Annotated in this window: 51 protein-coding genes and 1 other RNA gene (2 of these 52 running past the window's edge); 36 read left to right on the forward strand and 16 right to left on the reverse strand. The window is 47.3% G+C overall.

What is annotated here, in order from left to right; translation table 11 throughout:
• A protein-coding gene (locus IEW88_RS06625; RefSeq protein ID WP_147903560.1) for a DUF3612 domain-containing protein crosses the window boundary here: on the forward strand, positions 1-961 show its 3' portion. Its footprint begins 548 nt before the window's first position; the window shows 961 of its 1,509 coding nt (coding positions 549-1,509); its start codon lies beyond the left edge, outside the window; the stop codon is at positions 959-961.
• A 39-nt stretch (positions 962-1,000) separates the two neighbouring features.
• Here the strand turns inward: IEW88_RS06625 and pyrC are convergent, their stop codons facing one another.
• Complete coding sequence (pyrC, locus tag IEW88_RS06630; protein ID WP_147903561.1) at positions 1,001-2,041, reverse strand: dihydroorotase; 1,041 nt, start codon at positions 2,039-2,041, stop codon at positions 1,001-1,003.
• A gap of 171 nt (positions 2,042-2,212) precedes the next feature.
• On the opposite strand from pyrC, the gene IEW88_RS06635 reads away from it, so the two are divergent.
• Together IEW88_RS06635 and IEW88_RS06640 are read left to right on the forward strand one after the other, a co-directional pair.
• Positions 2,213-4,150 carry an ATP-binding protein gene (locus IEW88_RS06635; RefSeq protein ID WP_185148555.1) on the forward strand — a complete coding sequence of 646 codons (1,938 nt, stop codon included), beginning with the start codon at positions 2,213-2,215 and terminating at the stop codon, positions 4,148-4,150.
• A gap of 8 nt (positions 4,151-4,158) precedes the next feature.
• Positions 4,159-4,836 (forward strand): DUF599 domain-containing protein, encoded by a 678-nt coding sequence (locus IEW88_RS06640; protein WP_053424128.1) that lies wholly within the window; start codon positions 4,159-4,161, stop codon positions 4,834-4,836.
• A gap of 54 nt (positions 4,837-4,890) precedes the next feature.
• On the opposite strand, the gene dolP is transcribed toward IEW88_RS06640, so the two are convergent.
• Genes dolP through IEW88_RS06660 form a run of 4 tightly spaced genes read right to left on the reverse strand, consistent with a single transcriptional unit; the run spans position 4,891 to position 8,272 of the window.
• On the reverse strand, positions 4,891-5,460 hold the full coding sequence (gene dolP, locus IEW88_RS06645) for a division/outer membrane stress-associated lipid-binding lipoprotein (RefSeq protein ID WP_185148556.1): 570 nt from the start codon (positions 5,458-5,460) through the stop codon (positions 4,891-4,893).
• Positions 5,460-6,047 carry a D-sedoheptulose-7-phosphate isomerase gene (locus IEW88_RS06650; protein ID WP_147903563.1) on the reverse strand — a complete coding sequence of 196 codons (588 nt, stop codon included), beginning with the start codon at positions 6,045-6,047 and terminating at the stop codon, positions 5,460-5,462. The genes dolP and IEW88_RS06650 overlap by 1 nt, the downstream gene beginning before the upstream one ends.
• Complete coding sequence (locus IEW88_RS06655) at positions 6,047-6,397, reverse strand: YraN family protein (RefSeq protein ID WP_053424130.1); 351 nt, start codon at positions 6,395-6,397, stop codon at positions 6,047-6,049. Before IEW88_RS06655 ends, IEW88_RS06650 begins: the two co-directional genes overlap by 1 nt.
• Positions 6,398-8,272, reverse strand: coding sequence for a penicillin-binding protein activator (locus IEW88_RS06660; RefSeq protein WP_147903564.1), 1,875 nt, complete (start codon positions 8,270-8,272; stop codon positions 6,398-6,400).
• 80 nt (positions 8,273-8,352) lie between these two features.
• On the opposite strand from IEW88_RS06660, the gene rsmI reads away from it, so the two are divergent.
• From rsmI to lpxC, 20 genes are all read left to right on the forward strand, one after another.
• Positions 8,353-9,201, forward strand: coding sequence for a 16S rRNA (cytidine(1402)-2'-O)-methyltransferase (gene rsmI / locus IEW88_RS06665; RefSeq protein WP_147903565.1), 849 nt, complete (start codon positions 8,353-8,355; stop codon positions 9,199-9,201).
• Positions 9,202-9,274: 73 nt separating this feature from the next.
• Positions 9,275-9,630, forward strand: an RNA gene (gene rnpB, locus IEW88_RS06670) — RNase P RNA component class A.
• Positions 9,631-9,708: 78 nt separating this feature from the next.
• Complete coding sequence (chrA, locus tag IEW88_RS06675) at positions 9,709-11,052, forward strand: chromate efflux transporter (protein ID WP_147903566.1); 1,344 nt, start codon at positions 9,709-9,711, stop codon at positions 11,050-11,052.
• Positions 11,052-11,678: a flavin reductase family protein gene (locus IEW88_RS06680; protein ID WP_147903567.1), complete on the forward strand. Its 627-nt coding sequence runs from the start codon at positions 11,052-11,054 to the stop codon at positions 11,676-11,678. The genes chrA and IEW88_RS06680 overlap by 1 nt, the downstream gene beginning before the upstream one ends.
• 572 nt (positions 11,679-12,250) lie before the next feature.
• Complete coding sequence (gene mraZ, locus IEW88_RS06685) at positions 12,251-12,715, forward strand: division/cell wall cluster transcriptional repressor MraZ (protein WP_053424135.1); 465 nt, start codon at positions 12,251-12,253, stop codon at positions 12,713-12,715.
• Positions 12,715-13,653 carry a 16S rRNA (cytosine(1402)-N(4))-methyltransferase RsmH gene (gene rsmH, locus IEW88_RS06690; RefSeq protein WP_147903568.1) on the forward strand — a complete coding sequence of 313 codons (939 nt, stop codon included), beginning with the start codon at positions 12,715-12,717 and terminating at the stop codon, positions 13,651-13,653. The genes mraZ and rsmH overlap by 1 nt, the downstream gene beginning before the upstream one ends.
• Positions 13,650-13,958, forward strand: coding sequence for a cell division protein FtsL (gene ftsL / locus IEW88_RS06695; RefSeq protein ID WP_147903569.1), 309 nt, complete (start codon positions 13,650-13,652; stop codon positions 13,956-13,958). Before rsmH ends, ftsL begins: the two co-directional genes overlap by 4 nt.
• A complete protein-coding gene (locus tag IEW88_RS06700; RefSeq protein ID WP_185148557.1) occupies positions 13,955-15,709 on the forward strand; it encodes a penicillin-binding transpeptidase domain-containing protein in 1,755 nt (584 codons plus the stop codon). Before ftsL ends, IEW88_RS06700 begins: the two co-directional genes overlap by 4 nt.
• On the forward strand, positions 15,699-17,180 hold the full coding sequence (locus tag IEW88_RS06705) for a UDP-N-acetylmuramoyl-L-alanyl-D-glutamate--2,6-diaminopimelate ligase (protein WP_147903570.1): 1,482 nt from the start codon (positions 15,699-15,701) through the stop codon (positions 17,178-17,180). Before IEW88_RS06700 ends, IEW88_RS06705 begins: the two co-directional genes overlap by 11 nt.
• Positions 17,177-18,553 carry a UDP-N-acetylmuramoyl-tripeptide--D-alanyl-D-alanine ligase gene (locus IEW88_RS06710; protein ID WP_147903571.1) on the forward strand — a complete coding sequence of 459 codons (1,377 nt, stop codon included), beginning with the start codon at positions 17,177-17,179 and terminating at the stop codon, positions 18,551-18,553. The genes IEW88_RS06705 and IEW88_RS06710 overlap by 4 nt, the downstream gene beginning before the upstream one ends.
• Positions 18,547-19,629 carry a phospho-N-acetylmuramoyl-pentapeptide-transferase gene (gene mraY, locus IEW88_RS06715; protein ID WP_053424140.1) on the forward strand — a complete coding sequence of 361 codons (1,083 nt, stop codon included), beginning with the start codon at positions 18,547-18,549 and terminating at the stop codon, positions 19,627-19,629. The genes IEW88_RS06710 and mraY overlap by 7 nt, the downstream gene beginning before the upstream one ends.
• Before the next feature lie 3 nt (positions 19,630-19,632).
• On the forward strand, positions 19,633-20,958 hold the full coding sequence (murD, locus tag IEW88_RS06720) for a UDP-N-acetylmuramoyl-L-alanine--D-glutamate ligase (RefSeq protein ID WP_147903572.1): 1,326 nt from the start codon (positions 19,633-19,635) through the stop codon (positions 20,956-20,958).
• On the forward strand, positions 20,955-22,154 hold the full coding sequence (gene ftsW / locus IEW88_RS06725; RefSeq protein WP_147903573.1) for a putative lipid II flippase FtsW: 1,200 nt from the start codon (positions 20,955-20,957) through the stop codon (positions 22,152-22,154). Before murD ends, ftsW begins: the two co-directional genes overlap by 4 nt.
• Positions 22,147-23,262: an undecaprenyldiphospho-muramoylpentapeptide beta-N-acetylglucosaminyltransferase gene (gene murG / locus IEW88_RS06730; RefSeq protein ID WP_147903574.1), complete on the forward strand. Its 1,116-nt coding sequence runs from the start codon at positions 22,147-22,149 to the stop codon at positions 23,260-23,262. The genes ftsW and murG overlap by 8 nt, the downstream gene beginning before the upstream one ends.
• The gene (gene murC / locus IEW88_RS06735; RefSeq protein WP_147903575.1) at positions 23,259-24,701 is read left to right on the forward strand and encodes a UDP-N-acetylmuramate--L-alanine ligase; all 1,443 of its coding nucleotides are present in this window, start codon (positions 23,259-23,261) and stop codon (positions 24,699-24,701) included. The genes murG and murC overlap by 4 nt, the downstream gene beginning before the upstream one ends.
• A gap of 3 nt (positions 24,702-24,704) precedes the next feature.
• Positions 24,705-25,619 carry a D-alanine--D-alanine ligase gene (locus tag IEW88_RS06740; RefSeq protein WP_147903576.1) on the forward strand — a complete coding sequence of 305 codons (915 nt, stop codon included), beginning with the start codon at positions 24,705-24,707 and terminating at the stop codon, positions 25,617-25,619.
• A gap of 17 nt (positions 25,620-25,636) precedes the next feature.
• Entirely contained in the window at positions 25,637-26,392 is a 756-nt protein-coding gene (locus IEW88_RS06745; RefSeq protein WP_229670334.1) for a cell division protein FtsQ/DivIB, read from the forward strand.
• Positions 26,370-27,605, forward strand: coding sequence for a cell division protein FtsA (gene ftsA / locus IEW88_RS06750; RefSeq protein WP_053424145.1), 1,236 nt, complete (start codon positions 26,370-26,372; stop codon positions 27,603-27,605). The genes IEW88_RS06745 and ftsA overlap by 23 nt, the downstream gene beginning before the upstream one ends.
• Before the next feature lie 37 nt (positions 27,606-27,642).
• Entirely contained in the window at positions 27,643-28,830 is a 1,188-nt protein-coding gene (ftsZ, locus tag IEW88_RS06755; RefSeq protein ID WP_053424146.1) for a cell division protein FtsZ, read from the forward strand.
• 103 nt (positions 28,831-28,933) lie between these two features.
• On the forward strand, positions 28,934-29,845 hold the full coding sequence (gene lpxC, locus IEW88_RS06760; protein ID WP_053424147.1) for a UDP-3-O-acyl-N-acetylglucosamine deacetylase: 912 nt from the start codon (positions 28,934-28,936) through the stop codon (positions 29,843-29,845).
• Here lpxC and IEW88_RS06765 read toward each other — a convergent pair.
• Positions 29,842-30,315, reverse strand: a complete 474-nt coding sequence (locus IEW88_RS06765) for a DUF721 domain-containing protein (RefSeq protein WP_147903578.1) — start codon at positions 30,313-30,315, stop codon at positions 29,842-29,844. The genes lpxC and IEW88_RS06765 overlap by 4 nt on opposite strands.
• Positions 30,316-30,344: 29 nt before the next feature.
• Here IEW88_RS06765 and IEW88_RS06770 point away from each other — a divergent pair, with 29 nt between their 5' ends.
• The 3 genes from IEW88_RS06770 (at position 30,345) to mutT (ending at position 34,488) form a co-directional block, all read left to right on the forward strand.
• Complete coding sequence (locus IEW88_RS06770) at positions 30,345-31,259, forward strand: M23 family metallopeptidase (protein ID WP_147903579.1); 915 nt, start codon at positions 30,345-30,347, stop codon at positions 31,257-31,259.
• A gap of 100 nt (positions 31,260-31,359) precedes the next feature.
• Complete coding sequence (gene secA / locus IEW88_RS06775; RefSeq protein ID WP_147903580.1) at positions 31,360-34,071, forward strand: preprotein translocase subunit SecA; 2,712 nt, start codon at positions 31,360-31,362, stop codon at positions 34,069-34,071.
• A 3-nt stretch (positions 34,072-34,074) separates the two neighbouring features.
• Positions 34,075-34,488 (forward strand): 8-oxo-dGTP diphosphatase MutT, encoded by a 414-nt coding sequence (mutT, locus tag IEW88_RS06780; RefSeq protein ID WP_147903581.1) that lies wholly within the window; start codon positions 34,075-34,077, stop codon positions 34,486-34,488.
• 122 nt (positions 34,489-34,610) lie between these two features.
• On the opposite strand, the gene yacG is transcribed toward mutT, so the two are convergent.
• The 10 genes from yacG to IEW88_RS06830 form a co-directional block, all read right to left on the reverse strand.
• Positions 34,611-34,841 carry a DNA gyrase inhibitor YacG gene (gene yacG, locus IEW88_RS06785; protein WP_147903582.1) on the reverse strand — a complete coding sequence of 77 codons (231 nt, stop codon included), beginning with the start codon at positions 34,839-34,841 and terminating at the stop codon, positions 34,611-34,613.
• Between the two features lie 129 nt (positions 34,842-34,970).
• Positions 34,971-35,717, reverse strand: a complete 747-nt coding sequence (gene zapD / locus IEW88_RS06790; RefSeq protein ID WP_147903583.1) for a cell division protein ZapD — start codon at positions 35,715-35,717, stop codon at positions 34,971-34,973.
• Between the two features lie 38 nt (positions 35,718-35,755).
• Positions 35,756-36,379, reverse strand: a complete 624-nt coding sequence (gene coaE / locus IEW88_RS06795) for a dephospho-CoA kinase (RefSeq protein WP_147903584.1) — start codon at positions 36,377-36,379, stop codon at positions 35,756-35,758.
• 19 nt (positions 36,380-36,398) lie between these two features.
• A complete protein-coding gene (locus IEW88_RS06800) occupies positions 36,399-37,280 on the reverse strand; it encodes a prepilin peptidase (RefSeq protein ID WP_147903585.1) in 882 nt (293 codons plus the stop codon).
• Positions 37,280-38,500: a type II secretion system F family protein gene (locus IEW88_RS06805; RefSeq protein WP_147903586.1), complete on the reverse strand. Its 1,221-nt coding sequence runs from the start codon at positions 38,498-38,500 to the stop codon at positions 37,280-37,282. The genes IEW88_RS06800 and IEW88_RS06805 overlap by 1 nt, the downstream gene beginning before the upstream one ends.
• Positions 38,501-38,531: 31 nt before the next feature.
• Positions 38,532-40,229 carry a type IV-A pilus assembly ATPase PilB gene (gene pilB, locus IEW88_RS06810; protein WP_147903587.1) on the reverse strand — a complete coding sequence of 566 codons (1,698 nt, stop codon included), beginning with the start codon at positions 40,227-40,229 and terminating at the stop codon, positions 38,532-38,534.
• Positions 40,230-40,327: 98 nt separating this feature from the next.
• The gene (locus IEW88_RS06815; RefSeq protein ID WP_053424155.1) at positions 40,328-40,705 is read right to left on the reverse strand and encodes a pilin; all 378 of its coding nucleotides are present in this window, start codon (positions 40,703-40,705) and stop codon (positions 40,328-40,330) included.
• A 158-nt stretch (positions 40,706-40,863) separates the two neighbouring features.
• Positions 40,864-41,514 (reverse strand): DUF1294 domain-containing protein, encoded by a 651-nt coding sequence (locus IEW88_RS06820; RefSeq protein ID WP_147903588.1) that lies wholly within the window; start codon positions 41,512-41,514, stop codon positions 40,864-40,866.
• 116 nt (positions 41,515-41,630) lie between these two features.
• A complete protein-coding gene (gene nadC, locus IEW88_RS06825; protein ID WP_147903589.1) occupies positions 41,631-42,500 on the reverse strand; it encodes a carboxylating nicotinate-nucleotide diphosphorylase in 870 nt (289 codons plus the stop codon).
• A 46-nt stretch (positions 42,501-42,546) separates the two neighbouring features.
• On the reverse strand, positions 42,547-43,065 hold the full coding sequence (locus tag IEW88_RS06830) for a retropepsin-like aspartic protease family protein (RefSeq protein ID WP_053424158.1): 519 nt from the start codon (positions 43,063-43,065) through the stop codon (positions 42,547-42,549).
• Positions 43,066-43,142: 77 nt separating this feature from the next.
• On the opposite strand from IEW88_RS06830, the gene ampD reads away from it, so the two are divergent.
• The 10 genes from ampD to glnK all read left to right on the forward strand — a co-directional run.
• The gene (gene ampD / locus IEW88_RS06835; RefSeq protein ID WP_229670336.1) at positions 43,143-43,691 is read left to right on the forward strand and encodes a 1,6-anhydro-N-acetylmuramyl-L-alanine amidase AmpD; all 549 of its coding nucleotides are present in this window, start codon (positions 43,143-43,145) and stop codon (positions 43,689-43,691) included.
• Positions 43,692-44,579, forward strand: a complete 888-nt coding sequence (ampE, locus tag IEW88_RS06840) for a beta-lactamase regulator AmpE (protein WP_147903591.1) — start codon at positions 43,692-43,694, stop codon at positions 44,577-44,579.
• A 458-nt stretch (positions 44,580-45,037) separates the two neighbouring features.
• Entirely contained in the window at positions 45,038-45,799 is a 762-nt protein-coding gene (gene pdhR / locus IEW88_RS06845; RefSeq protein WP_053424161.1) for a pyruvate dehydrogenase complex transcriptional repressor PdhR, read from the forward strand.
• Between the two features lie 68 nt (positions 45,800-45,867).
• On the forward strand, positions 45,868-48,534 hold the full coding sequence (gene aceE / locus IEW88_RS06850; RefSeq protein WP_147903592.1) for a pyruvate dehydrogenase (acetyl-transferring), homodimeric type: 2,667 nt from the start codon (positions 45,868-45,870) through the stop codon (positions 48,532-48,534).
• Between the two features lie 11 nt (positions 48,535-48,545).
• A complete protein-coding gene (gene aceF / locus IEW88_RS06855) occupies positions 48,546-50,180 on the forward strand; it encodes a pyruvate dehydrogenase complex dihydrolipoyllysine-residue acetyltransferase (RefSeq protein ID WP_147903593.1) in 1,635 nt (544 codons plus the stop codon).
• A gap of 143 nt (positions 50,181-50,323) precedes the next feature.
• Complete coding sequence (gene lpdA / locus IEW88_RS06860; RefSeq protein WP_147903594.1) at positions 50,324-51,736, forward strand: dihydrolipoyl dehydrogenase; 1,413 nt, start codon at positions 50,324-50,326, stop codon at positions 51,734-51,736.
• A gap of 151 nt (positions 51,737-51,887) precedes the next feature.
• Positions 51,888-53,978 carry a M13 family metallopeptidase gene (locus IEW88_RS06865; protein ID WP_147903595.1) on the forward strand — a complete coding sequence of 697 codons (2,091 nt, stop codon included), beginning with the start codon at positions 51,888-51,890 and terminating at the stop codon, positions 53,976-53,978.
• Positions 53,979-54,315: 337 nt separating this feature from the next.
• Positions 54,316-56,913 carry a bifunctional aconitate hydratase 2/2-methylisocitrate dehydratase gene (gene acnB / locus IEW88_RS06870; RefSeq protein WP_147903596.1) on the forward strand — a complete coding sequence of 866 codons (2,598 nt, stop codon included), beginning with the start codon at positions 54,316-54,318 and terminating at the stop codon, positions 56,911-56,913.
• Positions 56,914-56,971: 58 nt separating this feature from the next.
• Complete coding sequence (locus IEW88_RS06875) at positions 56,972-57,346, forward strand: YacL family protein (protein ID WP_147903597.1); 375 nt, start codon at positions 56,972-56,974, stop codon at positions 57,344-57,346.
• Between the two features lie 181 nt (positions 57,347-57,527).
• Positions 57,528-57,671, forward strand: the start of a protein-coding gene (gene glnK / locus IEW88_RS06880) for a P-II family nitrogen regulator (protein ID WP_008899672.1). Its footprint extends 195 nt past the window's final position; 144 of the gene's 339 nt are visible here — the first part of the coding sequence; it begins with the start codon at positions 57,528-57,530; the stop codon falls past the right edge of the window.

The following is a 57,671-nucleotide window of genomic DNA, read 5'->3' on the forward strand; positions in this document are numbered from 1 at the left end:
CTGGTTTGAGCAAACGCCAAAAGAAGTGTTGGATGAGCTGGGCGTATTGTCAAAAAACGTACCGACCTCTTATTTTTTACCTCCTGCTACTTTGCATTTAAATAAGCTGTTACAGCAGTGGCCGACCCGGCTGAAATACGAACTGGCTGTGCATATTGGCCATGCCGTGCTGCACAATAAAGATGGCGTGAAAAGCGGCATGATGGTGGGGGGGGCTTTTGAATCCGTGCCAACGGACGACAGTGCTGTGGCGCCGCAGGATATTCTGCATGCCTGGCGTGACTTTGAATCGAGCTTTTTTGCCGGTGCTTTGTTGTGTCCTAAAATGCCATTTCGCCAGTTGCTGGATAAACAAGGCTATGAAATCAGTTCACATCACTTAGCTGGTGTATCGGCCTCTGTCGCTATGCGCCGGATGACGGCAGTATCGCCTTACAGCCACTGGCATTATTTTGATGCCTATACACCGGGTAAATTAAAGGCTGTGTATAGGGGCAATGGTATTCCTTTGCCTTGGGGCAATATGCGCCAGGTGGAAGACCCGTGCCAGCACTGGGCGGTATTTCGCATGTTTGAAGCGGCCGAATCGGCCCATTCAGCGCAGTTGTCTATTTTAGACGTGCAGGGCCAGCCACGGATTTATTGTTGTGAGTCGACCAAAGTGTCAGATTTAGCCGGTAATGCTCATGTGCTTTGTGCCGGGATAGATTTAAACCCGGCTATTGAGGCGCAGGGCATGGATGTGGAGACTATGGCGCAGGAGTTAAAACAATTGTGTCGCGCTCAGGGCGGCTCTGCTGTGGTACCTAAAGCTATTCGTTCTACCTTGACCACAGTGTCGAATATTCTGAATATTAACTGGGTGGCCCGAAGTTTAGATAAACCAGCCCAGCTGATTTGCTCGCGTGGTAATCATTGTCCACGAGAGCCAGGCTGTTACCAGCACTGCTCCGCGAAATAAAAGCATAAAAAAAGGGTCCCATTGGGACCCTTGATAAGCTTATAAACCTTGCTTTAACTGCCAGCTTAATTGCTGCTCAGCGAAAAATGGCACTATAGGGCTGCCATCAGGCAAAGTGATCTCTGCTGGTACAGTCCAGTCTTGTTTCACTAAGGTGATGGTGCCGCTGTTGCGTGGCAGGTTGTAGAAGTCCGGGCCATAGTGGCTGGCGAAACCTTCTAACTTGTCTAAGCAACCTAAGTCTTCAAATACCTGAGCGTACAGCTCAATAGCGCTCCAGGCACTGTAACAACCGGCGCAACCACAAGCTGCTTCTTTACGGTGTTTAGCGTGTGGCGCTGAATCTGTGCCTAAGAAAAACTTGGTATTGCCGCTGGCCACTACAGCACGCAGCGCTTCCTGATGCGTGCGGCGTTTGAGCACCGGCAGGCAGTAGTTATGTGGCCGTACACCACCGACTAACATATCGTTGCGGTTCAATAATAAATGCTGTGGTGTGATGGTGGCTGCAACACGCTCTGGTGCGGCTTTGACAAACTCAACCGCGTCAGCCGTAGTGATATGTTCAAACACCACTTTAAGGCCAGCAATAGTGTTTATCAGCTGAGTTAAATGCTGGTCGATAAAGACTTTTTCTCGGTCAAAAATATCGATATGGCTGTCGGTCACTTCACCATGTACCAACAGCAGCATCTGCTGCTCTGCCATCACTTCCAGCACAGGGTAGAGTTTACTTAAGCTGCTGACTCCGGAGTGAGAATTGGTAGTTGCGCCTGCCGGATATAATTTAGCGGCCACCACTCCAGCCGCTTTGGCGGCTTTAATCTCTTCGGCTGTAGTTTTGTCTGTTAAATACAACACCATCAGAGGTTCAAAACTGCTGCCTGCAGGGCGTGCGGCCAGAATACGTTCTTTATAAGCTAAAGCTTCTGCGGCATTGGTGACAGGAGGAACAAGATTGGGCATAACTATAGCGCGCTTAAAACAACGGGCAGTGGCTGCCACTGTTTCTTTCAGCATATCGCCATCGCGAAAATGTAAGTGCCAGTCGTCCGGGGTTTGCAGAATTAATTCAGTCACAGCGCTTCTCCTCTACTGATGCAGTGTCATGCCGTCAGGGCGTCGCAGTTTAACACGGCTTGAGGTGATACTCAGCACAAGTTTTATTCTGTTGCTCTGGCATGGAGTCATACCACTGGTATAGGTTATAGTCAGTGGTGATAAATCAATATGTTCAGCAGGTTGCATACCATGGAACAGAGCAAGGCTTTAAATCAACAATCTCAATGGTTGCTGCCCTGGCAATGGATAGTTCCGCTGTTTTGTTTGCTTTGTGCCTTACTTATGACTGAATACCAGTCGAGGCAATTGGTCGAACAACGTCAAAATCAGGCATTACAGCAGTTAGTTGGGATCTCAGGCCAGTTGCGCTCTTTTGTCGAAGCTGAACTAAATACTTCTTTGTATATGAGTCTGGGCCTGGCGTCGCATATACGAGCCAGCGACGGCAAGCTGTCTGAGAAAGAAATGCTGTTTTTACTGCAGAACTTGCTGGAGCAAGGCAAACATATCCGCAATATAGGGTTGGCTCCTGACAATATACTGACGCTGATTTATCCGGTTCAGGGCAATGAGCGTGCTTTGGGGCTGAACTACAAAAACTTACCGCAACAATGGCCTGAGATTAGACAGTTAATTGAGAACAAAGAAGCCAAATTAGTGGGGCCAGTTGCCCTTATTCAGGGAGGGGATGGTTATGTTTACCGCGTGCCCTTGTTTTTAAATGATGGCAGTTATTGGGGTATTGTCAGTACAGTACTGGATTTAACGGCTTTTAATCAGATGCTGCTGCAACAGGCAAACAGCTACCAGGTGCAAGTGGGGATCCGCGAAAAAGATGAAAATTCCCCAGCTTTATTTGGCTACTCCCATTTATTTAATGAAGAAGCATTGGTACTGGATTTAAATATCAAAGGGGCACAGTGGCAGATTGCTGTTCGGTTTTTGGATGAGGCGGCTGGTTGGAGTTTGTGGCAATGGCGTTTGTTGGGCGCCTCTTTGTCTGTGGTGTTTTGCCTGATGTTGGCCTGGTTGCTGTACTCCTACCGTCGCAGTGCATTGTTTGCTGATGCCTTGCAAGACAATGAAATATACTCGCGTCGTATTATGGATAGTGTGCTGGATGTGATTGTCACCACAGACCTGGACGGCACCATTGATCGCATCAACAGTGCCATCGGTACAGTGTTTGGTTACCTTCCGATGCAGTTAGCTGGTCAGCCTTTTACCCTGTTGTTAGCGCCAGGTCAGGCAGAGGTTCTGGCTACTTTAGCTCCAGACGAGGGCGCGGCGGTTGAACTGAAAGGTAGACGCCAAAATGGTGAAATTTTTGCGATAGATTTATCGCGTAACAGCACTGAACATCAGGGAAAGGCTCGTTATGTCTGGTTGATCCGCGACATTTCGGAGCGGAAAAAAGTAGAGCAGTTGAAAAATGATTTCGTTTCCACTGTCAGTCATGAACTGCGTACACCTTTAACTGCGATCAGCGGTGCTTTAGGTCTGGCTGTTGGTGGCGCTTTAGGGCCATTGAATGATAAACAACAGCATATGCTGACGCTGGCGGAGCAAAACAGTCAGCGTTTAGGTAAACTGATCAATGACTTGCTCGATATCGAAAAACTCGCCGTCAATAAGATGCAGTTTAAACTCAGGTTATGGCCTTTGGTCGCTTTATTGCGTCAGGCGATAGAGCTGAACCAGCCTGTCGCTTTGCAACGACAGGTCAAACTAGAGTTGCACTGTGCTGAGCAAGATGACTTGTGGGTTGAAGTGGATGAAGTGCGATTGCAGCAGGTGATGGCAAACTTGCTGGCGAATGCCATCAGGTATTCACCCATCGGATCTGCGGTTGTGGTCAGTGTGGAGTTATCCGCCAACACAGTTCGTGTCAGCGTGACGGATCAGGGGGATGGTGTGGCAGCTGATTTTGAATCCCGCTTGTTTCAGAAGTTCTCTCAGGCAGATTCATCAGATCGCAGACAAGTAGCGGGTACAGGCTTAGGCTTAGCTATTTGCAAAGATTTGCTCAAAGCTATGGGTGGCACCATCGGCTATCATAGCGCTACAACGGGTGGTGCTTGTTTTTATTTTACTTTGCCTCTGGCAACTGAATTGTCTCTTGAATAAGGCGTGTTATGTTGACGTTACTTGATTTAATCGCAGTAGTTTGGTTTTTGTCGTTATGGACAGGCTACACCATAGTGGCTAAACGTAAGGCCCGCACTGTCAGTTGTTTATCCTTTGAATTGCGTCGTAAGCGTACTCACTGGATGCAACAGATGTTAGGCAGAGAGAACAAAATATCAGATGTCACCTTGCTGGCTACTCTGGAGCGCAATGTGTCGTTTTTTGCATCCAGTACCTTGTTAATATTAGCCGGCTTGTTAACAGCTTTAGCGTCGAGCAACAGTATCAGCGATGTCTTAAGTTACCTCACACCTTGGGTGACTCAGACCAAAGAAACCATTCAGGTGAAAATTTTATTTTTAGCTGTAATTTATGTCTTTGCGTTTTTCCAGTTTACCTGGTCGCTACGTCAATATGGATTTGGCGGAGTCTTGATTGGCGCTGCCCCTGATGGCCGCGAAATGACCACAGAAGAACAAGCCTTGTATGCTAATAGAACAGCAAAAGTGATTGACCAGGCAGGACATTCTTTCAACTATGGTTTGCGGTCTATGTATTTTTCTTTAGCTACTTTGTCCTGGTTTATTGATCCCAGTTTATTTATGGCAACCGCAGTGATTGTATTGCTGGTAATGAAACACCGGGAATTTCATTCCAAAGCTCTGAAGGCTTTGCAGGAGTGTTGAGTTGCCGGCTCTGAGTAAAATGAGATCTCATTTTACTCAGAGCCAATAAGTCCGTTACTCAGCCTTGTATTCAAAGGCTTTAATCACGCGGGCAACACCATCTACATTACGAGCCAGATTTACTGCTCTGTCCGCTTCTTGTTGATTGACCAGACCCATTAAAAACACTTCGCCGTTCTCTGTCACTACTTTGATATTTAAACCACTGACGTTTTCATCGGCCAGAAACTTGCCTTTGATACGGGTAGTGATCCAACTGTCTTTGCTGCCGGTTGCAAAGCTGATTTCGCTGGCAATACGAAGCTGATTGTGTACGTCTTTGACGCCTTCGACTCTGGATACCTGACCCGCGACTTCGCGCACACGCTCGTTAGGTACCTGACCTGTTAACAGCACTATGCCGTTGTAACTGGTCATATTGATATTGCCCTTATTTTTGGTTTCAGGATTTTCGTCTAAAGCCCGAATCACTTTCACCTGGATACTTTTATCGTCAATCTGACTTCCCAGAGTACGTGGATCGCCTGCTGATTTCACAGCTGTGGCGCCGCCAGCTAATACAGCTGCGGCACAACCTTGTAATAACCAGCTGGTCAGTACTACCAGCATTAATTTATTCAACATCAAAGATCTCCTTGTTGCGGAAACAGTGTTATGTCGATCAGCTCGCATAACGCATGCAATAAAAAGGTATAACACTCAAAAACCCGCGCTGGTCTGTGCGCCGGCACCTTTAATTCTGTGTCCTGATTACCTAATAAACCCGATAATTCACCACTATTGTCTACCGTCAAAGCCACCACAGTCATATCTTTGGTTAACGCAGCTTCAACGGCTTTAATCAGATTATGCTCCTCGCCAGTCATGGAGATAGCGACCAGAACATCACCAGCCTGACCCAAAGCCCGTACCTGGCGTGCCAGATGGTCAGGGTTTTCCTGATTACCTGGTTGTAAGCTGGAGTTGTTACTTAACAAGGCAAAAGCCGGTAAACAGGGCCTTTCTGCCTCAAACTGATCCAATAACAGCTGAGCAAAATGAGTGGCTAAAGCTGCAGATGCGCCTTCACCGCAACAAATCACTTTGCCGCCATTGATCAGGCAGTTCACCAGACTGACAGCCGCATTTTCGATAGGGGCAGACAAAGCTTCGCCTGTCGCTATCATGGTTTGAATATTTTCAGTAAAAAGTTGCCTGATATGGTCTTGCATTAGTTCACTGTTCCTGCAAAAGCGTTTTTAATCCAGCGGATATCTGCTGGCTGTTCGGTAATAGCCACTACATCAAAACGGCAATGCTGTTGGCCAACACTTTGTAAATAACACAAAGCTGTACGACTTAGTTTCTGCTGTTTGCTCAGGGTCACCGCAGCAGCCGCACCGCCAAAGTTGCTGCTGCGCCTGAACTTTACTTCTACAAAAACCAGTGTTTGTTGCTCACGCATTACTAAATCAATTTCACCAAAGCGACAACTGTAGTTTTGCTGTACCAGTTGTAAGCCTTGCTGTTGTAAAAACACTAAGGCCTGTTGTTCATAAAACTGCCCAGTGCTTTTACTCATTTACGGCGTCCGTGGTGTCAGCAAACCATCCTTACTGTATTTGCCCCAGGTTAACTGTCGCTGAACCTGTCCACCTGTGGACAGCGCCAGATTGCCAGTTAAACCCTGATAACGCAGTGCAGGAAATTGTTGCTGCTGCTTTAAACGGAAAATTAAGTGATAGGCGTCGTACCCCATAGCAAATAAGCGCTGTAGGGTTTCATCCTGCTGTGGAAACAGCTGCTCAAATTGCTGGCGGAATTCCTGCTGCTGGCCAGTACTGAGCATCCAGGGCATTTCAGTAAAAGTGAGGCCCTGCAAATCACGGCGGTCAGTAAATTCTGCCGACTTTTGATGACTACGTGAACTGGCGTATACAGGCACTGTGGTTTTGGTCGGCGCTACTGACACATCAATATAAGGTTTTAGCAAACGGGTTTGCGACGGATCAGCCAATAAATAAATCGCGTCTATATCCTGACGGCTATGAGGCTCAGCTTTGACACTTTCACCCGCTAATTTGCTGATGTCGCGAATACGTTGCTCACTGGCTGCGGTTTCCAGCAGTTGTTTGATGGTGCTTTCCATCCCCGCCTGATCGGCAAACCAGTAGATTTCAGGTTCTTTGCCCGCCACTTGTTTCCAGTCACGACCGAATTGTTCTGCCATACGCTGACTCAATGGGTTACGGGACGCCATCAGCACAGGTTGTTTATAATTTTTTTGTTTAAAAAGCATGGCCATTTGATGGGCTTCATCTTCCACACTCAGAGAAAAATAAAATTTATCAGCAGATTGTTGCACCAGATCAGTTTTACCATTTAAAAACAGCGTAGGAATAGTCCAGTCCGTTTGTTGTGAAATGGCATCCACTTGTTCTCTAAGCAAAGGCCCAATAACAAAATCTACTTGTTCGGCCGCCAGTTGTTGCTTCAAAGCTGCAGCTTCAGTTTGGCTGTCGATAAAAATTAAACGCGCTTGCTGGTTGGCTGAAGCGGCCAGAATACCTTGTTGAATGGCTTCGGCGTGCTGGCGGAAGTTGCTGCTAAAAGGCAGTAATACTGCAATAGTTTGAGGCGAAAACGCATCCACAGCACTTAACTGTTGAATTTCAGCCGGTAATTGCTGTAAAGACGGCACATTTGAGTATTGTTGCTGCCAGTCGCTAATCGCCTGAGTTAAAGCTGGCGTATTACCTAAATACTGTTGATGCAGTTGTAATAATTTGGCCCAGCCCTGAGTGGTGGTGTCTGTGCTTTGGCTCAGACTACTTAATTGGTCTGGTGTCAGCATACCTAATTGCTGCCATAAAGCGCTTTGATAAATGTTTTGCTCTGGCTGCAAGGCCAGCAATTGCAGATAAGTTTTTACCGCTTTTTCCGGCTCTCTTCTGCTACTTTGATACTCTGCCAGGCTTTGCAGATACGCAGCTTTGTCTTCATCTCTGAACGAACTTAGCGAATACTGGCTGCTGAATTTCTCGATATCGTCATGATCTCCAGCTGCGATCAGACCCTGAAAAAAGGGCAATAAGTTGGCTTGTTGCACATCAGGAGTCGCCTGGCTAGCCAGCACACGGCTTATGGCCTGAGCCTGTTCATTTTCACCTTGTTGCAGATGAGCTTTGGCCGCTTCAAGCAGTTGCCATTGCTGCTCTGAACCTTGCTGCTGACCGGCTTGTTCAATAAAGTCGGCACCAGACAAAGGCTTTTCTATTTTAACAATTTCTACTTCTTGCTCTGCCAAAGGTGCAGGTTTGACGATCGGAGCCCGTTTTACCGGAGCGGCCTGCTCTGGAGTAGAAGAGCAACTGGCTAACGCTATGGCGCTGCCTAACAGAATAAGTGGCTTCAGTTTGCTGGATTTCACAATGCACAGGTACAATGAAGGAAACATGCAGGTATCTTACTCAGTGCCGTGCCTAAGCTCAATGAATTCTAGCCAAAGTAATTCAAGTACAACGGAATAAGCGCCATATGACTGCACCAAGCGGAAATTTATACATAGTAGCCACGCCTATTGGCAATTTAGACGATATCAGTCAGCGCGCTATCAAAACGTTAAGCACTGTGGCCTGGGTGGCAGCAGAAGATACCAGACACAGTGGTAAGTTACTCAGCCACCTGGGTATTTCAGCCAAAATGTTGGCGCTGCATGACCACAATGAAAAACAACGTGCTGCTACTTTATTACAGAAATTACAGGCAGGCGAAGACGTGGCGTTGATTTCAGATGCGGGCACGCCGCTTATTAGTGACCCGGGATACAGTCTGGTGCGTTTATGCCGTGACGCAGGTGTCCGTGTTGTGCCCATTCCTGGTCCTTGTGCTTTGATCAGTGCTTTATGTTGTGCAGGTTTGCCTACAGACAAGTTCCACTTTATTGGTTTTCTACCGGCCAAAAGCCAGCAGCGTCAGAACGTACTCAGCGCCATTCCACAAGGCGTGGGCACCTTGATTTGCTATGAAACAGCGCGCCGTGTTAAAGATTGTTTAGAAGATGTAGTGAAAGTTTTTGGTGTAGAACGTGAGCTGGTGCTGGCCAAAGAGCTGACCAAAACCTTTGAAAACTTTGTTTATGGCACAGCTGCACAAATTACAGCATGGCTAGACGAAGACCCGGCCCGTTGTCAGGGCGAAATGGTGTTAATGATAGCGCCGACTTTAGCCGCCGAAGAAGAGATTAACCCGGCCGCTCAGCAAACCTTAAAACTCTTGATGAGCGAATTACCACTGAAAAAAGCCGCTGCTTTAACCGCAGAAATTCACGGTGAAAAGAAAAATGCCTTGTATAAGCTGGGGTTGAGTTGGGGCGCTGAAGACTAATTTGCCTGATGCCGTAGGTTAGCGCGAATTATAGCTGGGCCTTGCGCTTTTCTTCCCCTATAATGCGCGCCGTGAGTTGGCCCAGACAATCGCTGCCTGCGTAAGCAGGGGGAGGAAAGTCCGGGCTCCATAGGGCAGGGTGCCAGGTAACGCCTGGGGGGCGCGAGCCTACGACTAGTGCAACAGAGAGCAAACCGCCGATGGCCCACGCAAGTGGGATCAGGTAAGGGTGAAAGGGTGCGGTAAGAGCGCACCGCGCGACTGGTAACAGTTCGTGGCACGGTAAACTCCACCCGGAGCAAGACCAAATAGGCCCCCATTGGCGCGGCCCGCGTTGGGGGCGGGTAGGTTGCTTGAGGCGTGCGGTGACGTACGTCCTAGAGGAATGATTGTCCACGACAGAACCCGGCTTAACGGGCCGACTCACACCTTTCTTTTTTAACAAGGTAGCTAGCCTTGTGTCAATTTTGCTAGTCTTGCTGCCTCTGTTCTTTCGTTCTGATTGTTATGCAAACAAAAAAATCTTCGATACCTGAATCCATCCCCTTCTGGCAAGCCTTCTGGTTCTGGTTAAAGCTGGGCTGTATCAGCTTTGGTGGGCCTGCGGGGCAGATTGCTATTATGCATACTGAGCTGGTGGAAAAACGCCGCTGGATCAGTGAAGGGCGGTTTTTGCATGCGCTGAATTATTGCATGTTGCTGCCTGGGCCTGAAGCACAGCAACTGGCGACCTACTTAGGCTGGCTGATGCACCGTACTTTAGGTGGGGTGGTAGCGGGTCTGTTATTTATACTACCTTCATTAGTGTTACTGGTGCTGCTGTCCTGGGGGTATCTGGTCTACGGTGAACATCCTTGGGTTGCTGCTATTTTTTATGGCATCAAACCTGCTGTAGCTGCGATCGTCTTACACGCAGCCTGGCGGATAGGGGGGCGGGTTATGAAACATCCGTTGCTTTGGGCTATAGCTACTGCGGCTTTTGTTGCTATTTTTGCCTTAAAGCTACCCTTTCCGCTGATTGTTATAGCAGCGGCCATTATTGGTTTTATCGGCAGTAAATTCGTGCCCGCCGCTTTTTCCGGCAGTGCACACACAAGTGCGCAGAAAAGTTATGGCCCGGCTTTAATTGACGACAGCACGCCAACACCGCCTCATGCCTTGTTCCGCTGGAGCCGTTTTAGTCTGGTGTTATGCTGTGGTGTTTTGCTTTGGGCTTTGCCTATGGCGGCCTTGACTCTGAGCCTCGGCTGGCAGCATCAACTGACGCAAATGAGTTGGTTTTTTACTAAAGCGGCTTTGCTGACTTTTGGTGGTGCTTATGCGGTATTGCCTTATGTCTATCAGGGCGCTGTCGATAAATTTGGTTGGTTAACGCCTGGGCAAATGATGGATGGATTGGCATTGGGTGAAACTACGCCAGGTCCACTGATTATGGTGGTGGTCTTTGTTGCATTTGTCGGGGCTTATGTCGCGGCCAGCTTTGGACCTGATTTGATGTTGTTTGCTGGAGTCACTGCGGCGCTACTGGTGACCTGGTTTACCTTTTTGTCTTCCTTTATTTTTATTCTGGCTGGTGGTCCTTTGGTGGAATCCACTCAAGGCAAGCTGCAACTGACCGCACCATTAACTGCCATTAGTGCCGCAGTGGTGGGTGTTATTGTCAATTTAGCGCTGTTTTTTGCTTATCATGTGCTTTGGCCTGCAGGTTTTTCCGCCACTTTTGATTGGCAAGCCGGCCTTATTACCGTACTGGCTGCATTGGCATTGTTTGTGGCCAAACAGGATGTGATGCGGGTGATAGTTGGTGCTGCCATAGCGGGACTGTTGTTGTCTTTTTGGAGTTTTAATTAATGTGGATTGATTTGAATCAGCTGGATGCATCAAAAGCTTATAAGCTGCTCACCAGTACTATAACGCCGCGCCCCATTGCCTGGGTTTCTAGTTTGTCTGTAGACGGAGTACTGAATCTGGCGCCCTTTAGCTTTTTTCAAATGGTGACGGATCAGCCTCCTACTTTGATGATTTCCACTCAGCATAAAGCCGATGGCAGTCGTAAAGATACCAGCTTAAATATCGAAGCTACCCGCGATTTTGTCGTTAATCTGGTGCCATTTGCGCTGGCGAATGAGATGAATATCAGCGCTGCGGCTGTACCTGGGGATCAAAGCGAATTTGACTTAGCGCGACTGGAGCAAGCTCCATCCAGCCAGATTCAAGTACCTCGTGTGGCTTTAGCTCCGGTGGCGCTTGAATGCCGCCTAGCGAAGCTACAACCTTATCCGCCGGAAAACCCAAGCTGTGAAGTGATTTTTGCAGAGGTACTGGCGTTATACATTAATCCTGCGATATTGGACGCCAATGGCTTACCTGATCCATACAAAATGGATTTGATCAGTCGTATTGGCGGTTCAGGTTACAGCAGGGTTGCTGCTGATATATTTCAATTAGCCCGACCTGCTTCGGCAGTCCGTCGCTGAACTTCCTGTTTTTAGCCCTGACTCTGTCACCAGCGTCAGGGCTTTTTTATTGTTAGTTGTGAGCGCTTGCTAACTTCATGAGTCTTTTTTTTATTGGTTTTTTCTTTGGCTTTTATCCATTTTACTCAGGTTTCCAGCTTTGATCTTCGTTGTTGTCAGTTATTGTGTTTTTTAGCCTTTACCTTGTTCTCTTTAAGTATTCATGGATAAGTATCTTTTTTTTATCAAATAGAATCATAGAGTTATTTGATTTTTTTGATTTCAGAAATGGATGCCTCCAGGTGAGGAGATGCAGCTTGGTCGCATACCTATGGTCGTTAGTCTAAGAAGGTTGGTTATGCGTAACTTAATAAAAAATTTCAAAGTATTTTAAAGTTTTTTTCTTCCACTTTTTCCCACAGAAATCAGGATCTTCGCGCTAAGCCTTGTTTTTACTGGATCTATCAAGATCAAACAAAGGGGTTTTCACCTTGACAAGCTTTCTTCTGCAGCCCTAAACTGTACATCAGTGGGAAATTGTGGGTATTTGTGGATCAAATATCAGGATCAAACAACAAGAAAGTGGGATTAACATGTTCCGTGGGTCGTTTTCTTTAACATTGGATGATAAGGGTCGGTTAGCGCTACCAACGCGTTACCGCGATACCTTATTTGCTGATGCTGAAGGGGCCATGGTTTGTACTATTCACACCAAAGATCCTTGCTTGCTGCTCTATCCATTACCTGAATGGGAAGACGTTGCAGAACAACTGCAGCGTTTATCCAACCAAAACCCACAAGAGTTGCGCTTCAAACGTTTATTGATAGGCCACGCGTCGGATTGTGACATGGATAAAAGCGGCCGCATTCTATTACCTGCGCCACTAAGAAGCCATGCCAGTCTGACAAAAAACATCCGCTTAGTCGGACAACTTAACAAATTCGAGATTTGGGACGAAGAGACATGGAACAAACGTGTTGCCGAAGATATGGCAATCGAACGTGATATGTCTGCTGATGCTGAGATCTCCGAGCGGCTGCAGGATTTTGTACTCTGATGGAGCAAAGCGCCCATATCTCCGTGCTATTGGCCGAGACCATAGACGGATTAGCCATTAAACCCGACGGGATTTATCTCGACGGTACTTTTGGCCGTGGTGGTCATAGCAGAGTGATTTTATCCAAATTAGGCGAACAAGGCCGTTTGTATGCTATCGATCGCGATCCTGCTGCTATTGCCGCCGCAGAGCCTTTATTAGCCGATCCGCGTTTTTCTATTACCCACAGTCCTTTTGCTGCTTTGGCCCAAATCGCTGAAGACCACGGCATTAGCGGCAAAGTGGACGGCATACTGCTGGATTTAGGTGTGTCTTCACCTCAGCTCGATGATGCTGAACGTGGTTTCAGCTTTATGCGTGATGGCCCGCTGGATATGCGGATGGACCCTACATCAGGTATCTCTGCTGCTGACTGGCTGGCTAAAGCCGATGTGGAAGACATTACTTTTGTATTACGCGAATATGGCGAAGAAAAATCAGCCTGGCGTATTGCCAATGCCATAGTGGATAGCCGCAGTGAGCAACCACTGACCCGCACAGCTCAACTGGCCAGCTTAATCAGCACAGTGGTGCCAAAAAGCCATAAAGAGAAAAAGCATCCTGCGACACGCAGTTTTCAGGGCATTCGCATTTATATCAACAGCGAACTGGATCAGATCAAAACTGCACTGGATGCTGCTGTGCAGGTGTTAAAACCTGGCGGCCGTTTAACAGTGATTAGCTTCCATTCGCTGGAAGATCGGATGGTGAAACAGTTTATGCGCTTAAAAAGCAAAGGCGCTGCCATTCCTAAAGGTTTGCCATTAACGCAAGATCAACTGAATCTGTATACCCCGTTAAAGCTAATTGGCAAAGCCATTATGCCGTCTGATGCCGAGCTGGAACACAACGTCAGAGCTCGCAGTGCTGTATTGCGTATAGCGGAGAAAACCGCATGAGCGCCATCAAACTGAACCGTCTGATTGTAAGCGACATCTGGCAGCATAAATTTCTGCTGGTGTTGATCCTATGCTGTTTAGGCTCAGCTTTAGCCGTGGTGGAGTTCACTCATATGAACCGCCAGCTAACCATGTATGAAGATAGAATTTTGCAACAACGCGACACCTTAGAAATGGAGTGGCGTAATTTATTGCTGGAGCAAAGGGCCTTGTCTGAACACAGCAGGGTGGAAGAGCTGGCAGCGACCAAACTGAATATGGTCAGGCCCAGCGGCCCGCAAGATGTGGTGGTGCAGGAACCATGATAAAGAAACCCGCAGCACCTAAAAAGCAGGCAAAAAAGAATCAACAGCCGACTGTCATCAGTTGGCGTTTTGCTTTTGTGATTGTGTCCTTATTTGCAGTATTCGGTGGCCTGATTATCCGTGCGGCTTACTTGCAGGTGTTAGAACCTGAAATGCTGCTGGAACAGGGCGATATGCGGACCTTAAGGGTAAAATCTGACGCTGCGATGCGTGGCATGATTTTAGACCGTAACGGCGAAGAACTGGCTGTTAGTGTGCCAGTTCAGTCGATTTGGGCAGACCCGCAACTGGTGATCCGCAACAGACACAAAATTGATGAACGTCGTTGGCATGCGCTGGCCGATATGCTGCAGATCAGTCCGCAGCAACTGTCGGATAAAATTGGTGCCGATGACTCCAAACGTTTTGTTTATCTGCAACGTCAGGCCAGTCCCGCTACTGTCGATTACATCAAACAGTTGAAAATTCCGGGCATTGCCTTTCAGCAGGAATCACGCCGTTATTATCCTGCCGGTGAAGTGACTGCACATTTGTTAGGTTTTACCAATGTCGACGATCAGGGCATGGAAGGTATTGAGCGGCAGTTTAACGACGTGTTAACCGGTAAACCTGCACTAAAAACCATACGTAAAGATGCCAAAGGCCGTGAAATTGAAGTGCTGTCACAAACCGATGGCCAGGCGTCGAATAATATTCAATTGAGTATCGACCAGCGTATTCAGGCCGTAGCCTACCGTGAACTGAAAAAAGCTGTGATGCAGTTTGGCGCGACTTCTGGTTCTGTGGTGGTCGTGGATGTGCATAACGGTGAAGTGCTGGCGCTGGCTAATGCACCTTCGTACAACCCAAATAACAGAAAAAATACCGACAGCAACAGATATCGGAATCGTGCTATTACCGATACGTTCGAGCCAGGTTCTACCATCAAACCCTTGCCTGTATTAGCGGCTTTGGAGAATGGTACAGCGACTATGGATACCGTTATTTCAACAGGTTATGGCCCGGTGCGTATTGGCGGTCGTTTAGTGCGGGATATCAATGGCTACGGCGATTTAGATTTAACCGGCATTATGCGCAAATCCAGTAACATAGGGGTGACGCGTTTAGCTTTGGGTCTGCCAACTGACAAGTTTCTTGATATGTATTACAAGATGGGTGTGGGTTCAGAAACAGGTTTAGGCCTGACTGGCGAGACTCCTGGGGTCCTGCGTGAACAGCGCCGTTGGGGCGAGCACGCGTTAGCCACTATCTCTTTTGGTTATAGCTTTACGGTCAATGCGGTGCAGCTGGCTCGTATTTACGCCACTATCGCCAATGGCGGTGTGTCTTATCCGTTATCTATTTTCAAAAGTCATAAAAAGCCTTTAGGGGAACGAGTGGTCAGCGAAGAGCATGCTGACAACATGGTTGCCATGCTGGAAGCTGTGGTTGGGCCTGGCGGTAGTGCGAAAAAAGCTGCGGTGCCGGGTTACCGTGTAGGTGGTAAAACAGGGACTGCGAAAAAAGCTGGTATTCGTGGTTACAGCGATGATTACATTGGATCTTTCGCTGGTATTGCTCCTATTTCAAACCCTCGTATTGCTGTGGTGGTGATTATTAATGAACCCAGCGGTGATTATTACTACGGTGGTGAAGTGGCCGCTCCTGTATTCTCAGCAGTCTCTGGCGCTGCGTTGCAGTTACTCAATATAGCGCCAGATGCCAACGACAGTCGTATTACCAAAGTCAGTGGGGTGCCTAATGCCGGCTAACTTACTGCAGCAGTGGCTGACTCCTTTTAAAATCCAGCTGCCAGTGTCAATCGCAGCTTTGCCATTACAGCATTTACGTATCAATAGCGCTGAAGTGCAAAAGGGCGATGCGTTTCTGGCCCTGCCTGGCACTAAGACTCATGGTAATCAGTTTATTGAAAAAGCTTTAGCAGCAGGTGCAGTGTTAGTGCTGACTGATACTCAGCCTGCGCTGAATGATCAGCGTATTGTAGTTGTACCTCAGCTAGTTGAACTGCTGAGCGCTTTAGCAGCAGCTTTTTATCCGCATGATGCTCAAAAACTGGTGGGTATTACCGGCACCAACGGTAAATCCAGTACTGCTATTTTTGTCAATCAGCTGGCCGTGTTGTTACAGCAACCAGGCGCCGTGATTGGCACTTTGGGTTATGGTGATTATCGTCATCTGACGCCACTGAATAACACCACACCACATCTGGTGGATATTCACCGTATTCTGCATAGCATCCAGAGCACAAAAGCTGTTCAAGGCGATACGCTGGTGGCGATGGAAGTATCTTCGCATGCCTTAGTGCAACAGCGTGTCGCTGGTCTGCAGTTTGAAGTGGCTGTGTTTACCAATTTAACCCGCGATCACCTGGATTATCACGGCACTATGCAAGCCTACGGCGAAGCCAAGGCTTTGTTGTTTCAAGCGGATTTAGCCAAAACAGCTGTGATTAATGTTTCCGATGAGTTTGGTCGCCAATTAGCTGCGGACTGCACTCTGCCTGTACTGGCTTATGGTCAGTTAAAAGATTGTGTTGGCTATAACGAATATTTAGCTTATGACCAATTGGAAATTACCCCGCAAGGTTATCAGTTCCGTTTAACCAGCCATTTAGGTCAACAGCAGCTGCAACTGAAAGTGCTGGGTGAATTTAATATTCAAAACGTATTAGCGGCCATGGGCGCCATGCTGCAGTTAGGTTATAGCTTTGAGGCTTTAGTCCGGGCTGTGCAGCAATTGAGCAGTGTACCGGGCCGTATCGAGCAGTTTTATCAAGCACGTCGCAAGGTGATGGCTGTGGTGGATTATGCCCATACGCCGGATGCGCTGGAACAAAGCTTAATCGCAGTTCGTCACCATTGTCAGGGCCAGCTTTGGGTGGTGTTTGGTTGTGGTGGCGACCGCGACAAAGGCAAACGTCCTTTAATGGGGGCAATCGCAGAGCGATTAGCGGATCAGCTGATTATCACGGCAGATAACCCACGCACTGAAGATGTGATGGCGATTTGTCTGGATATAGCAGCAGGCTGCACAGAGCAGCAGTATCAGCTGATTACTGATCGTAAAACAGCGATACGTACTGCTTTAGAACAAGCCAAAACCGGTGATCTGGTGCTGATCGCTGGCAAAGGGCATGAAGATTATCAAATCATTGGCCATGAAGTTTTACCCTACGACGAACGTGCCTTTGTCAGACAACTGGTGACGGAGACTGCTTTATGATCCCTTTACAAACAAAAGAAATAGCACAGTTAGTGCAGGGACAACTGGTTGGCGCTGATATTCAGATCCAAAGCGTCAGTACAGACAGCCGCAATATCAATCAGGGCGATTTATTTATTGCCTTAAAAGGCCCGAACTTTGACGGTCATCAGTTTGCCGCCGACGTGATTGCCAAGGGCGCTGTGGCTTTGATTGTAGAGCAGCAGTTGGACCTTGCTGTGCCGCAAATTATTGTTGCCGATACCCGATTGGCGTTGGGAGCTTTAGGCGCTGCGGTAAAACACAAGGTCAATCCTAAGTCTGTGGCTGTCACAGGCAGTGTAGGTAAAACCACAGTCAAAGAAATGATGGCTGCTATTTTGGACCGCATCGGTAATGTACTGGCGACCGCCGGTAACTTTAATAACGATATCGGTGCGCCTTTAACCTTATTACGTTTAACAGAGCAGCACCAGTATGCTGTGATGGAGCTTGGCGCTAATCATTTAGGTGAAATTGCTTATACCTCGTCTTTAGTAAAACCTGAAGTGTCCATTATCACCAATGTGGCAGCCGCTCATTTGGAAGGCTTTGGCGATTTGTTTGGTGTCGCCCGGGCCAAAGGCGAAATTTATGGCTCTTTGGGCTCAGATGGTGTGGCTATAGTGCCGCTGGACAGCGAGTTTTCCGGGTATTGGTTAAAACGTTTACAGGACAAAAAGGTACTGACTTTCAGCAGTACTCAAGCCGCTGATTTCAGCGCTGAACATATAGTGCTGAATGAACAGGGTTGTGCCAGTTTTGATTTAGTTTGCCCACAAGGCCGGATTTTTATTCAGCTGGTATTGCCTGGTAAACACAATGTCGCCAATGCGTTAGCTGCTGCTGCCGCCACTTTGACCTTAGGTGCCAGCCTTACTGATGTGCAGTTAGGTTTAGCGGCAATGAAGCCAGTCAAAGGCCGTATTAATGTCACGCAAGCCAGCGATAAGTTGCGGCTGATTGACGATACCTACAATGCGAATTCTGAATCGACCAAAGCCGCCATCGACTTATTAGCCACTTATCCTGGCTTTAGAGTTTTAGTTTTTGGTGATATGGGCGAACTGGGCGCTGATGCCCGTTTGTATCATGAAGAAGTAGGTTTATACGCCAAACAAAAGGGGATTAATCTGTTATTCACCCTGGGTGTGTTATCACAGAGCGCCAGTGATTTATTTAACGGCCAAGGTGCCCATTTTAGTTCCCGTCAGCAACTGATCCAAAAGTTAAGCCCGATCCTTGATGAGCAGTCCGATGCGACTGTGCTGGTCAAAGGTTCGCGCAGCGCCAAAATGGAATTGGTCGTGCAGGACTTGCTAGAGAGATGTCAGCAGGAGATCAGCCCATGTTAGTGTGGTTAGCCGAGTATTTAACTCAATATATCAATGCCTTTAACGTATTCAGTTACCTGACCTTCAGGTCTATTCTGGGTATTTTAACGGCTTTAATGTTAAGCCTGTACCTGGGGCCTAAGCTGATCGCCAAACTGCAGCTGCTGCAAATAGGTCAAACGGTACGGGATGATGGCCCGCAAAGTCACTTCTCGAAAAAAGGCACCCCAACTATGGGCGGTTTGCTGATTTTAGGTTCGGTACTAACCAGTATTCTGTTATGGGCCGACCTGGCGAATAAATATGTCTGGGTGGTGATTTTTACGCTGGTCAGCTTTGGCTGGATTGGTTTTATTGACGATTACCGCAAAGTAGTGCGTAAAGATCCAAAAGGCCTTATTGCCAAGTGGAAATACTTCTGGCAATCCCTGTTTGCTGTGGCTATTGCATTTTTCCTGTATGCCACGGCAGAACGTCCGGCTGAAACCAGTTTAGTGGTGCCGTTTATTAAAGATGTGCTGCCACAGTTGGGCTTTATCTTTATTGCTTTGTGTTACTTCGTCATTGTGGGTACCAGCAACGCGGTGAATTTAACTGATGGTTTAGACGGTTTAGCCATAGTGCCAACCATTATGGTGGCTTTTGCTTTTGCCATCATTGCCTATGCCAGCGGTAACGTGAATTTTGCCAATTACCTGAATATTCCTTATCTGCCCCATGCCAGTGAGCTGGTAGTGGTTTGTGCTGCATTAGTAGGCGCTGGCCTGGGTTTCCTCTGGTTTAACACTTATCCGGCTCAGGTTTTTATGGGCGATGTAGGCTCTTTGGCCCTGGGGGCAGTGCTGGGTGTGATTGCCATTTTAGTCCGTCAGGAAATTGTGCTCTTTATTATGGGCGGTGTGTTTGTGATGGAAACTGTGTCTGTGATTTTGCAGGTCGGTTCTTACAAATTACGCGGCCAGCGAATTTTCCGTATGGCACCTATTCACCACCATTACGAATTAAAAGGCTGGCCTGAGCCCCGCGTTATAGTGCGGTTCTGGATCTTGTCCGTCATTTTTGTGCTGATTGGTTTAGCTACTTTAAAACTGAGATAAAACATGAACGCTAAGTTGTTTCAGGGAAAACGTGTTGCTGTGATAGGACTAGGCCTTTCAGGTCTGGCCACAGTACGCTTTTTGCTGAAACAAGGCGTCAAACCTGTTCTGATGGATACCCGCTTAAAAGTGGCAGGGCTGGAACAGATCCCAACTGACAAAGTGGACGGGATTTATTTAGGTGAGCTGGATGCCAATCGTCTGGCTCATATGGACGTGTTAGTCGTGAGTCCTGGCTTAGATCCTAAGCACCCGGCTATACGTTTTGCCCTGGCGCAAGGCGCCCATCTGATTGGTGATGTCGAGCTGTTTGCACTGCAAAATCAAAAACCAGTGCTGGCTATCACCGGTTCTAATGGTAAGTCGACAGTCACCAGTTTAACCGCGCATATGCTGCAGTGCTCTGGCCTACGGGCGGTCGCAGCTGGCAATATTGGTTTGCCTATTCTGGATGCGCTGCAAAGTGATGCTGAAGTGTTTGTGTTGGAACTCTCGAGCTTCCAACTGGATACCACGCATTCATTACACAGCAAAGCGGCCTGTATTCTCAATGTGACTGAAGATCATATGGACAGATACGGCACTATGGCCGCTTATGCTGCATCGAAACAACGGGTCTATCAGGGCACTGAACTGGCGATTTACAATAAGGCCGATGCTTTGACCACACCACAAACTTCAGTGGCAGCTCTGGCTTTAGATTTAGCAGGTTCTGAATACGGCGTGATTCAACATCAGGGCGAGAGCTGGTTAGTAGTAGCTGGCTCTCCTTTAATGCCGGTGCGCGACATGACCATAGTGGGTCTGCATAACCAGTTTAATGCCTTGGCCAGCTGCGCTTTAGCTTTAGCCGCTGGTGCAAGCCGTGCTGGTTTAATTGATGCATTAAAAACCTTTGTTTCCTTGCCACACCGTTGCCAGTTAGTGCTGGATAATAAAGGCGTGCGTTGGGTTAATGACTCCAAAGCTACTAATGTCGGCGCAACTTTGGCTGCTATTGCTGGTTTGCGCGCAGAAGTGAAGGGCAAACTGATTTTAATAGCAGGTGGTGATGGCAAGGGTGCTGATTTCAGCGAATTAGCCACAGTGCTGAATACGGATGTCGATCACTTAATTACCTTAGGGCAGGATGGTCCAGCTATTGCTGCATTAAAAGCTGGCAGTTTTGAAGTGAAAGATTTAATGGCAGCGGTCAAAACTGCGGCGCAACTGGCTACTGCTGATGATCTGGTGTTGTTATCACCAGCCTGCGCCAGTTTAGATATGTTTAAAAATTACGAAGACCGTGGCCAGCAATTTGCCGCAGCGGTGCAGAAGGTGTGGTTATGAAGCAAATGCTGCTCAACCTGATCCCTTCACCCACTGCAGCTATAGCTCAGTGGTGGCAACGTGACGAAGCCAATAGCTACGACAAACTGTTTATGGTGCTGCTGGTTCTGGTGCTTGGTGTCGGCATTATTATGGTCACCAGCGCTTCAGTGCCTGTGGCTGAGCGCTTACATGGCAATCCGTTGCATTTTACCATCCGACATTTAGTGTATTTGTTGATAGGTTTTGCTGCAGCTTATATGGTGCTCAATGTGCCGGTGTCCTGGTGGCATAACACCAATATACTGCTATTGATGCTGGCCTTGGTACTGCTGATTGCGGTGTTATTGTTTGGTCGTAATGTCAATGGTTCCACTCGCTGGCTGGCATTGGGTCCTATCAATATTCAGGCGGCTGAACCTGCTAAGTTATTCTTTTTTGTCTACCTGTCCAGCTATCTGGTACGTAAGCATGAGGAAGTCAGAGAGAACATTAAAGGCTTTATCAAGCCACTGATCATTATGTTTATTCTGGCGGTTTTGCTGTTAATGCAACCTGACCTGGGAACAGTGATAGTGATGTTTGCCACTTCTGTGGTGCTGCTATTTTTAGCTGGCGCTAAATTATGGCAATTCTTTTGCCTGATTTTCACCGGTTTAGCTGCAATAGGCGTGTTGATTGTCTACAGCGAATACCGCTGGCGCCGGGTGACTTCGTTTTTAGACCCATGGGCCGATCCTTTTGGTAGTGGCTATCAGTTAACCCAATCCCTGATGGCGTTTGGCCGTGGCAGTTGGTTTGGTCAGGGCCTGGGTAACAGCGTGCAAAAACTCGAGTATTTACCCGAAGCCCATACCGACTTTATTTTTGCGGTGATTGCCGAAGAAACCGGCCTGATTGGGGTTTTTGTCGTGCTTTGCCTGCTGTTTTTATTGGTCAGTCGCGCCTTGTGGATCGGTAACAAAGCCTTGTTTAAAGGCATGAGTTTTCACGGCTTTTTAGCTTATGCCCTGGCGATTTGGATTGGTTTTCAAACCTGCGTCAATGTGGGTGTGGCGAGCGGTGTCTTACCCACTAAAGGTTTAACTTTGCCTTTTATCAGTTCAGGCGGTAGTAGTCTGATCATTATGTTAGTCGCGGCGGCTTTGTTAATTCGTATCGATTTTGAAGTGCGACTGAAAGGTCGGCATGCCATCAGCGGAGGTCCTCATGCCTGAGCTGATGCAGACTGCTGGTAAACAGCAAAAAACAGCGCTGATTATGGCAGGCGGTACCGGGGGGCATATTTTCCCTGCGAAAGCTGTAGCTGAACTATTAAAGCAACAAGGCTGGACTATTCATTGGCTGGGTACAGCGGACCGGATGGAAGCGACTTTGGTACCGCAGTTTGGTATCCCTTTTCACAGCATTGCTGTGGCTGGGTTACGCGGTAAAGGTGTAAAGAGCCTGCTCAAAGCGCCGCTGATGTTATGGCGCTCTGTCAGTCAGGCCCGGGCTTTGGTGAAGCAACTCAATCCAGAACTAGTGTTAGGTTTTGGCGGATATGCCAGTGGACCTGGTGGTTTAGCCGCCTGGTTAGCGGGTAAACCTTTGATAGTGCATGAGCAAAATGCAGTCGCAGGTACCACCAACAGACTGTTGGCGCGCATTGCGAAAAAAGTATTAGTGGCTTTTCCACAAGCCTTTGCTGATCGCAAAGACAGAGTAGTAGTGGGTAATCCTGTGCGTGCTGAAGTGCTGGCTGTGTCTGCCCAAAAACAACTGCAGACGCCAACAGCAAGCTTAAAAGTGTTAGTGGTAGGCGGCAGTTTAGGTGCGCAAGTGTTTAATCAGCAGTTACCGGCCTTGTTTGCGCAGGCTGCACAGTTTGGTGAACTGGAAATACGGCATCAGACCGGCAAGGCGATGGAGCAGCAAGTAAAGCAGGCCTATGCCGTTTTACCTGAGTTAAACGCTAGTGCCAGCGCTTTTATTGACGATATGGCGGCAGCTTACACCTGGGCTGATTTAGTGATTTGCCGCGCCGGAGCTTTAACCGTCTCTGAAGTGGCTTGTGCCGGGGTAGCGGCAGTCTTTGTACCTTTACCGTCCGCTATTGACGATCACCAAACCGCCAATGCCAGCTGGTTAGTGCAAAAACAAGGGGCGGTGTTACTGCCACAAAACGAATTCAGTAAAGGTGCGTTGTTGCCTTTACTTCAGTCCTGGTTGCAGGACAAAAGTGCACTGCGTCATTTGGCAAATAATGCCCGCAGAACAGCAATAGATGATGCCGCAGAACACGTTGTAAGAGTCTGTGGTGAAGTAATGGATAAGACTAAATGAGCAACCAACAAAATAAAAATGCAATGCGCAGAGTAGAGCGGATCCACTTCGTGGGGATCGGCGGCGCTGGTATGGGTGGTATTGCTGAAGTATTAGTCAATGAAGGTTATAAAGTTTCAGGTTCAGATATAGCTCCAAACCCTGTGGTCGACCGCTTGGCCTCGTTAGGTGCCTGTATTGTGATTGGCCATAAAGCTGAAAACATCCAAGGTGCTAGCGTTGTTGTGGTCTCCAGTGCTATTAAAACCGATAACCCTGAAGTGGCAGCTGCTCTTGAACACCGTATTCCGGTAGTACGCCGTGCTGAAATGCTGGCTGAACTCATGCGTTTTCGCCATGGTATTGCTATCGCCGGTACCCATGGTAAAACCACCACCACCAGCTTAATAGCTTCTATTTTTGCTGAAGCGGGCACAGATCCTACTTTTGTCATTGGTGGTTTACTGAATTCTGCCGGCACCAATGCACGTTTAGGTGCTGGCCGTTATTTAATTGCCGAAGCGGACGAGAGCGACGCCTCTTTCCTGCATTTACAGCCTATGGCGTCGGTGATCACCAATATCGAACCTGATCATATGGAAACTTATCAGGGTGACTTTGAAAAAATGAAAGCCACCTATCTGGAGTTTTGCCATAACCTGCCATTTTATGGTGTCGCTGTGATGTGTATCGACGATGCCGTGGTGCGTGAGCTGATCCCACAGATTGGCCGTTTTGTCATTACTTATGGTTTTAGCGAAGATGCGGATTATGTGATCAGCGACTTCGGTCAAACCGGCACTCAAAGCCATTTTGTTATTACCGATAAAAACGGTGTAGCCAGCCAAATCGAGTTGAACTTAGCCGGTCGCCACAATGCATTAAATGCAACCGCCGCTTTTGCAGTGGCCAAAGATGAAGGTATAGAACCCCCTGCTATTTTGGCTGCGCTGAAAAAATTCGAAGGTATAGGCCGTCGCTTTGAGCAGTACGGCGAGTTTGACACAGGCCGTGGCAAGGTGCTGCTGGTCGATGACTATGGCCACCATCCAAGCGAAGTGGCGGCTACGTTAGCTGCAGCACGCAACGCCTGGCCAGAGCGCCGTATTGTGATGGCGTATCAGCCACACAGGTACACCAGAACCCGTGATTTATACGAAGATTTCGCTAAAGTGCTGTCGTCAGTCGACTTATTGTTGTTGCTTGAAGTTTATGCCGCAGGCGAAGCCGCTATCCCAGGTGCTGACAGCCGCAGTTTATGCCGCTCTATTCGTGCCCGTGGTCAGTTGGACCCTATTTATGTAGCAACACCAGCTGATTTACCCGCTGCTTTAGCTGATGTGCTGCAGGACGGTGATGTGTTGCTGACCCAGGGCGCTGGCAATATAGGGGCACTGGCTAAACAACTAGCAGCATCTAAATTAGCAATTTCTGCATTAAAACCAAACGAGGGAGCTTGAAGTATGAGCAGCAAATTTGGCAAAGTAGCTGTGATGTTTGGTGGAACCTCGGCAGAACGTGAAGTGTCGTTACGTTCAGGTGCCGCTGTGCTGGCCGCTTTGCAAAAGCAAGGTGTCGACGCCCATGCTTTTGATCCAAAAGATCAGCCGTTAAGTGCTTTAACTTCTGCTGGTTTTGATCGGGTATTTATCGTACTGCATGGCCGTGGCGGTGAAGACGGTACTATGCAAGGTGCATTGCAGCTGATGGGCTTACCTTACACCGGTAGTCGCGTTTTAGGTTCAGCCCTGGCGATGGACAAAATCCGCTGCAAATGGCTATTTCAGGCACAAGGCTTACCTACAGCAAAATTTTTAGTGGCTGAAGCTGGAAAACAACTGAATTATCAGGATATTTTGCAGCAATTAGCTGGTAAAGTGATGGTGAAACCAGCGAATGAAGGCTCCAGTATCGGCATGAGTGCAGCAAGCACAGCCGAAGAACTGGAACAGGCATTGGCGGTTGCGACTAAATACGACTCAGATGTACTGGTTGAACAGTGGATCCAGGGCCGTGAATTTACGGTATCTATCCTCAATGGCAAAGCATTGCCAGTGGTGGAAATGCGTACTCCCCGCTCTTTTTATGATTATGAAGCCAAGTATCAGTCCAACAGCACTGAATACCTTTGTCCTGCGCCTTTGACAGCCGATCAGACTGCCTTTTTGCAACAAACTGCAGCTGCTGCCTTTACTGCAGTTGGTGCGTCAGGCTGGGGTCGTGTTGATGCAATGCTGGACGAGCAGGGTAATTTCTATCTGCTGGAAGTCAATACTGTGCCAGGCATGACAGAGAAGTCATTGGTGCCTATGGCGGCTAAAGCGGCGGGTTTAAGTTTTGAGCAGTTAGTTCTGCAGATTTTAGAACAGACCTTATGAGCAAAAACGGCAAGACAGTGAGCGCACCTATCAATAAAGCCTTCTGGGCTGGTGTCGCCTTTTTCTGTTTTGCCGTCTGGTTTGTTTGCTGGATGGGCTATCAGATCTGGCTCTGGAGTCAGGATCAACAAAGTGCACCTATCCAGCAAGTGAAGGTTTATGGCGATTTTTCTCAGATTGAAGCTGCAGCGTTAAATCAAAAGCTGCAACAACAGTATCTGGGTAACTTTTTTAATTTGAACGTGGATCAGGTGCAGCTGTTTCTGCAGCAACAACCCTGGGTAGCTCAGGCAGCCGTGCGCAAACAATGGCCTGATACGCTCGTGGTGGTGGTGACTGAACATAAGCCAGTCGCGGTATGGAATGACCAGTATTTACTCAATCAACAAGGTCAGATCTTTGTCGCTCCTGTTGCTGAACTAAAGCAGCCATTGCCAAAGTTACAAGGTCCGGACGGGGCCGAGCAGGATGCACTGACCATGTTCAATCAATTAAATCAAATGCTGAGTGTCCATCAGCATGCGGCAACAGGACTCACAGTGTCAGAGCGTCAAGCCTGGCAACTGAATTTAGCAGAGGGCATTCAATTGACTCTGGGCCGGGAAGATACGGCAAAGCGGGTGCAGCGGTTTATCGATTTGTACCCTGTGATTAGTAAACATAAAACTCAGGCAGTCGCCGAAGTTGATTTGCGTTATGACACAGGCGTCGCTGTACGTTGGGTCGAAGCGCCAGAACAAAGAGAACAAGATGACAAAGTCGACAGAACGTGATCTTATCGTTGGCTTAGATATAGGCACAGCACAGGTAAAAGCCTTAGTGGGCGAGATTACCGCTGACAATCAATTAAGCATTGTTGGTGTGGGGACTCATGTGGCCCGTGGTATGGACAAAGGTGGTGTCAACGATCTGAACCTGGTGGTGCAGTCTGTGCGCCGCGCCGTGGAAGAAGCCGAACTGATGGCCGATTGCCGCGTGTCTTCTGTGTATTTAGGTATTACCGGCAAACATATTCGTTGCCAGAACGAAAGTGGCATGGTGCCAATCAATGATGCCGAAGTGACAGCTGAAGATGTGATTAACGTCATTCATGCCGCCAAGTCAGTGCCTATTTCGGCTGAACGTCGCATGTTGCATGTGCTGCCACAGGAATTTTCAGTCGACATGCAGGAAGGCATTAAGAGCCCAATCGGCATGTCAGGGGTGCGGATGGAAGCCAAGGCTCACATCATCACGTGTGCCAATGATATGGCAAAAAATATCGAAAAATGTGCTGAGCGCTGCGAGCTGCATGTCGACCAGCTGATTTTCTCTTCATTGGCGTCAAGCTATGCGGTGCTGACGGATGATGAAAAAGAGCTGGGTGTCTGCGTTGTCGATATGGGTGGCGGCACTATAGATATCTCGGTCTTTACCAATGGTGCTTTGCGCCATACCGCAGTGATCCCGGTGGCCGGTAATCAGGTCACCAGCGATATTGCCAAAATCTTCCGCACGCCTTTAGGCCACGCCGAAGATATTAAAGTGCAATACGCCTGTGCACTGCGCAGCATGGTAGGTAAAGAAGAAAACATTGAAGTGCCAAGCGTGGGTGGTCGTCCGGCCCGCAGCATGTCACGCCATACCCTGGCAGAAGTGGTAGAACCGCGCTATCAGGAATTATTTGAACTGGTGCTGGAAGAAATCCGCAGCTCTGGTCTGGAAGAACAAATTGCCGCAGGCATAGTGCTGACCGGTGGAACCGCCAAAATGGAAGGTGCTATTGAGTTTGCTGAAGATGTGTTCCAGATGCCGGTGCGGTTGGGTTACCCGATTGGCATTACAGGTTTAAGAGAATATGTACAGGACCCGGCCTACGCCAGCGTAGTGGGTTTATTGATTTACGGAAAAGACATGCGGACCCAGCAGAAAAAAGCTGTTGCTGCCCGCGAGTCGGTCGGCGGCATGGTGAAACGTCTCACCAGCTGGTTTAAAGGCGAATTTTAACTTTTTTGAGTAAGCGTACTAAAACGGAGAGAGAGCTATGTTTGAGTTAATGGAAAACCACAGCGAAGAAGCTGTCATTAAAGTAATAGGTGTTGGTGGTGGTGGCGGTAACGCTGTTGAGTATATGGTTGCAAGCAACATCGAAGGTGTTGAGTTTATTGCTGCCAATACTGATGCGCAGGCGCTGCGTAATTCTTCTGCCCATATGACCCTGCAACTGGGTGCTGGCGTGACTAAAGGTTTAGGCGCTGGTGCTAACCCTGATGTAGGCCGTCGTTCTGCAGAAGAAGACCGTGAAACGATCAAGAAAACGCTGCAAGGCGCGGACATGATCTTTATCGCTGCCGGTATGGGTGGTGGTACTGGTACCGGTGCTGCTCCAATAGTGGCAGAAGTAGCCCGTGAAATGGGTATTCTGACTGTGGCTGTTGTCACTAAGCCATTCCCGTTCGAAGGTAAAAAGCGTTCTGCTTATGCTGACGAAGGTATTGCTGAGCTGGCAAAACATGTCGATTCACTGATCACCATTCCTAACGACAAATTATTAAAAGTCTTAGGCAAAGGCACCAGCCTGCTGGATGCATTCAAAGCAGCCAACAACGTGTTGTTAGGTGCAGTGCAAGGTATTGCTGAGCTAATCACTCGTCCTGGTCTGATTAACGTCGACTTCGCCGACGTGCGTACTGTGATGTCAGAAATGGGTACTGCGATGATGGGTACTGGCCGTGCTTCAGGTCCGGATCGTGCAGAAGAAGCCGCCGAACAAGCGATTTCCAGCCCGTTACTGGAAGATATCGATTTATCAGGTGCTAAGGGTATTCTGGTGAATATCACTGCAGGCCTGGATATCAGCATTGAAGAGTTTGAAACTGTAGGTAATGCGGTAAAAGCATTTGCTTCAGAAAATGCCACTGTGGTTGTAGGTGCTGTCATTGATCCTGACATGTCGGATGAACTTCGTGTCACTGTGGTTGCCACAGGTATAGGTGCAGAGCGTAAGCCTGATATCAGCCTGGTACCAAATCACCGTCATGAACCAGTTCGTTCAGCGCACGTTTATGGCAATGCTGGTACAAGCTATGCGCATCATCAGGGTAACGCTGCCCGTGACTTGTCACAAGCGCCGTTAGAAGCTCCTGTAGCGCAAAACAAACCTGTTGCGGAAAAACAAGCGAACATCGATATTTTCGATATTCCGGCGTTTTTACGTAAACAAGCTGACTAATTTTTAGTCAGCTGACAAAAGGCTCAAAGGTTGGCATAGCTGGTCAGCTGTGTTATGCTTCGCCGCCATTTTGGATTTGTTCAATATTTGAACAGGAAAAAATATGATTAAACAACGTACCATTGCAAAATCAATCAGCTCGATCGGGGTGGGTTTACACAAGGGAGAAAAGGTTACGCTTACTCTCCGGCCTGCTCCTGATAATACCGGTATTGTATTCCGGCGTGTCGATCTGAACCCGATCGTTGATTTTAAAGTCACCCCTGAATTAGTGGGCGACACAGTAATGTGTACGTGTTTGATCAACGACGAAGGCGTACGCCTGTCCACCACTGAGCATTTAATGGCTGCAGTGGCTGGTTTAGGTATCGATAACCTGTTTATCGAAGTAGACTCTGCTGAAATTCCAATTATGGATGGCAGTGCCAACCCTTTTGTTTACCTGTTACTGGAAGCCGGTATCAGCGAACAGAAAAAAGCCAAAAAGTTTATCCGCATTAAGCAAAAAGTACGGGTAGAAGACGGTGATAAGTGGGCCGAGTTTGTGCCACATCACGGTTTCCGTATGGATTTTGCCATCGACTTTGATCACCCTGTGATTTCTGAAACTAAACAGCGCATGAAGCTGGACTTCTCTGCTGCGTCTTTTATTAAAGACATCAGCCGTGCCCGTACTTTTGGTTTCCTGCAGGACATTGAATATTTACGCGCCAATAATCTGGCGTTAGGCGGTAGTTTTGATAACGCCGTCGTACTAGATGAGTTCCGGGTGTTAAACCAGGACGGTCTGCGTTACGAAGACGAATTTATCAAACACAAAATTCTGGATGCAATCGGTGATTTATACATGGCCGGTTACAGCATTCTGGGCGAGTTCCGTTCTTATAAAACGGGCCACGCTTTAAATAACCAGTTATTGTCTGCAGTGCTGGCTGATCAGGCGAACTGGGAATTTGTCAGCTTCGATAAAGAAGCGCAAATGCCAATATCGTACTTAGCGCCTCAACTGGCCTAAGTCTTGGGGGCAGAGCGGCTTTGCGCCAGCTCTGCCAGCCTTTGTAATTTCTGCTTTAACTCACCTTCACTGTTTTGTGCTAAAGCCAGTAAATACACCGCCGCTTGTTCAGAGATTTTAGGTCCTTCAGTTTTGATTTCTTCCGCTTTGACATACTGCAGTTGGGTATTCGGTGAGACTTCAATGTCTATCCCTGCCAAATCCGGCAAGATTTTCTGGCGGAAATTGTCTAGAATGGCTTCTCTTTGCATTTTCAACCGGGTGGCCCAGGCGGGTGATTGACACAAAATTACTAAGCGACCGGCTTTTATGGTACTAATTTTGCAAAAACCGGATGGATCCAGTTGCAGAAACTGCGCTAATTCGGTATTAAGTTGGCGCAACAGATCGGCGTGCTGCATAGTCGACAACAAAGAGCTTTGTTGCAGCAACTGACTTAGATCCACGGGTTTCTGAGAATAGCGCGCCATCTTCACTGATAAATTTATACTGAGGTTGCATGAGTGTAACAGTTTTCTATCGTGGCCGACATCGCCACTTCAGCTTTGGCAGCACGCCATCGCAACTGACAGTCACGGCCGTCTTGTTGTTTTGCATCGCCTCTGGTGCTGGTGCTGCCTTTGCTAATTTATTTCAGCAAGGCAATGCTGAACTTGAAAAAGTGCAGTTAAGTCGCGCTGCAGAAACAGAAGAAATTGCTGATATCCGTCGCCGTGCTGAAAATCAGCTGGCTGCATTAACGGCTAAAGTTGCCACGCTGCAGGCTCAGGTGAACCGACTGAATATGGTTGGTGAACGTTTAATTGATGCCGCCAATTTGTCGACGGAAGAGTTTAATCTGCACGAAACTCCAGCTATGGGAGGCCCGGCACAAACTCCTACTGAAATCAGTCTGGCTGAACTGAATGCGGTATTGTTGCAGCTTAATGAGCTGGAGCAAAATCTGCAGTCCGAGCAAACCCGCTTTGCCATGCTTGAATCTCTGGATTTGAATCACCATATAGGAAAAAGCGTTCAGTTGTCTGGTCGCCCTGTATTAAGTGGTTACCTGTCCTCCAGTTTTGGCGTACGTAGCGACCCCTTCAGTGGTGAACCCGCAGTGCACCGTGGAGTGGATTTTGCCGGTAAAGAAGGTGATTCTATTTTTGCAACAGCAGGTGGCATAGTGACCTGGGCTGGTGAACGTTTTGGTTACGGTAAAATGGTTGAGATTGAGCATAGTGATGGGTATCGCACCCGTTATGCTCATGCTCAGGAGACCACTGTTCAGGTTGGACAGATGGTAACCAAAGGCCAGGAAGTTGCCATTATGGGCAACACAGGCCGTTCGACAGGGCCACATGTGCATTACGAAGTTCTGAAAAATGGTCAGCAAATTGACCCTATGATGTTTGTTAATCGCCGTATTCAATAATATATACCCGGTTTTCTGAGGCAGGCGTTTCAGAACGTCGGGTAACAAAGGCTCAGGCCGGACTCGGAGCGAGTCTCAACCAAGAAGTGGTATTTATAAAATGTTTGGAAAATTTTTCGCCAAATTAATTGGTAGCCGTAATGATCGTTATTTGAAGAAATTAAAAAAGACGGTTGATCTGATTAATAGCCTGGAACCTGCTTTTGTTGCTCTGTCTGATGAAGAACTCAAATTAAAAACCGCTGAATTCAAGCAACGTTTTGCCGATGGCGCAACCTTGGATGATTTACTGCCAGAAGCTTTTGCCACAGTACGCGAAGCCAGTAAACGTATCTTCAAGATGCGTCATTTTGATGTGCAGCTGATAGGCGGTATTGTGCTGCATCAGGGCAAAATCTCTGAGATGCGCACAGGTGAAGGTAAAACCTTAACCGCAACTTTGCCAGCCTACTTAAATGCGTTAAGTGGTCAGGCGGTGCATGTCATTACGGTGAACGATTACCTGGCCCGTCGTGATGCCGAAACGAACGCGCCTTTGTTTGACTTTTTAGGCTTAACCGTAGGTGTCAACGTGCCTGGTATGGGCCATTTAGACAAACAAGCCGCTTACAAAGCTGATATTACCTACGGCACCAACAACGAATTTGGTTTTGATTACCTGCGCGATAACATGGCATTTTCTGCCATTGAACGGGTACAGCGCCACTTAGCTTACGCCATTATTGATGAAGTCGACTCTATTTTGATAGACGAAGCCCGTACGCCACTGATCATATCCGGTCAGGCTGAAGACAGTTCAGAGCTGTACCGTGTCATTAATACAGTAGTGCCTCAGCTAGTGAGGCAGGAAAAAGAAGACGAAGAAGGTGTAGAGGGTGATGGCCACTTCACCATCGACGAAAAAGCGAAACAAATTTATCTGACTGAGCTGGGGCAAATTCGTGTCGAAGAAATTCTGCAGGAACTAGGCTTAATTCAGCCGGGTGACTCTTTATTCTCTGCCGCTAATATCACTCTGCTGCATCATACTTATGCCGCTTTGCGCGCGCACAACCTGTTTAAAAAAGACGTCGATTATGTGATCAAAGATAACGAAATCGTTATTGTTGATGAGCATACAGGCCGTACTATGGAAGGCCGTCGTTGGTCTGAAGGTTTGCACCAGGCTATTGAAGCCAAAGAAGGTGTGCGTATTAACCACGAAAACCAGACCTTGGCATCTATTACCTTCCAGAACCTGTTCCGTTTGTACGACAAGCTGGCAGGTATGACAGGTACAGCCGATACCGAAGCTTTTGAATTCCAGTCTATTTATGGTTTAGAGACTATAGTGGTTCCTACCAATAGACCTATGGTGCGTAAAGATATGGCCGATTTGGTCTATCTGACGGTGGAAGAAAAGTATCAAGCTATTATCAAAGACATTGAAGAAAACCGAGCGCTGAAGCGTCCTATCCTGGTCGGTACTGCTTCCATTGAAAGCTCTGAGTATCTGTCGAAGTTACTGCATGACGCTAAAATTCCGCATCAGGTATTAAACGCCAAGTTCCATGCCAACGAAGCGCAAATTATTGCGCAGGCTGGTCAGCCTGGTACTGTGACTATAGCAACTAACATGGCCGGTCGTGGTACTGACATAGTACTGGGTGGTAACTTGCAGGCTGAATTAGCTGCTTTAGGGGAAGCTAGCCCGGAGCAAATTGAACAAGTCCGTCAGGAATGGCAAAAGCGCCATGATGCGGTGATTGAAGCAGGTGGCTTACACATCATTGGTACTGAGCGTCATGAATCTCGCCGTATCGACAACCAGTTACGTGGTCGTTCAGGTCGTCAGGGTGACCCTGGTTCCTCTCGTTTCTATTTGTCTTTAGACGATGCCTTAATGCGTATTTTTGCTTCAGACCGTATGGCAGGCATGATGCGTAAGTTAGGTATGGAGCCAGGTGAGGCGATTGAACACCCTTGGGTCAGCCGTGCTATCGAAAACGCCCAGCGTAAAGTCGAAGCCCGTAACTTTGATATCCGTAAGCAGTTACTGGAATTCGATGATGTTGCGAACGATCAGCGTAAAGTGGTGTATGAGCAACGTAACGAGTTGATGGATGCTGCCGATATCTCTGAGACTATCAAGGCGATTCGTCACGATGTAGTTGCTTCTGTACTGGATCAATACATTCCACCTCAGTCTCTGGACGAGATGTGGGATATCCCAGGCTTAGAAGCCCGTTTCCGTGCTGATTTTGCCATCGACATGCCTATAGCCAAGTGGTTGGCAGACGACAAGAAATTGTTTGAAGAAAAACTGCGTGAACAAATCCACGAAGTGGTGGATAAATCGTACGAGCTGAAAGAACACATGGTCGGCCCTTCCGTACTGCGCCAGTTTGAAAAATCAGTGATGCTGCAAAGTTTAGACACACACTGGAAAGAACACTTAGCCGCGATGGACCACCTGCGTCAGGGCATTAACCTGCGTGGTTACGCACAGAAGAACCCGAAACAGGAATATAAGCGCGAAGCTTTCGAGTTGTTTTCTACCATGCTGGATAACCTGAAACTGGATGTCATTGGTGTGTTATCACGGGTGCAAATCCGTGCCGCTGAAGATGTGGATGCAGTAGAAGATCAGCGTCGTAAAGCAGAAAGCACAGAGATGCAGTTCCAGCATGAAGAAATGGAACAAGTAGCGACTGAAGTGCCACAAACCAGTCCTGCACCTGTGTTTCGTGACGCCGAAAAGGTAGGCCGTAATGACGCATGTCCTTGTGGTTCTGGTAAGAAATACAAACAGTGTCACGGTAAGCTGGTGTAAGCCATGACAGTCAAAGTGGTTCATGTCGCTGTAGGTGTGGTTTTACAGGACCATAAGGTGCTGTTAGCTCTTCGTCCTGACAAGTTACACCAGGGCGGTCGCTGGGAGTTTCCCGGAGGTAAAGTAGAAGCAGGTGAAACCACCGCACAAGCTTTAGCACGTGAACTGCAAGAGGAAGTGGATCTGGCTATTGCGGGTTCCACTGCCTGGTTTGAACTGCAGTATGCTTATCCAGAAAAAACGGTGTTGCTGGATATTCATCTGGTGCAGGACTTTACAGGCGAAGCAAAAGGTTTAGAAGGGCAGCCAGTGCGCTGGGTGCCTTTGTCTGAGCTTCATCAGTATCAGTTCCCTGATGCGAATCAGCCGATATTAGATAAACTTCTTTCCGAATTCGGCAATCCCCTGCGTACTTGAAGCCGCAGCTTTGTTGGCTGCGCGCTCTCGCCCCAATCACATAGTAGCCTATGTTCATGGGGACTCACTCACTTGCCGTCGCGCTGCAACTCTAATTACTTTGGGTCTTAATGAGCGTATCTCTATTTAAAGAACTCGTTATCCTGCTCCAGTAACTCATTTTCCAGTTGTTCTAATTGCTGCTCAGACAGTGGCAAATCGGCGCGGCCTTTATCCGGTATTTTGTGTTCTTCATTGGCCCAGGCGCCTAAATCTATTAAACGGCAACGGTCAGAACAAAAAGGCCGGAAGGCGGACTCCGGACCCCAAATCACCTCTTTCTGGCAGGTTGGGCATTTGACGATAGTGGCCATAAGACGTACTCCAAAAAACGTATTCAAAAGTGCGCTAGTGTACCGTAGTAGGCGGATTTCAGGCGAGCAAATAGTAGGGGCGGTGGTTTATCCCTGCCCGTCTCAAATGACCAACTGATGCTGATTGGGTTAGCAACAAGCTAACTTAAAGGGAATTGCTTTATCCATAGTAGTGCGACCTAAGCTGTCACAGAGCTGCATAAAACGTATGGCGTAGCGGTATCTGTTACCGCTGATGGTTGGATAACTTTGATACTCCATGGAGTATTCAATACGCAACAGTTCAAACTGCTCGGTATTGCTTTGAAAAAAACCATTTTCAGCAACCAGATCCTGAAATTGGCCACGTTCACGGATAAAGGTCAGTACATAAGCAATGGCAGTTTCAACCAAAGACAACTGTTCCAGCCAATCTTGCGCCGCTTTTTTGCGTTGCGCCAAAGGTTGAGAAAACCAATATTGCAGTTGAGGTAAATCAAAGTAACAGGTGCCGCCCGGAATAAAAAAGCGCTGCCGTAGTGGTGCCAGAAATTTGTCTTCTTTTAAGCTGGTGGCAAACTTACCGCATCTTAATAAATCACTTTGCAAGCGCACTGCTTTTTGTAACATGCTTTGCAGCATTTCATCTGAAATGGATGGATGACGTGACCAGTTCACCAAAGCGGACTCACAACGCTCTACATCTTTGATTAAATCCGGCCGCACATCATTACGTTCCAATACTTCAATCAACGAAAATAACGAGTTAAAAAAACCCTGTTGCTGCCATTCAGTTTCGAGTGGTAGCAGCTTGGTGACTTGCTGAAACAAATACTCCACCCGCAAATAGGTGCGCACTTTTTCGTTCAGCGGATGTTCGTAGATGATTGAGGTCATAACTGAAACATTTGTTAACAATGTCGATTACCATAAACCTAAGTCGAGCTTTTTGCTAGTTTTTCCTTGGCAAACTGCTGATAACGGCTATGTAGTTGTTGTATCTGTGGCTGAAGCGCAAAAACAGGTACTGTATTGAGTACTACATCGTCTGCTAAGCGCAGGCGTTCAGGTCTTGATATCTGGCTGTTCAGAATATTCTGCACTTGTTCTGCTGGCACTTGATCCCGTTGTATAGTGCGGCTTAGTTGTAGCTCTTCAGGCACATCGACCACCAGTACTCTGTCTGCGTAGATCTGTAGGTTATTTTCCAGCAGTAAAGGGGCTATTAACAAAGCATAATCTGAGGTGCATGCGGCTAATTGCTGCAGCATACGCTGACGGATTAAAGGATGTAACAACTGATTCAGCCATTGCTTTTCTGCTTCATTCGCGAAGATTTTAGTCCGCAAAGCAGCTCGATCCAACTGGCCATCGTGCTGCAAAATGTCCGCCCCAAAGTGCTGAACTATGGCATCTAATGCTGCTTCTCCTGGCATCACCACTTGACGGGCTACCAGATCAGCATCAACACTTTGTATGCCTAAATCATGAAATAAATTGGCGACAGTAGTTTTACCGCTGCCTATTCCACCTGTCAGTCCTACTACATAGCCAGACATAAGCTTAAAGCCTCATCACTTATAGACCCATAGTGCTCAGATACCAGGCGGTAATATCCTTACCCCATAACATCGCAATCCAGCCTGCTGCTGCTATATAAGGTCCAAAAGGGATAGGTGTGGCTTTGCCTTTGCCTTGCACCAGTAACATCAGCGAGCCCAGCACAGCACCGACCACAGAGGATAATAAAATAATCAGCGGTAATAATTGCCAGCCGAGCAGGGCACCAAAAATAGCCAGCAACTTAAAATCACCATAACCCATACCTTCTTTGCCCGTCACCAGTTTAAATAACCAGAAGACAGACCATAAACTTAAGTAACCTGCGGCAGCGCCTATCAATGAATCGGTCGGGGAGACAGTAAGGCCTGTGACGCTGAGCAATAAGGCAAACCAAAGCAGCGGCTGGGTAATTTGATCGGGTAAAAGCATTTTGTCTATATCAATAAAGGACAACGCAATCAGACACCAGGTCACCAGCAAATAAATCAGAGTTTGTTCTGTGACACCAAAATGTATGGCGACCAGCACAGATAACAAGCCTGTAAAGCCTTCAATAGCCGGATAACGCACACTGATAGGGGCTTTACAATAACGGCATTTGGCTTTTAACAGCATCCAGCTGATTAATGGAATATTGTCCAGCGCCGACAGCGGATGCTGGCATTTAGGGCAATGTGAATGCGGTAAGGCCAAATTAAAACGGTTTTTTGTTGGCTCAGCGTTTGGATTGAAATACTGTTGATAGTCCTGTTGCCAGGCGAGTTCCATCATTTTTGGTAATCTGTAGATCACCACATTCAGAAAACTCCCTACGGCCAGACTAAACAGCGCTACCGTGATATAAAAAGTAAGTTCAGATTGTTCGAACACTTGCACCAGAGGAGAAAAAAAATCCATTACACAATACTGCCCAGTTGGAAGATTGGAAGATACATCGCAATAATAAGTCCGCCTATTAAGACACCTAACACGGCCATAATCAAGGGTTCCAGCAAAGCGGTGAGGCCATCCACTGCATCGTCTACTTCTTGCTCATAAATAGTAGCAACTTTCGCCAGCATACTGTCTAGTGCGCCGGATTCTTCCCCAATAGCAACCATTTGATTCACCATCTCAGGGAAAGCTGCAGTGTTTTTCATTGCCAGATGCATTTGATTGCCCGCCGCTACTTCTTCGCGGACTGACAATATCGCCGCTCTGTATTTCTCATTACCTGCGGCTCCGGCTGCCGATTCCAGGGCTTCAATTAAGGGCACGCCAGCGGCAAAAGTGGTCGACAAAGTACGGGCATACCGGGCCACAGCTGCTTTGTTTAAAATCATGCCGATAATAGGCAGTTTTAAAATGGCATGGTCGGCAGCGACTTTAAAGCTCTGATTGGACTTATAGGACTTTGAGATGGCCACCACACTAGCAATGACAGCGCCAAGCACTATAAACCAATAATTTTTCATAAAATCAGAGATACCCAAAACAAACAAAGTAAAAGCCGGCAATTCAGCTCCCATGTTGCCAAAAATTTCGGCAAACTGAGGTACCACAAAAATTAATAAAATAGAGGTGACTATGCCTGCAACCACAATGACTGCTATCGGATAAAACATCGCCTTTTTAATTTTAGATTTCAGGGCTTCAGCTTTTTCTTTATAGACGGCGATTCGGTCAAAAATCCTGTCCAGAGCACCGGACTGCTCACCAGATTTGACCAAATCACAATACAACTCGTCGAAGTAATCTTTATGCTCACGCAATACTTCAGACAAAGCTGTACCGCCTTGTACCTTCACTGAAACTTTGGTCATCAACTGACGCAAAGTGTCGTTGCTGGCACCGCTGGCAATCAAATCAATACTCTGTACCAAAGGTACGCCAGCGCCCAGCATAGTGGCAATTTGCCGGGTTACGACGCTAATGTCAGAGGATTTAATACCGGGTTGAGTAAAAGCTAAAGGTTTGCTTTTTTTCTTGACGGATGAAGGAGTAAAACCTTGTTGGCGCAATAAAGCTTTGGCGTCAGCAATAGAGCTCGCTCTGATTTCTCCATGGCTGGTTTTACCCCTTTTATTAATGCCTTTCCAGAGAAATGTGTCCAGCTGTTTCACTTTTACTTCGGCCATAATCCAAATCCTTGCTGCGCATTATCGTGCTTTAAGCATTGGTCACTCTGTTCACTTCAGCCAGGCTGGTGAGCCCTGCCGCTGCCTTTTTCAACGCTGATTGACGTAAGTTGGGAAAGCCCTCAATTTGAGCCTGAGCTGCTATATCAAGAGAATTGGCACCAGCCATAATTTTAGCGGCGATTTGTGCTGTGATTGGCAGTACTTCGTAAATACCTAAACGGCCTTTATAGCCGCCAGTGCAGTGATCACAGCCTACAGGCTTAAAGAGTTTTAACTGGCTGATCTGAGACGCTGTAAAGCCTTGTTTGATAGCCTCTTGTTCCGGGAGCTGTTCAGCAGCTTTGCAGTGATTGCATAAGCGTCGGGCCAGACGCTGCGCGATAATCAGTGTGACTGAACTGGCTACGTTATAAGCTGGTACGCCCATATTCAGTAAGCGGGTTAAGGTCTCAGGTGCCGAATTGGTATGCAGGGTGCTTAACACTAAATGTCCGGTTTGCGCCGCTTTAATGGCAATTTCTGCGGTTTCCAAATCACGTATTTCACCGACCATGATCACATCTGGGTCTTGCCGTAAAAACGCTTTTAAAGCCGAGGGGAAAGTCAGACCAGCTCTTGGATTGACTTGCACCTGGTTGATGCCCGGAAGGTTTATTTCGACTGGATCTTCAGCCGTAGAGATATTAGTTTCTTCGGTATTGAGAATATTTAACCCTGTATACAGCGATACGGTTTTGCCTGAACCTGTGGGACCTGTCACTAAAATCATGCCCTGGGGCTGGGCCAAAGCGTTCAGATACAATTGTTTTTGCTCCGGCTCGTAACCCAGGATATCTATACCCAGCATGGCACTGTCCGAGTCGAGGATCCGCATCACTATTTTTTCACCCCATAAGGTTGGCAGTGTGCTAACCCGAAAGTCGATCGACTTTTTTTGCGACAGTTTCAGTTTAATACGGCCATCCTGTGGTACACGTTTTTCGGCAATATCTAAGCGGGACATTACTTTTAAACGGGCGGATAAGCGGGTGGATAGAGCCACTGGCGGCGAGGCGACTTCATGCAAAATACCGTCGATACGAAACCTGATGCGATAACTTTTTTCGTAAGGTTCAAAATGCAGATCTGAGGCGCCTTTGCGAATAGCGTCATGTAGCATTTTGTTGATAAAAGAAATAATAGGTTGATCTTCACTGTCCGAGCCGACCGTTTTTGTGTCTTCTTCTTCACCGCTGGCCAAGCCCATTTTGGCCAAATCCCACTGTGTATCGGTGAAACTGTCTGTGGCTGTGGTTTCAAATAATTTGTCGATGGCTTTATGCAGCTTATCAAATTCCACCACTATCATTTCAGCATTCAGGCCGGTATTAAATTCGAAGTCTTCTACAGAGGTCATGTCTGTCGGGTCTACTACCGCCAGAAATAAAGTTTTGTGTCTTTTAGCAAGGGGCAGAATATGGTGTTTGCGGATCAGTTTTTCATTGCGCAGTGACTCCGGAACGGTATTGATATCAAAAAAATCTAAATCCAGCGCGCTATGCAGAGTAAAAGCTGCTGCAGCTTCAGCTAAAGCTTTGGCCTGAAGCAGTTTTTCGCCAATCAACAGGTCGGCAATAGTTTGGTATTGGTGACTTTTTTCTTGCAGCAATTTGGCAGTGATCTGTGGATCAACCAAGTTCGCTTGTTGTAAGCGTCTTAATAATATGGAGCTTGGGTTTAAGGCCATACAGACCCCCGGTGGCAGAACTTAGCGTATCTCATACAGGTATCGACATGGGAGAAACGGCCCTGCACGGGCCGCTGCAGCTACAACAGGAGTAAACTTTATGGAACTGTACAGCCTTTAATCGGTACTGCTCCTGTGCCTGATAAAGTACAAGCCCAAGTGATGCTCTCACCTGCGGCTGCTGGTCCAGTGGGTGTTAAGGTTGCGGTAATACCATCGTATGACATCGACAGAATGCCTGCGCCTGAGCAATCTGGAATAGCTACGTTTGACGAATCTGTACAGCCCAGAGAACCGCTGGTGGCATAGGCTTCCGCGACTTTAATTTTTTGACCACCCAAAGAGGCTACAGCATTGGAGGCACGGGCTTTTGCCGTGTAGTCCTGATAAGCAGGTAAAGCAATAGCAGCCAATATACCGATGATGGCGACAACTATCATTAATTCAATAAGGGTAAAACCTTGATTACGTTTCATGGGACATCTCCTGATTGGTTTGCCCACAGCCGGGGCTACTTAATTCTGGTTAATATTTGTTATTAAGCAAGCTTTGCTCTGATGTTTAATTCCAGTTGCAAACCAAGCAAAGAAAAAAGGTGAATCATTGGTTAAATAATTGATTTAGCTTAGATAAATTAAAATAGTGTCACTTTTTGCAAAAAATTTGAACCAGACTCTGATAGCAGCCAGAGTAAAAAGCAACTATTGCCATAAATCACAAAACGGAACTCGCGCTGAAAAGACATCTTGTGCACCTTATGGTGCAACCGTTTTTGTGCGATTAAAGCGCCTGGCCAGCCCCCAATCAGACTAAACATTTGTAGACTCTCTTCAGGTAAGCGACTGCTGTGCCCGCTGGCGGCCAGCTTTTTATCGATTTGATACAACCAGTACGTAAAAAGACTGGCTTCGAGATAAAACAAAGGCACAATAAAGGCAAAGGAACCAGCTAGTAGCGACAGCAGCAGTAAGGCAAAAAACAAATAACGAAAACACCAGGCCTGTTGTTGGATTTGATAAACGTCTGGTGCTGTTGCTTTGGCTGGTTTTGTCTGTGCTACGGTACTTTCTTCAAGTTGTAGTGACTGGGCATAATGGCGTTGTTGTTTGTCAACACCAAGCTCAAAGCTAAGCCTGTCACCTTGTTGCGGGCGTCTGGCCGGAGCTTGTTTAAAATCGCGGATATGAAAAAAAAGCCGTTCTTTGTGGTCTGTAATGACAAAGCCAAAACCTTTGTCATCACGCCAGTAGCAGACAGTACCTTGTAACCTTAGTGGAAGGGTCATAGCGATCACAGCTTTGCGGGAACACTAAACAAAGTGTATCAATCTTTTGTAGCTTTGCCGGACGCTGCGACGAATGATAGCAGAGGAGATCGAAACCTCCACCTGCTGATTAAACCTCAGATACTGCGTAAACGCATTGATAAATCAATGGCTTGTATATTTTTAGTTAAGGCTCCACTGGAGATATAATCTACGCCTGTACTACTTAACGAACGCAGAGATTCCGCAGTGATATTACCTGATACTTCAAGTTTGGCCTGGCCTTTATTCAGACTAACGGCTTGTTGGATATCGGCGATATGAAAGTTGTCGAGCATGATAATGTCAGCACCAGCCTGAAGGGCCTGTTCAAATTCAATCAAGTCTTCCACTTCAACTTCAACAGGTTTCCCAGGGAAATTCTGCCGCGCTATGCTGACGGCATTATCAATAGAACCAGCGGCTGCAATATGATTTTCTTTGATTAAAAACGCGTCGTATAAACCCAGACGGTGGTTTTTACCGCCCCCACAAGCTACAGCATATTTTTGTGCTAACCGCATACCAGGCAAAGTTTTACGGGTATCCAGCAAACGGGTGGAGCTGCCTTCCAGTAAAGACACATATAAAGCCGTAGTAGTGGCTGTGCCACTTAAACTTTGGATAAAGTTAAGTGCGGTACGCTCGCCTGTTAATAAAATTCGGGCTGGGCCTGTCAGCTCACACAAGACGGAGTTGGCCGTCACTTTATCACCATCCTGAATAAACCATTCCACTTGTACTTCTGCCGATAACTGACGAAATACTTCACTTAGCCAGGCGCTGCCGCAAAATACACAGTCTTCGCGGCTGATAATAGTAGCTTTGGCTTGTTGAGTCGCAGGGATCAGAGACGCAGTAATATCGCCTTGCTCCAGCGGTAAATGGCCTAAATCCTCGGCCAGAGCCTGACGAACCGTCAGTTCAATATCCCGTTGTAAATCAGTAAGGTAAGGGACGTTAATCATCTGTATATAGTTCCGCTGTCCTAATAAGCTCTCGAGCCTATTCAAATTAGTGTTGGATAAGTTTGAGCTCATCCTGTTGTTGAGTGAATTCTAATTGTTTTAGCGCGCTCATGCCTAACAAAATATCGTTGCCATGTAAGCCAGGAGTAATGCTGGCGCGTATATCGGTCAGAACTATGTCGCCCAGTTGTAGACTGGACAGTTGGCTGTCGTATGCGATAGCAGGGCCATTCGCTGTGCTGACCTGATACCTTTGTCCTTTCTGCATCCCCAGTTTTTGTGCGGCTTGTTCTGATACAGCCACTACGGTAGCTCCGGTATCGAGCATAAATTCCATCGCAATACCGTTAAATAATGCTGTACCTACATAGTGACCGGCTTTATTGCGCTTGAGTACCGTAACTTTTTCACCACTACTGCCAATCTGACTTTGCAGCTGCTGATTCGGATTTATTTGTAACGAAATTTGATCTTCAAAAAACCAGTACAGCAGCCCAAGTAACAAGAGCCAACTGATCCAGCTAAATAAGCGGCCTAATTTAGTTGTATTGTCAGATGCTTGCATTCCAAAGTCTCAGGGTTGACAATAAAGGCATCAGCTTAACCGAGCATGAAGCGCATTTGCAAAACAGGATCGATACGGTGAATCAAGAACCGGTTTCCTTGGAACTTGAACAGCGACCAAGTCCACATTGGAATTTAAGACCGAATGACATTGATATCAGTCTGTTGGTGATCCATTGCATCAGTTTGCCTGCTAGCCAGTTTGGCAACAGTTACATCGATGATTTATTTATGGGTGTTTTGGACACAACGGCCGATAACAGTTTTGCGGATTTAGCTGGCGTACGGGTATCGGCGCATTGTGTTATTTTCAGAAACGGTGTGGTGCGGCAGTATGTGCCTTTTCACTACAGGGCCTGGCATGCCGGAGTATCGGAATTTAACGGGCGGCAAAACTGTAACGATTTTTCGATAGGAATAGAATTAGAAGGTACTGAACATCTGCCTTATACCGATGCGCAGTACCAAAGTCTGGTGCTATTAACCAGACAACTGATGCAAGACTTTCCGGCTATCACAACGGAACGTATTGTGGGACATCAGCAGATTGCGCCTGGTCGGAAAACCGATCCTGGCCCGTCATTTGACTGGGACCGTTATCAATCTGCGTTAAAGGAGAATGGATAAATGACCTTGATCAGTATGCTTATCGCCTTAATTATCGAACGGCTGGCGGTTCGCAGCGAGGCCTGGCAGTTTTTGTTTTATGCGAAAAAGTACCTTTCCCTGAGCCATAGTTCTGGATTATCTAAATTGTCAGACGACAGTAAAGGCCAGTATCTGTGGGTACTGTTGCCAGGTGTTTTCTATGCTTTGCTGTTGTGGTTAATCGGCAGTAGTTTGGTGACTTTAGTGCTGAACACGCTGGTATTACTGGTCTGCATTGGCTGCTGGCATTATCGTCAGTTGTACAAACAGTATTTAAATGCCAGTGAAAGAGCAGATAACGAAGCGGCTTTTTTGACGATGCAGCAACTCAGCAATGATGCGGGTTTAACCGATGCTGAGTTAAGTTATGGCCAACGTCTGGTTTGGCTTAATTTCCGCTATTACGCTGCAGTGCTGTTTTGGTTTGCGCTGTTAGGTGGCGCCGGTGCTATCACTTATGCTCTGCTGCGTCAGATGAATGAACCCGCCAGTTGGGATAAACCTATGAAACTGGCGGAAGAAGGAGATGAAACTGCTGAATTTGTTGAAGCAACACCTGATATTCCTGCGGTATTCCAGCAATTGATGTTCTGGGCTGATTGGGTGCCAGCACGTCTATTTGGTGTAGGTTTGGCTTTGGTTGGGCACTTCTCCCGTGCTTCAGCTTCTTTGTTGGCCTTCTTGGGCGACTTCACAACGCCGGCAGACAAAGTAGTGACTACAGTAGCCAAAGCTGCAGAACCTCTGCCGGATGATGCTTATAACTGCGCTGAAGAAACCTCTTGTATGGTGCAGTTAGCTAAACGTAATGTCCTGTTTTTCCTTGCATTAGTGGCGGTGTTAACGCTATCAGGCTGGCTGCGTTAAACTGACTAATTAACAAAAAGCAGCTTCGGCTGCTTTTTTTATGTCCATGGAAGGACGGTATGTCGCAACTGTAGGGAACAGTGTTGCGGCGATGTCCATAGAAGGACGGTATGTCGCAACTGTATGGGTGATAGCGGTCTTTCGACATGCCAACAATTTGGCATTTCGCCGATATCACGCCTTCGCGTCTGGCGAAGGCCGGGCTTTTGTTGCGACGATGTCCATGGATGGACGGTATGTATTTACTACTAATGGTCAGACCAATTTTATTGCTATCTTTTCCTCTGTTTTTTTTCTGAGCTTTTACTCTAATTATTTGGCCGCTTTGGTCGCATAATTCCGCAGTTTAATTTACAGTTTGATTCCTTTCTGCTAAGTTATGCCGCATAAAATTTAATTGGTAAGACCAATTTACAAGTGGTCAACGCTAAAACCAATAGCTTAACATCAGGGTGACAATGTCCAGTCTGAGAATCAAACCTGCTAAATTGTCCGATCAAATAGTCCAGCAGCTGGAACATATGCTGCTGGAAGGTACTTTTACGCCGGGACAAAAGTTACCGCCTGAGCGTGAATTAGCATTGCAGTTTGATGTCTCACGTCCATCCTTGCGTGAAGCTATTCAAAAGCTTGAAGCCAAAGGTTTAGTCAATCGCCGTCAGGGTGGTGGCACTTATGTTTGCGAAAATCTGGCTGTGGGTTTAACCGATCCGCTATTTGCTTTGATTGGTCGTCATCCGGAGTCGCAATTTGATTTGTTAGAGTTTCGTCATGCTTTAGAGGGCATTTGCGCTTATTACGCTGCGTTGCGTGGTACACAAGCTGACTATGACTTGATTAAACAACGTTATGAAGAAATTTGTGCTGCCCAGCAGCAACAGGATTTAGACGCTGAAGCGCGGTCGGTAGGCCAGTTTTATTCGGCGGTTGCAGAGGCATCACACAATGTGGTGCTTTTGCATTTGGTGCGCGGCTTAACGCCGCTGGTAGAGCAAAACATCAAGTTAAACCTTGAAGTTTTGCGGAAAAAAGAAGGCATAGTGAGCCAGCTGAATTCGCACAGGCATCGCCTGATGCAAGCGGTGATCAATGGCGAGCCGGAGCAAGCCCGGCAAGCCAGCAACAGCCATTTAGCCTTTATCGAAGAGGCATTGCTGGAAGCTGACCGGGAGCGCTCACGCATTGAACGCTCGCTCAGACGTTCACAACAGAGCGAATGAGCGTAAGCATACTTTTTAACTGTTAATGTTCCGCTCTCTGGCGTGGAACTGATTAAGGAAACTTTGATATGTCTGAAGTCAATAAGACTGACATCGACGCGCTCGAAACCAAAGAATGGTTAGAGGCTCTTGAATCTGTAGTTCGCACCGAAGGTGTAGAGCGCGCTCAGTTCCTGTTAGAACAAGTGCTGGAACAGGCTCGTCTGGAAGGCGTGGATATGCCAACAGGCATTACCACCAATTACATCAATACCATTCCGCCACAGCAAGAACCTGCCTATCCGGGTGATGTAAATCTGGAAAAACGTATCCGCTCCGTGATCCGCTGGAACGCTATTATGATCGTTTTACGCGCTTCGAAAAAAGAGCTGGATTTAGGTGGCCACATGGCGTCTTACCAGTCTTCAGCCGCGTTTTACGAAACCTGTTTTAACCACTTCTTCCGCGCACCAAATGAAAAAGATGGCGGCGATTTGGTGTATTACCAAGGCCATATTTCTCCGGGGATCTACGCCCGTGCTTTTGTCGAAGGCCGTTTAACAGCCGATCAGCTGGATAACTTCCGTCAGGAAGTAGGTGGTGAAGGTTTATCTTCGTACCCACATCCTAAATTAATGCCTGAATTCTGGCAGTTCCCAACAGTATCTATGGGCTTAGGTCCCATTACGTCTATCTATCAGGCGCGTTTCCTGAAGTATTTAGATGGTCGTGGTTTAAAAGATACCAGCCAACAACGCGTCTATGCCTTCTTAGGTGACGGCGAGATGGACGAGCCGGAAAGCCGTGGCTCTTTATCTTTTGCTGCCCGTGAAAAGCTGGATAACCTGTGTTTCCTGGTCAACTGTAACCTGCAACGTTTAGATGGTCCTGTGATGGGCAACGGTAAAATCATCCAGGAACTGGAAGGTTTATTCCGTGGTGCCGGCTGGAACGTAATTAAAGTGGTATGGGGTAGTGGCTGGGACAAGCTGCTGGCCAAAGACACCACAGGCAAGTTACTGCAACTGATGAACGAAACTGTAGACGGTGACTACCAGACCTACAAAGCTAAAGACGGCGCTTATGTGCGTCAGCATTTCTTCGGACGTTACCCTGAAACTGCAGCTTTAGTGGCTGATATGACAGACGAAGAAATTTTCGCGTTAAAACGTGGTGGTCATGAGCCATCCAAGTTATACGCAGCATTTAAATCTGCGCAGGAAACCAAAGGTCGCCCAACTGTCATTCTGGCCAAAACCATCAAAGGTTATGGCATGGGTGAAGCGGCTGAAGGCAAAAACATTGCGCACCAGGTCAAGAAAATGGATATGACTCATGTGCTGCAAATCCGTAAGCGCCTGAGCCTGGAAGATTACATCAGCGAAGACGATGTACAAAGCCTGCCTTACATCCAGTTGCCTGAAGGTTCGCCTGAGCACCAGTACCTGCATGCCCGTCGTAATGCGTTAAATGGTTACACGCCAGTGCGTTTACCAAATTTCACTAAAGCTTTAACTCTGCCAGAACTGAACGTGTTTGAGCCTCTTTTAGAAGAGCAAAAACGTGAAATTTCGACCACTATGGCTTTTGTGCGTTCACTGAACGTATTGCTGAAAGATCCAAATATCGGTCAGCAAATTGTGCCTATTATCGCTGATGAAGCCCGTACTTTTGGTATGGAAGGTTTATTCCGTCAGATTGGTATTTATAACCCACGTGGCCAGACGTACACGCCGGAAGACCGCGCTGTAGTGTCTTACTACAAAGAAGAAACTTCAGGTCAGGTATTGCAGGAAGGTATTAACGAGCTGGGCGCTATGGCGTCATGGGTCGCAGCTGCTACGTCATACAGCACCAACGATCTGCCGATGATCCCGTTCTATATTTACTACTCTATGTTTGGTTTCCAGCGTGTTGGCGATATGGCCTGGTTAGCGGGCGATCAGCAAGCCCGTGGTTTCCTGTTAGGCGCTACTGCCGGCCGTACTACGTTAAACGGTGAAGGCTTACAGCACGAAGATGGTCACAGCCATATTCTGGCAGGCACAGTACCTAACTGTATTTCGTACGACCCGACTTATTCTTATGAGCTGGCGGTGATCATCCAGGATGGTATCCGTCGTATGTACGGTGTGGACCAGGAAAATATCTACTACTACATCACAGTGATGAACGAAAACTACCATCACCCTGCTATGCCAGCAGGTGCTGAAGAAGGTATTCGTCGTGGTATCTATAAACTGGAAAGCCATGTCGGTGAGAAAGCCAAAGTTCAGCTGTTAGGCAGCGGCACTATCATGAATGAAGTGCGTAAAGCGGCTGAAATTTTAAGTGAAGATTACGGTGTAGGCTCAGACGTGTTCTCTGTGACTTCATTTAACGAGCTGGCACGTGATGGTCAGGATTGTGAGCGTTTCAACATGCTGCATCCTATGGCTGAAGAAAAAGTGCCATACATTGCCACTGTGTTAGGTTCAGCTCCTGCGATTGCCGCCACCGACTACATTAAAAACTATGCCGATCAGGTGCGTTCTTTTGTACCTGCGGTGTCTTATAAAGTTCTGGGTACAGATGGTTTTGGCCGTTCTGACAGCCGCGAAAATCTGCGTCGTCACTTCGAAGTGAACGCAGGTTACATAGTGCTGGCGTCCTTACGTGAACTGGCCAAACGCGGTGAAATCGACAAACAGTTAGTGGCGGATGCCATTGCCCGTTTTGGTATCGACACCAATAAAACTAACCCACTGTACGCATAAGAGGATTTGTCATGACGATTGAAATTCATGTGCCGGACATAGGTGCGGATGAAGTTGAAGTCACCGAAGTACTGGTGAAAGTGGGCGACAAAGTCACGCTGGACCAGTCTTTATTATCGGTAGAGGGCGACAAGGCTTCGATGGAAGTACCAGCAGCTCAGGCCGGTACTGTTAAAGAAATTAAAGTCAAAGCCGGCGATAAAGTAAAAACCGGCTCACTGATTATGGTGTTTGAAGCTGAAGGTGCTGCTGTTGCAGCGCCAGCAGCTGCTCCTGCTCCTGCGCCTGTTGCCGCACCAGCTCCGGTTGCTGCGGCTCCGGCCACTCCTGCAGCTGCAGAGTTAAAAGAAGTTCAGGTGCCTGATATTGGTGGCGACGCCGTTGAAGTAACGGAAGTGATGGTGAAAGTCGGTGACACTGTTGCCGCTGATCAATCACTGTTGTCGGTGGAAGGTGATAAAGCTTCAATGGAAGTGCCAGCGCCATTTGCCGGTACTGTCAAAGAAATCAAAGTCAAAGTAGGCGACAAAGTACAAACAGGCTCTTCAGTCTTTGTATTTGAAGTGGCTGGCAGTGCTCCATCAGCTGCAGCTGCTGCGGTAGCGGCTCCTGCTGCTGTTGCTGCGCCAGCTCCAGTAGCAGCGCCTGCGCCTGCAGCATCAGCTCCGGTTGCAGCGCCATCTGCATCAGCAAGCGAATTTACTGAGAACCAGGCTTATGCTCATGCTTCTCCTGTGGTGCGTCGTTTAGCCCGTGAGTTTGGTGTGGATTTAAGCAAGGTCACAGGCACAGCCCGTAAAGGCCGTGTGCAGCGCGAAGACGTGCAAAATTATGTGAAAAATATTATTGCGCAAGTGGCATCAGGCAAAGGCAACGTCACCAGCAGTAGTAACAGTGTGGGTTTTGATTTAATCCCTTGGCCAAAAGTGGATTTCAGCAAGTTTGGCGCTGTGGAAGAAAAACCTCTGTCGCGTATTCAGAAGTTATCCGGTGCAAACTTGCATCGCAACTGGGTGCGCATTCCACATGTGACTCAGTTTGACGAAGCGGATATCACAGGACTGGAAGAATTCCGCAAAGAGCAAAACGCGCTGGCTGATAAAAAGAAAATGGGCGTCAAATACACCCCATTGGTCTTTATTATGAAAGCCGTTGCTAAAGCTCTGGAAGAGTTCCCAACCTTTAACAGCTCGTTATCAGAAGACGGTGGCAGCCTTATTCTGAAAAAGTATGTGCATTTAGGTATAGCGGTCGATACACCAAATGGTTTAGTGGTGCCTGTGGTACGTGATGTGAATAAAAAAGGCATTATCGAATTGTCCCGCGAACTGCAGGATATTTCGTTAAAAGCCCGTGAGGGTAAACTGACGGCTGCAGATATGCAGGGTGGTTGTTTCACCATCTCCAGCTTAGGTGGTATTGGTGGTACGGCCTTTACGCCTATCGTCAACGCGCCTGAAGTGGCTATTTTGGGTGTGTCAAAATCTGACATTAAACCTAAGTGGAATGGTAAAGAATTTGAACCACGCCTGATGGTGCCTTTGTCTGTATCCTACGACCACCGTGTGATTGATGGTGCTTTAGCTGCGCGTTTTACTGCGACTCTGGCATCCTATTTAGCGGATATCCGCCAAATCATTATGTAAGACGAAACACGACTGAAAGTTGTCCTGTGCTCTGAAAAGATACGGGACATCTTTCAGGTAGGGTGATAAAATTCCGTCACTTTATTTCCTGGCCGCTTGTTTTGACGGGTGGCTATCTTAGCAAAAGATAAAAAGGTAAAACGATGAGCAACGAAATCAAAACGCAAGTTGTGGTGTTAGGCGCCGGCCCTGGTGGATATTCTGCAGCATTTCGCGCAGCTGACTTAGGTCTGGAAGTGACTTTAGTTGAAGCACGCAGCACACTTGGTGGTGTTTGTTTAAATGTTGGCTGTATCCCATCTAAAGCTTTATTACATGTCGCCAAAGTGATCGATGATGCGAAAGAAATGGCATCACACGGTGTTACTTTTGGTGCACCACAAATCGATTTAGATAAAATCCGTGCCTGGAAAGACAAAGTAGTTGCTCAGCTGACCAACGGCTTAGCTGGCATGTCGAAGATGCGTAAAGTCAAAGTCGTGACTGGTTACGGCAAATTCACTGGCCCAAATACGCTGGTGGTGGGTGATACTACTATTACTTTTGAAAGCGCTATTATCGCTGCTGGTTCTGAGCCAGTGGCTCTGCCATTCATTCCAAAAGATGACCCACGTGTGATCGACTCTACCGGCGCTTTGGAATTAAAAGACATTCCAGGCGAAATGCTGGTGTTAGGTGGCGGCATCATTGGTTTAGAGATGGGTACTGTGTACCGTGCTTTAGGCTCTAAAGTCTCTGTGGTTGAATTTGCTGACCAGTTGGTTCCTGCTGCGGACGCTGATTTGGTCAAGGTGTACACCAAGTACAACAAAGACAACTTCAACATTATGCTGTCGACTAAAGTGACAGCTGTTGAAGCTAAAGCTGATGGTTTGTATGTGACCTTCGAAGGCAAAAATGCACCAGCAACACCTGTACGTTACGACAAAATTTTAGTGGCAGTAGGCCGTCGTCCAAACGGTTCTCTGTTAGATGCTGCCAAAGCTGGTGTGAACGTGGATGAGCGTGGTTTTATCAATGTAGATAAACAACTACGTACTAACGTGCCACACATCTACGCCATCGGTGATGTGATTGGCCAGCCAATGTTAGCGCACAAAGCTGTACACGAAGGTCATGTGGCTGCTGAAGTGATCTCTGGTCTGAAGCACTTCTTCGACCCACGTTGCATTCCTTCTGTGGCTTACACCGATCCGGAAATGGCATGGGTTGGTATCACTGAAAAAGAAGCTAAAGAAAAAGGCGTTGCTGTTGAAACTGCAACTTTCCCTTGGGCAGCTTCTGGCCGTGCTATCGCTTCAGCCCGCACTGAAGGCTTCACTAAGTTAATTTTCGACAAAGAAACACACCGCATTTTAGGTGGCGCTATTGTTGGTATTAACGCTGGTGAAATGTTAGGTGAAATCTGCTTAGCAGTAGAAATGGGTGCAGATGCTGAAGACATCGCTCTGACCATCCATGCTCACCCAACCTTAAACGAGTCTATTGGTTTAGCTGCTGAGATGTACGAAGGTTCTATCACTGACCTGCCAAATCCAAAAGCGAAGAAAAAATAAACTGACTCTTCATTAAGAGACAGAATAAAAACCGGCAACTGCTTCGCATTGCCGGTTTTTTTATATTTTGTTACAACTTCCATTAACAAAAAGTGGCCTGCCGGAGTAGTATACTGCGGTTATTTAACCCTTTTGGCAGGAAACCCTTCGAATGAAAAAAATTACCTTAACTGCGCTGAGCGTCGCTATGGCCCTTGGCCTGGCTGCTTGTGGCAAGGCACCAGAAACCACTAGCACTGAAACCGCGAAACCAGCAGCAGAACAAAAAGCAACAGCAGCTGTAGCGACTTTGGTTTCTGGTGTGGACAAAGAAAACTTCGACCCGGCAGTACGTTTTCAGGATGACTTCTTCTTAGCAGTCAACGGTGGCTGGCTGAATAAAACTGAAATCCCAGCGGAAAAATCTTCGTACGGCTCTTTCCACGTATTGGCAGATAACTCGCAATTGGCAGTGAAAGCTATTATTGATGAAGTCGCCAGCCGCACTGATTTAGCGCCAGGTTCAGATGGCCACAAGTTAGGTAGCTTCTACAACAGCTATATGAACGAAGCCAAACTGGAAGAGTTGGGTTTAACCGCTTTACAACCTCAACTGGAATTGATCCAGGGCTTAAAAGATAAAAAGCAACTGGCCAGCACTTTTGCCTCACTACAGCGTGACGGTGTGACTATTCCATTGGGCTGGTATGTGAACAACGATGCGAAAAAATCCACTGAATATGCAGTGTATGCCGATCAAAGCGGTTTAGGTTTACCAGACCGTGATTACTACACCAAAGATGATGAAGCTTCGAAAAAAATTCAGGCTGAGTACCAGGCCTACCTGCTGGATTTATTCACTTTAGCTAAGCATGCAGACCCGGCAGCTGCTGCCAAACGTGTGTATGCGCTGGAAACTGAGCTGGCGAAAAACCAGTGGACCCGCGTACAAAACCGCGATGCCGATAAAACTTATAACAAAGTATCGACTACTGATTTAGCTAAAACTTTAGGTGAGTTTAGCTGGAACGACTATGCTGCTGGTTCTAAGCTGACCAACGTCAACGAAATCATTATTGGTCAGCCAAGCTATTTTGAAGCTCTTGGCAAAATTGTTGCTGCCACCGATCTGCAAAGCTGGCAGGACTATCTGACCTTCCATACGGTCAATGATTATGCCGACAAGCTGAGCAAAGCCTTTGTTGACCGTCAATTCCAGTTTTATTCCACTACCTTACGTGGTGTAAAAGAGCAAAAACCACGCTGGAAAAAAGCTGTGGATGCCAGTGATGCCGTATTAGGTGAGTTAACAGGCAAGCTGTATGTAGAGCGTCACTTCAAACCAGAAGCCAAAGCTCATATGGAAAAGTTGGTAGCGAACTTAATCAAAGCTTACGAGCAGTCGATTAAAGATCTGGAATGGATGTCGGAAGACACCAAAAAAGCTGCATTGGTTAAATTAGGTACTTTTACGCCAAAAATCGGTTACCCGAACAAGTGGAAAGATTATTCCAATCTGGAAATCAAAGCAGACGATTTAGTTGGTAACTTTGTGCGCTCCACGCACTGGAGTTACGATCAGATGCTGGCGAAGTTAGGCAAGCCAATCGACAAAGACGAATGGTTTATGACACCACAAACAGTCAATGCTTACTACAACCCGGCGAATAACGAAATCGTGTTCCCTGCAGCTATTTTACAACCTCCTTTCTTTAACATGGCGGCAGAAGATGCAGTGAACTATGGTGGCATTGGTGCTGTGATTGGCCACGAAATCGGCCATGGTTTTGACGATCAGGGTGCTAAGTATGATGGCGAAGGTAACTTACGCAACTGGTGGACAGAGCAGGACGAAACTAAGTTCCAGGCTTTGGGCAAAGCTTTAAGTGCACAGTACAGCAAATATGAGCCAGTGCCGGGCCATTTTGTGAATGGTGATTTGACCTTAGGCGAAAACATCGGTGACTTAGGTGGTTTAACTGTCGCACTGAAGGCTTACCATTTGTCGCTTGAAGGCAAAGAAGCACCAGTGATGGATGGTTTTACCGGCGATCAGCGCGTGTTATTAAGCTGGGCTCAGGTATGGCGTTCTAAATACCGCGATGAAGTAATGAAAGAGCAGTTAGCGACTGACCCACATTCACCACCGCATTATCGCGTCAATGGCATAGTGTCCAGCCTGCCAGTGTTCTACACAGCTTTTGATGTGAAAGAAGGCGATAAGCTGTATATAGCGCCGGAAAACCGCGTGAAGATTTGGTAATTCGTTTTTTATTACTGACAAATGGCCGCTTGATGCGGCCATTTGTATAATTGCTGTCCTGCCAAATCTCCTCAGGGCCATCGTCATGGCGCTCCGATGTTCAACATCGTTTCAGATGATTCTGTCTATCTGCACGACCAGTTTTAGTATTATTCTTGAGAATGATTCTCAACTGGGCGGGGTATTCACGAAAGTTATAGCGACTATAAGCTTGGTTGCTTATACTCAGGTGTCAATTCAGGCGGTTTTTTCTTATAATCCAGCCTGTTCGAGATTCCTGTCTATCGCTGCGGTACTGATACAGTGCTCTGTGGCGACCTAACCAGAGGACATTACTGTGCTTCAACAATACCGTGAACATGTGGCCGAACGTGCGGCTCAAGGCATTCCTCCGTTGCCACTGAATGCGCAACAAGTGGCGTCGTTAACTGACTTATTGAAAAACCCACCAGCAGGTGAAGGTGAATTCTTAGTTGATCTGTTAGAAAACCGTATTCCACCTGGCGTGGACGAAGCTGCTTATGTTAAAGCCGGCTTTTTAACTGCTGTTGCCAAAGGTGAAGTCACAAGCCCGTTAGTGACTCCAGAGCGCGCTACTGAATTATTAGGCACCATGTTTGGTGGCTACAATATCCAGCCTATGATCGACTTGCTGGATAACCCAAAATTAGCGGCTTTAGCGGCGAAAGGTTTATCTCACACTTTGCTGATGTTTGATTCTTTCCATGACGTGAAAGAAAAAGCCGACGCAGGTAACGTGCATGCCAAAGCTGTATTACAAAGCTGGGCTGATGCCGAGTGGTATACCAGCAAACCTGCTATCCCAGAAAAAATTACTGTGACTGTGTTTAAAGTCACTGGCGAAACCAATACCGACGATTTATCTCCAGCTCCGGATGCATGGTCACGCCCTGATATTCCTCTGCACGCTTTGGCGATGCTGAAAAACGTGCGTGATGGTATCGAGCCTGATGCACCTGGTTCAAAAGGCCCGGTGAAGCAAATCGAAGCGTTAATTGCTAAAGGTTTCCCACTGGCTTATGTCGGTGATGTGGTAGGTACAGGTTCAAGCCGTAAATCAGCCACTAACTCTGTGCTGTGGTTTATGGGCGAAGATATTCCATTCGTACCAAACAAGCGCACTGGTGGTGTTTGTTTAGGTAGCAAAATTGCACCTATTTTCTTCAACACTATGGAAGACTCAGGTTCATTACCTATCGAATTAGACGTGTCAAACATGAACATGGGTGATGTGATCGACATTTTCCCACATCAGGGTGTGGTAAAACGCCATGGTACTGATGAAGTGGTTTCTACTTTTGAACTGCGCTCTAACGTGTTGCTCGATGAAGTGCGTGCCGGTGGCCGTATTCCTCTGATCATTGGTCGTGGTTTAACAGACAAAGCCCGTGAAGCTTTAGGTTTATCTCACTCTACAGTGTTTGAACGTCCTGCTGTGACTGAAGTGACTAACAAAGGTTTCACCTTAGCTCAGAAGCTGGTTGGTAAAGCCTGTGGCGTGAAAGGTATTCGTCCTGGCCAATACTGTGAACCAAAAATGACCACTGTAGGTTCTCAGGATACGACAGGCCCAATGACTCGTGATGAGTTAAAAGATTTAGCTTGTTTAGGTTTCTCTGCTGACTTAGTGATGCAGTCGTTCTGTCACACTGCGGCTTATCCGAAGCCAGTTGACGTGAACACGCATCACACACTGCCAGATTTCATTATGAACCGTGGTGGTATCTCTTTACGTCCAGGTGATGGTGTAATCCACAGCTGGTTAAACCGCATGCTGTTACCAGATACAGTAGGTACTGGTGGTGATTCTCACACCCGTTTCCCTATCGGTATTTCTTTCCCGGCAGGTTCTGGCTTAGTAGCTTTTGCTGCTGCCACTGGTGTAATGCCACTGGATATGCCTGAGTCTGTGTTGGTGCGTTTTAAAGGCGAAATGCAGCCTGGTATCACGTTACGTGATTTAGTGCACGCAATCCCTTACTACGCTATCCAGCAAGGCTTACTGACTGTTGAGAAGAAAGGCAAGGTCAACATTTTCTCTGGCCGTGTGTTAGAGATTGAAGGTCTGGAGCATTTAACGGCTGAACAGGCGTTTGAATTATCTGACGCTTCAGCTGAGCGTTCAGCTGCAGGTTGTACTATCACCTTGTCTGAAGCTTCAGTGGCTGAATACTTAGAATCCAACATCGTGATGCTGAAATGGATGCTGAGCGAAGGTTACGGCGATGTACGCACTATCGAGCGTCGTATTCAGGCGATGCAAGCCTGGTTAGCCGATCCAAAACTGGAACGTGCTGACGCTGATGCTGAATATGCTGCGGTGATCGAAATCGATCTGGCTGACATCAAAGAGCCAATTCTGTGTGCACCAAACGACCCGGATGACGCTCGTTTATTGTCTTCAGTCGAAGGCGATAAGATTGATGAAGTCTTTATCGGTTCTTGTATGACCAACATCGGCCACTTCCGTGCCGCTGGTAAACTGTTAGACAAGTTCAAAGGCCAGATCCCAACCCGTCTGTGGATAGCTCCACCAACCAAGATGGATAAAGATCAGCTGACTGAGGAAGGTTATTACGGTATTTACGGTCGTGTGGGTGCCCGTATCGAAATCCCGGGTTGTTCATTATGTATGGGTAACCAGGCTCGTGTAGGCGACAATACCACTGTGGTATCGACTTCTACCCGTAACTTCCCGAACCGTTTAGGTCAGGGTGCTAACGTTTATCTGGCTTCTGCTGAATTAGCTGCTGTTGCATCTATTATCGGCCGTTTGCCAACAGTACCTGAGTACCTGGAATACGCGAAGCAGATTGAAACGACGGCTGCGGATACCTACCGCTACCTGAATTTCCATCAGATGAGCCAGTACACCAGCAAAGCGGCCAATGTAATTATTCAGCAAGCTGTCTGATTACTTTAATGTGATGCAAAAAGGCCCGCTTAGCGGGCCTTTCTATTTGGAACAATGCATGGAATTCGATTTTATCTACAACACTGAGGCGAAGCGCTACAGCCTGAAGTTAAGTTCTGAACAGCTGGCGCTGCAGTGTTTCTTATTGGATGAGTTTGAGCCTAAGGCAAGTGCATATCAGCCTCTGTTAACACAGCTACAACAGCTGAATGCACAGAGTCAGTATCAATGGGATGGTAAAGAGTATCGGCTCACGGTACAGGCCTCTGAAGTGGTGATTTGTCACTTCTCATTGTTGCAGGAGCAGGGCATTGAAATGGAGTTGGATCCAGAGCAGGATTTGGAGTTGGATCAAAGCCAGCTTTATGCTGAATGTGGTCTGGAAGATCTGCTGCATTTAATACAGCAGTGGCAGCAATTTTTACCCACCTGATTTAGTTCTGTTATCTATCCGCTGCACTCTGGCAGTGAATAAACGCACCTTGTTGGTGCGTTTTTTTTGAGCGCTTTAAATTTATTTTCATAAGTAGTTGAAAAATATAGGTTATAAATCTTGGCACAAGGTTTTCTTGTCTTATTGGCAAATGCAACAAGACACCATAAGGATAATAACCATGAAACTCGTATGTGCCATCATCAAGCCGTTCAAGCTTGACGATGTCCGTGAAGCGATTGCGGACATTGGTATTGAAGGTCTTACTGTGACAGAAGTGAAAGGCTTCGGTCGTCAGAAAGGTCATACAGAACTCTATCGGGGA

Origin of the sequence: Rheinheimera tangshanensis (assembly GCF_014645135.1) — a bacterium.
In the GTDB taxonomy this organism is placed as follows: domain Bacteria; phylum Pseudomonadota; class Gammaproteobacteria; order Enterobacterales; family Alteromonadaceae; genus Pararheinheimera; species Pararheinheimera tangshanensis.

Coding starts and splice junctions, on each gene's coding strand:
- IEW88_RS06635 (WP_185148555.1), top strand. CDS start 2,213: ATGGAACAGAGCAAGGCTTTAAATCAACAATCTCAATGGTTGCTGCCC.
- IEW88_RS06640 (WP_053424128.1), top strand. CDS start 4,159: ATGTTGACGTTACTTGATTTAATCGCAGTAGTTTGGTTTTTGTCGTTA.
- dolP (WP_185148556.1), bottom strand. CDS start 5,460: ATGTTGAATAAATTAATGCTGGTAGTACTGACCAGCTGGTTATTACAA.
- IEW88_RS06650 (WP_147903563.1), bottom strand. CDS start 6,047: ATGCAAGACCATATCAGGCAACTTTTTACTGAAAATATTCAAACCATG.
- IEW88_RS06655 (WP_053424130.1), bottom strand. CDS start 6,397: ATGAGTAAAAGCACTGGGCAGTTTTATGAACAACAGGCCTTAGTGTTT.
- IEW88_RS06660 (WP_147903564.1), bottom strand. CDS start 8,272: ATGTTTCCTTCATTGTACCTGTGCATTGTGAAATCCAGCAAACTGAAG.
- rsmI (WP_147903565.1), top strand. CDS start 8,353: ATGACTGCACCAAGCGGAAATTTATACATAGTAGCCACGCCTATTGGC.
- chrA (WP_147903566.1), top strand. CDS start 9,709: ATGCAAACAAAAAAATCTTCGATACCTGAATCCATCCCCTTCTGGCAA.
- IEW88_RS06680 (WP_147903567.1), top strand. CDS start 11,052: ATGTGGATTGATTTGAATCAGCTGGATGCATCAAAAGCTTATAAGCTG.
- mraZ (WP_053424135.1), top strand. CDS start 12,251: ATGTTCCGTGGGTCGTTTTCTTTAACATTGGATGATAAGGGTCGGTTA.
- rsmH (WP_147903568.1), top strand. CDS start 12,715: ATGGAGCAAAGCGCCCATATCTCCGTGCTATTGGCCGAGACCATAGAC.
- ftsL (WP_147903569.1), top strand. CDS start 13,650: ATGAGCGCCATCAAACTGAACCGTCTGATTGTAAGCGACATCTGGCAG.
- IEW88_RS06700 (WP_185148557.1), top strand. CDS start 13,955: ATGATAAAGAAACCCGCAGCACCTAAAAAGCAGGCAAAAAAGAATCAA.
- IEW88_RS06705 (WP_147903570.1), top strand. CDS start 15,699: ATGCCGGCTAACTTACTGCAGCAGTGGCTGACTCCTTTTAAAATCCAG.
- IEW88_RS06710 (WP_147903571.1), top strand. CDS start 17,177: ATGATCCCTTTACAAACAAAAGAAATAGCACAGTTAGTGCAGGGACAA.
- mraY (WP_053424140.1), top strand. CDS start 18,547: ATGTTAGTGTGGTTAGCCGAGTATTTAACTCAATATATCAATGCCTTT.
- murD (WP_147903572.1), top strand. CDS start 19,633: ATGAACGCTAAGTTGTTTCAGGGAAAACGTGTTGCTGTGATAGGACTA.
- ftsW (WP_147903573.1), top strand. CDS start 20,955: ATGAAGCAAATGCTGCTCAACCTGATCCCTTCACCCACTGCAGCTATA.
- murG (WP_147903574.1), top strand. CDS start 22,147: ATGCCTGAGCTGATGCAGACTGCTGGTAAACAGCAAAAAACAGCGCTG.
- murC (WP_147903575.1), top strand. CDS start 23,259: ATGAGCAACCAACAAAATAAAAATGCAATGCGCAGAGTAGAGCGGATC.
- IEW88_RS06740 (WP_147903576.1), top strand. CDS start 24,705: ATGAGCAGCAAATTTGGCAAAGTAGCTGTGATGTTTGGTGGAACCTCG.
- ftsA (WP_053424145.1), top strand. CDS start 26,370: ATGACAAAGTCGACAGAACGTGATCTTATCGTTGGCTTAGATATAGGC.
- ftsZ (WP_053424146.1), top strand. CDS start 27,643: ATGTTTGAGTTAATGGAAAACCACAGCGAAGAAGCTGTCATTAAAGTA.
- lpxC (WP_053424147.1), top strand. CDS start 28,934: ATGATTAAACAACGTACCATTGCAAAATCAATCAGCTCGATCGGGGTG.
- IEW88_RS06765 (WP_147903578.1), bottom strand. CDS start 30,315: ATGGCGCGCTATTCTCAGAAACCCGTGGATCTAAGTCAGTTGCTGCAA.
- IEW88_RS06770 (WP_147903579.1), top strand. CDS start 30,345: ATGAGTGTAACAGTTTTCTATCGTGGCCGACATCGCCACTTCAGCTTT.
- secA (WP_147903580.1), top strand. CDS start 31,360: ATGTTTGGAAAATTTTTCGCCAAATTAATTGGTAGCCGTAATGATCGT.
- mutT (WP_147903581.1), top strand. CDS start 34,075: ATGACAGTCAAAGTGGTTCATGTCGCTGTAGGTGTGGTTTTACAGGAC.
- yacG (WP_147903582.1), bottom strand. CDS start 34,841: ATGGCCACTATCGTCAAATGCCCAACCTGCCAGAAAGAGGTGATTTGG.
- zapD (WP_147903583.1), bottom strand. CDS start 35,717: ATGACCTCAATCATCTACGAACATCCGCTGAACGAAAAAGTGCGCACC.
- coaE (WP_147903584.1), bottom strand. CDS start 36,379: ATGTCTGGCTATGTAGTAGGACTGACAGGTGGAATAGGCAGCGGTAAA.
- IEW88_RS06800 (WP_147903585.1), bottom strand. CDS start 37,280: ATGGATTTTTTTTCTCCTCTGGTGCAAGTGTTCGAACAATCTGAACTT.
- IEW88_RS06805 (WP_147903586.1), bottom strand. CDS start 38,500: ATGGCCGAAGTAAAAGTGAAACAGCTGGACACATTTCTCTGGAAAGGC.
- pilB (WP_147903587.1), bottom strand. CDS start 40,229: ATGGCCTTAAACCCAAGCTCCATATTATTAAGACGCTTACAACAAGCG.
- IEW88_RS06815 (WP_053424155.1), bottom strand. CDS start 40,705: ATGAAACGTAATCAAGGTTTTACCCTTATTGAATTAATGATAGTTGTC.
- IEW88_RS06820 (WP_147903588.1), bottom strand. CDS start 41,514: ATGACCCTTCCACTAAGGTTACAAGGTACTGTCTGCTACTGGCGTGAT.
- nadC (WP_147903589.1), bottom strand. CDS start 42,500: ATGATTAACGTCCCTTACCTTACTGATTTACAACGGGATATTGAACTG.
- IEW88_RS06830 (WP_053424158.1), bottom strand. CDS start 43,065: ATGCAAGCATCTGACAATACAACTAAATTAGGCCGCTTATTTAGCTGG.
- ampE (WP_147903591.1), top strand. CDS start 43,692: ATGACCTTGATCAGTATGCTTATCGCCTTAATTATCGAACGGCTGGCG.
- pdhR (WP_053424161.1), top strand. CDS start 45,038: ATGTCCAGTCTGAGAATCAAACCTGCTAAATTGTCCGATCAAATAGTC.
- aceE (WP_147903592.1), top strand. CDS start 45,868: ATGTCTGAAGTCAATAAGACTGACATCGACGCGCTCGAAACCAAAGAA.
- aceF (WP_147903593.1), top strand. CDS start 48,546: ATGACGATTGAAATTCATGTGCCGGACATAGGTGCGGATGAAGTTGAA.
- lpdA (WP_147903594.1), top strand. CDS start 50,324: ATGAGCAACGAAATCAAAACGCAAGTTGTGGTGTTAGGCGCCGGCCCT.
- IEW88_RS06865 (WP_147903595.1), top strand. CDS start 51,888: ATGAAAAAAATTACCTTAACTGCGCTGAGCGTCGCTATGGCCCTTGGC.
- IEW88_RS06875 (WP_147903597.1), top strand. CDS start 56,972: ATGGAATTCGATTTTATCTACAACACTGAGGCGAAGCGCTACAGCCTG.